Source organism: Martinezella sp. CNPSo 3957 (assembly GCF_057784395.1).
Genome location: NZ_JBXSOU010000011.1, coordinates 1 through 56,228, shown reverse-complemented (window position 1 = coordinate 56,228; position 56,228 = coordinate 1). Strand labels below are relative to the sequence as shown.

Genomic DNA, 56,228 nt, shown 5'->3' with positions numbered 1-56,228 from the left:
TACATGAGCGGATCATCCCGGCAGGCTTCCAGGTATTCTGAGAATGACATCTCGACTTCGCGCCGTGCTTCAAAAGTACGGGCGAACGTGTTGAACAGAACATCGTTGTTTAACATGGCGCCTCGGTAGCTTGCTATTGCAATTAACGCCGGCTTTTACGAGATCACTTTATCCCGCTGTATCTAAAGTGCGGTATGACTCGTTTCGAATCAATAGGTGATCTGTCAATAATTCGTACGCTTGATTCCAAATGTCATCAATATCTTGATGGGGTCATGCACCGATTTAATGAAACGCAACCATGAAGTTGTTGTGGTGAAGCAACACATCCAATGGTTACGCAACCTCAATCGGCCTGTTGCCGCATATTCTCGCAAATACACGATCGCGGCGAGGAATTGATCGAAGCCAGCGTCAAGCTTCATTGTCCGCATGATTGGGGAGAAAAGATGGTGCCCAGAGCCGGAATCGAACCAGCGACACGCGGATTTTCAATCCGCTGCTCTACCAACTGAGCTATCTGGGCATCCGTGCTTCGCGTCGAGAGAAGAGCCTTCGAAGGCGCTGGGCGGTTGGTTCACCCCGGAAGCGAGCGGGGTTATAGCATCTTGTTCGGCCATGTCCAGCCGCAAATGACTCTTTTTTGACAGGAAATCGAATTTTGCCAATTCGCGAACAAAATGAAGAGGTTCGCAACATCGAACCTCTTTGGAAAACCTCATTCAGTCCTGATCGGAGCCGTCGGCCTTCGCCTCGTCCTCGGTCACGGGAATGGCATAGGAGCCATTGAGCCACCGCGAGAGATCGACGGAGCGGCAGCGATCCGAGCAGAAGGGGTAATGCTCACGCAATGAAGGGCGGCCGCATTCCGGACAGGGACGCGTCTTTCGCAACGGCTCGACCTTCGAACCGACCTTGATCTCTTCAGCCTTCGTCATGACGACTATCCTTCCTGCCATCCGGCGTGGACATCGAAGCCCTCGCCTGCCAGCAGCAGCATGGTTTCATAAAGCGGCAATCCGACGACATTGGTGTAGGAGCCGACAAGTTTCTGCACGAAGGAACCGGCAAGCCCCTGAATCCCATAGGCCCCAGCCTTGCCGCGCCACTGGCCGGAGGCGAGATACATGTCGATATCGCGGCGGGAGAGACGCTTGAAGCGAACTTTGGTCTCGACGACCTTTTGCCGCGCCTTGCGGTCCGGCGTGATCAGGCAGATGCCGGTATAGACGACATGGCCGCGGCCGGAGAGCAGATGCAGGGCCGCAGCCGCCTCGTCGACAAACTCCGCCTTCGGCAGGATGCGCCGTCCGACAGCGACGACCGTATCGGCCGAAAGGATATAGCTCCCCTGCCAGGCGGCATCGCTCTTGATAGCCGCAAAGGCTGCATCACCCTTCTCCGTCGAAAGCCGCCGCGCCAGCGAGCGCGGATGCTCCGATTTCTTCGGCGTCTCATCGATATCCATCGGCATGAGACGCGCGGGCTCGATGCCTGACTGATGCAGGAGCTCGACGCGACGTGGCGATCCGGAGGCCAGTATCAGCTTGTGTTTCAACGCCATCAGATCTCGACCTGTCATGCGGGAATGAGAGCCGGCTCCGGAGCATGATGCCGAAAATGTCGGCGGCATCCAGCTCCAGCGAGCGGCGGACTACTTGAAACGGTAGGTGATGCGGCCCTTGGTCAGGTCGTAAGGGGTCATTTCCACCAGCACCTTGTCGCCGGCCAGAACGCGGATGCGGTTCTTGCGCATGCGGCCCGCAGTGTGGGCAATGATCTCGTGCTCGTTTTCCAGCTTCACGCGAAAGGTCGCGTTCGGCAGGAGTTCGGTGACGACACCGGGAAATTCGAGGACTTCTTCTTTCGGCATTAAAGCTTCTTTTCCTGTCGGTTGGGGCCAGCGCCCATGCCAAAAAAGCGGGGGTCGCCGGAAATTTGCGCGGAAACTACACAATCGCCGCGGTTTTGTGAACCACGTTGATAAGGGTTTCTGCATTTGTTTCATTCGCAGCTCTAAAGCGAGCCGCGATGTTCCACCAGCCTGCTCTCGATCAGGCCTAAAAGATAGTCCCTCACGCCGCGATAGGCATCGAGAATCTGCTCGCGCGTTCCGTCCGTGGCGGAGGGGTCTATCGTCGGCCAATAGATGACGTCGACGGCATTAGCCCGCGTCAGTTCCAGCGCGGCGTGATGCGCCTCGGGAGAGAGCGTGATGATGACATCGAAGAAATCGTCCTCCAGCTCCTCCATGGTCTGCGGCTGGCGCCGGCCGAGCGAAAGCCCCATCTCGGAAAGCACGACATCAACGAAGGGATTGCGCTCGCCGGCACGCACGCCGGCCGAGGCGATATAGGTGCCCTGCGGTAGCATCTGCCGAGCGATCGCTTCGGCCATCGGCGAACGGATGGTATTCAGGCCGCACATGAAGAGGATGGCGCCGGGGGATTTGCCCCCGGACAACCTGCCATTGTGCTCGATCGCCTGCGGCTCGTCCATGGCAGTCACCCGCGCCAATAGAGCACGCAGACGAGCGTGAAGAGCCGGCGCGCCGTATCGAAATCCACGCTGATCTTGCCGTTCAGCCGGTCCATCAGCGTCTGGGAGCCTTCGTTGTGGATGCCGCGCCGGCCCATGTCGATCGCTTCGATACGGCTTGGCGTGGCCGAGCGGATCGCCTCGTAATAGCTCTCGCAGATCATGAAATAGTCCTTCACGATCCGGCGAAACGGCGTCAGCGACAGAATATGGGTGGCGACAACGCCGCCATCTTCCATGCGGATGTCGAAGACCAGCTTCTGCTCGACCAGCGACAGGTTCAGCAGATAAGGCCCGCCCTCGTGTCCGACGGGCGCGAAGCTGTTTTCCTCGATCAGGTCGAAAATGGCGACGGCGCGTTCATGCTCGACATCCGGCGTCGAGCGGCCGATCGTGTCGTCCAGAACCACGTCGCTCAGCCGGAAGACGCCCTTTGCCATGCCTTACCCCTCGAGATTGAGGCGGATCGCGACCGACCGCGCATGTGCATCCAGCCCTTCGGAATTGGCAAGCGCGATCGCCGCCGGCCCGAGTGCGCGGAGCTGCTCCGGCCCAAGCCTGAGGATCGAGGTGCGCTTGACGAAATCGAGTACCGAGAGCCCGGACGAGAAACGCGCCGAGCGGGCCGTCGGCAGCACATGGTTCGAGCCACCGACATAATCGCCGATCACTTCGGGCGTATGACGGCCGACGAAGATGGCACCGGCATTGCGCACACCGGCAAGCAATGGCTCGGGATCGTCGACCGCAAGTTCCAGATGCTCGGCCGCGATTCTGTTGGCAAGCGGTATCGCCTGCTTCAGATCGGAGACTAAGATAACGGCGCCGAAATCCCGCCAGCTCGCCGCCGCCGTCTGCGAGCGGCTCAGCCGCTTCAGCTGTCGCTCGACCGCCGCCTCCACCGCCCTGCCGAATTCAGCATCGTCGGTGATCAGGATGGATTGCGCGCTTTCGTCATGCTCAGCCTGCGCCAGCAGGTCGGCGGCGATCCAATCCGGGTCGTTGTTCTTGTCGGCGATGACGAGCACTTCCGACGGGCCGGCGATCATGTCGATGCCGACGGTACCGAACACCTGGCGTTTGGCTGCGGCCACATAGGCATTGCCGGGGCCGGTGATCTTGTAGACGGGTTTGATCGTCTCCGTGCCATAGGCAAGGGCCGCGATCGCCTGCGCACCGCCGACGCGATAGATTTCCTCGACGCCGGCCATACGCGCCGCGGCAAGCACGGCCGGATTGACGGCGCCGCCCGTGGCCGGCACGACGATGACGATGCGCTCGACGCCGGCGACCTTGGCCGGCACGGCATTCATCAGCACCGAGCTCGGATAGCTCGCCGTGCCGCCCGGCACGTAGAGGCCGACCGCTTCGATCGCCGTCCAGCGCGATCCCAGGCCGACGCCGAGATCGTCCTCGTAGATATCGTCCTTCGGCAGTTGCCGGCGGTGATGCGATTCGATGCGGGTGGCGGCGACCTTCAGCGCGCCGAGGACTTCGGCCGGAACGGCCGCGATCGCAGCATCGATCTCGGCTTCGCTGACGCGCATCGGCGTTACGGCAAAATCGACGCCATCGAATTTTTTGGAATAGTCCGCAAGGGCTGCATCGCCGCGCGCCCGCACATCCTCGATGATGCCGCGCACGACCGCATTCACATCCTCGGACACTTCCCGCTTGGTCGTCAGGAATGCGGCGAACTGCTGCTCGAACCCTTCCGACGCCTGATCCAGCCAGATAGCCAAACTGATATTCCTCTTTCACTGCGGCCGCCTGCGGCGGCAAAAATCCAACCGTCGCTATCTATTCGCCCGCGTCGGGATGTCGAGGCTTATGGACCGTTTCCCACGCGCCGCCGATATCCGCAAGCTGGGCCTCGATGCATTCGACATCGAGCGCAATCGTAGCATTGGCAGCAAGGGCAAGCTCGATCGTGCCGTCTGGCCCCTCGCCCTTCTGCTCGAAACGGATCGCAAGCAGCGACAGAACTTCGTCGCGGTTGCGCCGGTCGAAGCCGTTGGAACGCACGGCCTGCACGCGCTTGAATACCAACGCCGAACGATGGCGTTCGTAAGGCTTGCTGCGCTGGTCCGACTGCTCCCAGACGAAACGATTGGCTGCGAGCGAGAACTGCTCCTGCTTTGGCGCAAAGGACATGTCGCCGACCTTGAAGACGCTATCCTGCATATAGGCAGAAATGACATCCAGGTCCTCGGTGTCGAGTGCCATTAGCTTGAGATCGCTCATTCGTCCTTTTATCCCTAATCGCGCCACTAAAGCGTTTCTGCTTTTCTTCGAATCGCGAAAACGCCCTATCCTTTTATTCTCTCGCAATTCCGGACGGAAAACCGCTACACACTTTTCCCGGAATTGCTCTAGAACGCCCAGCAAAACACGATTGCCGAGGTTTCTCCATTCTGGACATAAAATGCGAGCGCAAAAGACGCAACCGAAGAAAGCGGGCTTGCCCGCTCTCTTCGCGCCGATGGATGGAAATAAGCCCGATCATCCAAAATGCTGTCGCGCTTTTGCGACAGCGGAATGCTGAAAACCGGAGAACTGTTCGGCGAGAACGCGACGAACTTAGTCGCTGATGCGCTCGACGATGGCGCCGCAGCGCGTCAGCTTGTCTTCCAGCCGCTCGAAGCCGCGATCCAGGTGATAGATGCGCGACACCAGCGTCTCGCCTTCGGCGGCAAGGCCGGCGATGACGAGCGAGACGGAGGCGCGAAGGTCGGTCGCCATCACGGGCGCGCCCTTCAGCTTCTGCACGCCTTCGACGCGGGCGGTCTGACCGGAAAGAGAGATCTTGGCGCCGAGGCGGGCGAGTTCCTGCACATGCATGAAGCGATTTTCGAAGATGGTCTCGGTGATGTTCGAGACACCCGACGAGCGGGTCATCAGCGCCATGAACTGCGCCTGCAGGTCGGTCGGGAAGCCCGGGAACGGATCGGTGACGACGTCGACCGGCTGGATGCCACCGCCATTTCGCATGACGCGGATGCCGTTATTGGTCGGCGAAACCGTGGCGCCGGCGCGGCGCAGGCTTTCGAGCGCCGTGTCGAGCAGCGCGACATCGGTATTCTCAAGCGTGACGTCACCGCCGGCCATGGCAACCGCCATGGCATAGGTGCCGGTCTCGATACGGTCGGGCAGCACGCGGTGACGCGCGCCGGAGAGCGAGGTGACGCCCTCGATGGTGATCGTGCTCGTGCCGGCGCCGGAAATCTTGGCGCCCATGGCGATCAGGCAGTTGGCGAGATCGACAATCTCGGGCTCGCGGGCCGCATTGCCGATGACGGTGGTGCCGCGGGCAAGCGTGGCGGCCATCATCAGCACATGCGTCGCGCCGACGGAAACCTTCGGGAAGTCATAACGGGCGCCGATGAGGCCGCCCTTCGGCGCGGTGGCATTGATATAGCCGCCGTCGATTTCCATGGTGGCGCCGAGCGCCTGCAGGCCTTCGATGAAGAGATCGACCGGGCGCGTGCCGATGGCGCAGCCGCCGGGCAGCGAGACGCGCGCCTGACCCTCGCGGGCGAGCAGCGGCCCGATGACCCAGAAGCTCGCGCGCATCTTGGCGACAAGCTCGTAAGGCGCCGTGGTATCGACAATAGTGCGGCAGGTGAAATGGATCGTGCGGGAATAGCCGTCTTCCTGGCGCTCGCGCCGGCCGTTGACGGCGACATCGACGCCGTGATTGCCGAGAATGCGCATCAGGAGCTCGACATCGGCGAGATGCGGCACGTTTTCGAGCGTCAGGGTATCGCTTGTCAACAGCGAGGCGATCATCAGCGGCAGGGCGGCATTCTTGGCGCCGGAGATCGGAATGATACCGTTGAGCTCATTGCCGCCGACAATCCTGATACGATCCATATAAGCAATACGGGCGAGGCCCGCCTTTCCTGATAGTTCCGAGCGCCCAGGTTGCGGGCGCCAGGTTTCGTGCACCTTGGTAAAAGGCGCTCTTTAGACGAAATAGATTAACGCATCAATTCGTTTGATGATGGGCGACATCAATCATTGCGATTCGTCCCTTTTTGCGGCGGTTTCAGCACTATCCACAGGCTTTGCGGCCGGCAGCCCATCCGTCTCGTCGGCCTGGCCTGCGCGCCGCGCCCTCACCTGCTGCTTGCGCCGCGACAGGTTCTCCCGCAGCTTCTGCGCGGCACGCTCGCGCCGCCGATCCGCTTCCGTGACCTGCTTGCCGCCCACGGGCTCGCCCGCCTCGCCGCCGCCCCCGCTTGGAGCAGAACCGCCCTGCAAAGCCTGCCCTTCATCGATTTTCGTCTTGTCCGCACCCATGGCTTCCTCATAGCGGAAAACCTTAGGCGCCAAAAGACCGACACATTTTTTCCAACGAACTTTCAAAGAACTTGCAATTTGCGGCTTGCACTCCGCCCCGACCTATGGCAATAGCCGCCTCGCCCAACACGGCGCACCAAGCGGCGCCACGGATTGCTGCTATAGCTCAGGGGTAGAGCACTCCCTTGGTAAGGGAGAGGCCGAGAGTTCAAATCTCTCTAGCAGCACCAGCCACACACCCGATATCTTTATGCCTTCGACGGAAGCACTCTCGTTTGCCTGATCGGCGCCGCGAGACCGAGTAGTGTCCATCACGTATATTGGCTGAGGCATCGCGTGGATGTGATCAAGCAGGGTACTGCGGTTCTGTCTTCAGAGATAATCGAAGGCTCTATGACTTATTCGCCACATACTTCTCGCCGACATCAAGCAAGTGTTTCGCGGATTGGCAAAAAGCGTCTTTTTGCCCTTGCGTCGGGTATGTCATTGATGAAACTGCGCCCATAACGATGAATGCCTTCTGTCCATCGTCGGTCTTTAAAAATGTATCGGGCGCCACAACCGTCGCGAGCTTTTTAGATGGCGGTGGGTTATTACAAGAATTGGCGGCAAACAATCCAACAATATAAGCGGACTGAATCGGAAACTTAGTGCTGTAGATAGAAAATTCGCGCATCAGACGATCATGGTCAGTAAAAATTGCCGCCACATATTGCTTCATCTCTGGGGAGAGCTCATCGGCGAATGTCGGGCAAGCCCCCCATACAAGCGCACCGCATACGATAAGTAACTTCCGCATTTTACCTCCGACACCAACCGCATGCGCCCACACGCATAACGCGATCCACTATTTCGCCAATTGCGCAAACGGTCAACGTGCTTTTCCGCCGATTAGAGCGGAAAACATATCTTTCTGATTGTATCGACATGAAAGACACATCTCGATCACCTGCTGTCATGCCAACGAAGGTTTTATGGAGTTCATTTCCAACCCATTTTGGCTCTGCTTACAGGGTTTGGCGGCACCATTTTTCAATAAGTCTATTAACTTTATCCAGCAACCGCGACGTTGGTGTCTGATCGTATAATGACCTTAATAAGCCCTACGAAAAACCCCGCCAGCAAACGCCAACGAGGCTCTTCAGATCGCAACAGTGCGAATTCTTAGAACTTTACGCCGATGCCGACGACGTGGCCTTGATGCCGAGAACATCCTTGTCACCCAGCACCTTGATGAAGCAGCGCGTCGCGGTCCAGCCACCAGTTGGGTAGATGAGCGTGCGGTCGAAAACATAGTCGAGGCCGGCGCGGCCTGCACCGATAATATTCGTGCCATCCTCATTCCTCCACCACCCTTCCCCAATTCCGCTGCAATCCCCCGTTTAAACCCTTCTCCCATCACATCCATCTTGGCGGGGAGAAAAGCCTCAATGTCGAAACTACGCGTCGCCGTTCTGTTTGGCGGTCAGTCCAGCGAGCATGAGGTTTCCGTCATGTCGGCCCGCAATGTCGTCAAGGCGATCGATGGCGGGCGATATGAGATCGTGCCGATCCTGATCGATCGCGGCGGGCGCTGGCTGCTGGTGGAGGAAAAGGGCGGCGTGCTGCCGGAGCCGATTGCCTATGAGGGCCGGCAAGTCTGCCTGGTGCCGGGCGGCAAGGGGCGGCTGCTGGCGCTGGAGGGTGCTGGCGCGCGCGAGCTGCCTGCGGTCGATGTGCTGTTTCCGGTGCTGCATGGGCTGAATGGCGAGGACGGTTCCATTCAGGGTCTTGCCCAGATCGTCGGCCTACCCCTCGTCGGCTGCGGCATTCTGGGCTCGGCCAACGCGATCGACAAGGATATGGCAAAGCGCCTGCTGCGCGAGGCCGGCCTGTCGGTGGCGCTCTCCCTAACGCTGACGCGCGGCGACAAGCCTGATTTCGATGAGATCGTGCGCACGCTCGGCTCCCCCGTCTTCGTAAAACCCACCCGCCAGGGCTCGTCGGTCGGCGTCAGCAAGGTGCAGGATGCCGCGGCGTTCGAGAGCGCGCTGGCCGAGGCCTTCCGGCATGACCGCAAGGTGCTGGTGGAAGAATTCGTGCGCGCCCGTGAGATCGAATATGCGGTGCTGGAGCAGCCGGATGGCACGCTCTTCGTCTCCGTGCCGGGCGAGATCGCCACGGCCGCGACCCACGGCTTCTATTCCTACGAGGCGAAATATCTCGATCAGCATGGCGCCGTCGTCACCGTGCCGGCGGATATTCCGGCCGAGACGGCAGAGGTGCTGAAGCGCATGGCGGCGGATGGCTTTCGCGCGCTCGGATGCGAAGGGCTGGCGCGCGTCGATTTCTTTTTGCGGCCGGATGGCAGCGCCGTCATCAACGAGATCAACACCATGCCAGGCTTCACCAATATCAGCATGTATCCCAAGGCCATGGGCGCCTCGGGCATTTCCTATCCAGAGCTTATCAGCCGCCTGATCGAGCACGGGCTTGCGCGGGCGCGGCAGGGGTAATGCAAAGGGGCGGCTGGCTTTAATGCAGCCCGCCCGTCAGACCTTTTCCTTTTTCTTAGTCTTGACCTTCGGCTCGGCAGGCGCATCCGGCGTCGGCGCGAGCAGCTTTCTGAGCGAGGCGATCTTGTCCTTGACCAGCGGGCGGAAGCGGCTGGCGCGATAGGGCATGTCGGCGGCGCCATAGCCTTCCGGCCCGTCGTCATTGCCGCGATGGATTTCCTCCAGCTTCACGCCGATGAAGGTGCCGTCGACATAATGCGTATATTCGCCGACCCAGCGGATGGTGTAGATCGTCCCCTTGCGGATCAGCTGATCGATGCTGACATGCTTGAACTTATCGTCGATGCAGACGACCTTCTGGCCCACATGGAAATCGTAGCTCACCCTGCCCTCCTTGAAGCGACTGAAGCGATCCGCCGCGCGGTTCACTTACAAGCATATCCGCATATGCGCCAGTGGGTAAACGCGGGCAGACGTCGCAGCCCGGGTGGATGAAATGGCAGGCAGTTGCATAGGGATAGGTTCGCCCCTCATCCGTCCTCTCACAGTTTCGCTTCGCTCAACTGTTCTAGTCCACCTTCTCCCCGCACGCGGGGCGAAGGGGCTTGGCGGGATCGCCCCCTCTCCCCGTTTTGACGGGGAGAGGGCTGGGGTGAGGGGCGCTTTTTGTTTCAGATGCAGTCGCCTGCTCCAATGGCGGAAGGAGTTGTGCGACAGCGATCTCATAGGCGACGGCCCAACATGACTCGGTGACAAAGCAATCCGTTGACATCCTTCATGGAAGGCTGGAGATTGCGCTTCATCCAAGCCGCCGCAAGGCCTCACGTCCATTTCCATATCCGATACCCGCAAGGCCCGCTGAAGGCTTTTCCGCCAATGCCCACTCTCCGCCTCATTGCCGATGATTTGACCGGCGCGCTCGATACCGCCGTCGAATTCGTCGGTGTCTACGGGCCAATCGCGGTCGAGCGCAGCGATGCGCTTTCCACGAAGCTGCCGGATTGCCTGGCGATCGACAGCGGCACCCGAGAGAAAACGGCCGCCGAAGCAGCTGATATCGTCGGCGGCATCGCGCCGCTGCTGCAAGGCGCCGATCTCGCCTTCAAGAAGGTGGACAGCCTGTTTCGCGGCCCCTGGGCGGCGGAATTGGCCGCCTGCTTCCGGCTCGGCCATTGGCGGCATTGCATCCTCGCGCCGGCCTTTCCGCATCACGGGCGGCATACACGCGGCGGCCGACAGGTGCTTTATGCCGGCAAGGACGCGTGGCGCGACATCAGCGGCGATCTCGTCACGCATCTGCGAGCCGAGGGATTGCCGGCCTTCAACACGACGCTCGATAACCTCGAAAACCAGCCCATTCCGGATGGCATCCATGTTTTCGATGCGCATACGGATGACGATCTCGATGCCGTCATCGCATGGGTATCGTCGCAGCTGGAGGGGCCAATCCTCTGGAGCGGCACCGGCGGCCTCGCCCGCGCTCTGGCACGCAATATCGACCGGGCAATGCACCACCGCTCTCCCGCCAGGAAAAACGAAGGCAAACGCCGCCCAACGCCATCGGTCCCCATCTCGCGCAAGCTGCAAAGGCCGGTGCTCGGCCTCTTCGGCTCGGATCAGCCGATCACGTTGGCGCAGCTCCAGGCCTGCGGCCCCAACTGGCTGAAGCTTGTGGAAGGCGCGGATGCCGATGCCATCGATCATCAAATTCAGCAAAGTGGTGTCGCCATGGTCAGCCTCGACTTGCCGACTGGACTTGAACGCGATGATGCTGCAAGGCGAATCGCGGCGAGCTTCGGCGGCATGGCCAAGGCGCTGCCCGCCCCGGGCACATTGATCGTCGCCGGCGGCGAGACCCTGCGCAATCTCTGCTCGGCGCTCGATGTGGCAGCCCTCAGCATCACCGGCCAGGCCGCACCCGGCCTCCCCCGCTCGACGATCGTCGGCGGCCCGTGGGAAGGTACCACCGTCATCTCCAAGTCTGGGGCCTTCGGCGGCCCGACCCTGTGGCGCGACCTCTTGAGTGAAAACGGGCTGATTGCCGGAGGAGAAGAACCATGACGCGGCATCTGGCGATCACCATGGGCGACCCCGCCGGCATTGGCCCGGAAATCATCGTCAAGGCTGCGATGCGGCTGAAGGATCGACTTGAAGAAGGTAAGTTAAAACTTACAATTATCGGCAGCGGCCCGGCCCTACGGCTTGCCGAGCAGCAGCTTGGCCTCGATATCGAGATTCCCGAGACTGAGATGGAGAGCGACTGGCCGAACCTCTGCTTCATCCAGGCTGATGCCGAAGGAGAGCCGATCCTGCCGGGCCGGCTTTCTGCAGACGGTGGACGCATGGCGTTCAAGGCGATCGAAAAGGGCGTTCAACTCGCCATGTCAGGCAAGGTCGGCGGCATCGTCACCGCGCCGCTTAACAAGGAAGCGCTGAACAAGGCCGGCTTCCATTATGCCGGCCATACCGAGCTGTTGGCGGAACTGACCGGCGCGCGTGGCTCTGTCATGATGCTCGCCCATGGCAATATGCGTGTCAGCCATGTCACCACCCATGTCGCGCTGGAGGATGTGCCGAAGCGACTGACGCCGGAGCGCCTGCGGCTCGTCATCGACCTCACGCACAAGGCGCTCAACAATCTCGGCATCGCGAAGCCAAAGATCGCGGTGGCTGCGCTCAATCCGCATGCCGGCGAAGGCGGTCTCTTCGGCCGGCAGGATATCGACATCTCCGCGCCGACCATCGCCAAGGCGGTGTCCGATGGGCTCGATATCGTCGGCCCCGTCCCCGGCGACACCGTCTTCGTCAAGCTGCGTGCCGGCCAATATGATGCCGTTGTCGCCATGTATCACGATCAAGGCCATATCCCCGTCAAGTTGCTGGGTTTCGAGATCGATCCCGCGACGGGCAAATGGATGGATCTGTCCGGCGTCAACATCACCCTCGGCCTGCCGATCGTGCGCACCTCGGTCGATCACGGCACCGCCTTCGACATCGCCGGCAGAGGCATCGCCAATGAACACAGCCTGATCGAGGCCATCGAATTCGCTGAAAGGTTGGCGGGCGGCTGATAAGAATCTTAAGCCGCCGATGTCTCGCCAAAGAGCTGATCGGTGCGCTCGGAGAGCAGCGCAAGAAAGGCCTTCGTCCTCGCCGCAGGCCGCAGTCCCGGCGGATAGATTGCATGGACGTCCACGCGCCTGAACTCATAGGAGGGCAGCACGGGAACGAGCCTGCCTTCGGCGATCTCCCTGCCGCAGACGACAGCGAACAAGGAACCTATTCCCCTTTCCGCCAGCACCACCTCCATAAGCGGCCTCCAGTGATTGACGCGCCATGTGGTGCGGATCGGCGCTTCTACCATCCCACCATCTGAGCCGATCAGTTGCAGTCGCTCATCCGCCGCGAAACCGGCGACCCGAATGAAAGGATGCGCCGCGAGCTCCGCCGGTTCGCGCGGCTGTCCGTGTCGTTCGATGTAGCCGGGAGCGGCCAGCATGAGCCGGCGCATCGTCCCCAGCCGGCGAGCGATGAAGTTGCCACTGCCGATCTCGCCCATGCGGATAGAGAGATCCACGCCTTCGGTCAGCGGATCGACGAAGCGGTCGTTCAGGGTTACGTCGATGGCCAGGGCCGGATGTAGTCTCTGAAACTCGATGAGCAACCTGGGCAAGGTCATCTCGCCTAGCCCGTGCGGCGCAGCGATCCGAAAGGTTCCGGTCAGCGATGTCTCGGCCGATGCGACGGAAGCCTCCGCCTCCTCGGCGGCCTCGATAGCGCGCTTGGCATAGTCGTAGAAGCGCGCCCCCGCATCGGTCGCCTGCACCGATCGGGTCGTGCGGTAGAGGAGCCGCGCGCTCAGATGTTTTTCCAGCTTCTCGACACGTTCGCTAACAGTGGGCTGGCCAAGGCCAAGATCGCGCGCGGCGGCCGAAAGGCTGCCGCGTTCGATGACGCGGATGAAGATGCGCATGGCGGAAAGCATGTCCATGACGAAATTCTATCGTCTTTTACGATAAATGACATCGCCGTTCGCTCTCTTCCGAAGAAAATGCCGATCGACGAACTAGAGACCGGTCAACAATCCAAATCGGAGAACCAGTCTTGCAGACCAGCACCATTCAATCGGGCAACATCCAGCCTCAATCCCTCCAGGGTCAGAATGTCGTCATCATCGGCGGCTCTTCGGGCATCGGCCTGGCGACCGCCAGGCGGGCCAAGGAAGCCGGCGCAAATCTCTTTCTGCTATCCCGCAATCCGCAGCGTCTTCACGAAGCTGCGGAAGCGATCGGCGGCGCGACCCAGATCGTCGCGGACATCGCCGCACCGCAGCCGACGATATTCGCCGGGATCGACAGGATCGACCATCTGCTGATCACGGCCGGCACCGTGCACCTGCAGCCGCTGAAGGATCAGTCCGAGGCGGATCTCTCGAAGGTCATGAGCGAGCGCTTGATCGGGCCGCTACTCGCCATCAAGGCCGCTCTCCCCCTGCTGCATAGCGCAAGTTCGATTATCCTGACCTCCGGACAATTCGCCTCCCGCCCAGCCGCCATCGGTGCGGTCGTGGCCGCCGCCGTCGCCGCGGTAGAAAGTACGGTTCGTGCGCTTGCCCTTGAACTGTCGCCGATGCGCATCAACGCGATCTCGCCGGGATGGGTGGATACGCCGCTGCTCGATGGCCTGATGGGCGAGGCCAAGCGGCAGGTGCTCGAACAGACTGCCTCGACGCTGCCGAGCCGCAATATCGGCAGGCCGGAGGATATCGCCGAGGCGATCCTGTTCCTGATAACGAACCGCTTCGTGACGGGAGAGGTCTTGCACATCGATGGCGGCGGTCGCCTCGTTTAATGGCCGGCGGCCGGCATAGGGTCGAAAAAATTTTCGCCACCCTGTCGGCCCTGCCGCTCCTCCTTCGTCCTCAGGGCTTCCAATCGGAGAGAGGAGTACCCAATGTCCAAGATTGCCCCATGCCTGTGGTTTGCACGAGAAGCGGAGGAAGCAGCGAATTTTTATGTTTCGCTCTTCCCCGACTCCCGGATCGATCATGTGCAGAAGAACGTCGTCGATACGCCTGGCGGCAAGCCCGATGAGGTTCTGGTCGTTACTTTCACGCTCGCCGGCCAGCGCTTCATGGCACTGAACGGCGGCGACCGCATCGAATACAATCATGCGATCTCGCTGGAGGTGGATTGCGCCGACCAGGCTGAGGTCGACCGCCTTTGGGACGGTCTTGTTGATGGCGGCACGCCGGTGGAATGCGGTTGGGTGACGGATCGCTACGGTGTCTACTGGCAGGTCATTCCGACGGTGCTCAGCAAGTATATCGCCGATCCGGATCCGGCCAAGGCGGCCCGCGTCATGCGAGCCCTTATGGGCATGGTCAAACTCGACATTGCCGGCCTCGAAGCCGCCTATCGCGGCTGAGCGGGGTAATCCTTCGGGAGGTTACACAAGGTGCGACCTCCCGAAGATGATCCCGAATCTTTCTGCAATTTCAGCGGTTCAGACCAATGCCGGCGCCCGTAAGACTTGCAGCAACTCCAAGCTTGGAATACCGTCCGTTATAGGCTCGTCAAAGGCGGGTTTCTCGATACCATTCAAGCGATTGGACTGCCGCGCCGTTCAGGCACGACCCGGCAGGAAACGGCCGATTTCATGCAGCATCCAAGAGAGCGTATCGATCTCACCGGACGCGACTATGCCGCGATCTATGCGCTGAGCGACATCCACGGCTCCTATGACGAAATGGTGGAGGCGGAAAGGCGCATCGTTGCGGATGCCCGCACCCTTCCCGGCCGAAAGCTCCTGATGTACCTCGGCGATTATGTCGATCGCGGCCCGCGCTCCAGTGACGTGCTGGCCCATCTCAGCGCGCCGCCACCGGAAGACTTCGACCGCTATGCGCTTTGCGGCAATCACGACGATGCCTTCCTGCGCTTTCTCGATGATCCCGAAACCAACAGCCACTGGCTCGAATTCGGCGCGCTGCCGACACTCGCATCCTACGGCATCGATGCCGGACATCTTCTTTTCGATCTAGGCTATAGCATCCGGCAATTGCGCGACATGACGCTGAACGCCATGCCGCCGGCGCATGTCGATCTGCTGCGTTCATTGGCTGTAGCCGTCATTTTAGACTCGACGCTCTTCGTGCATGCCGGCATTAAGCCCGGTATCCCCTTAAGCATTCAGACGGATGAGGATCTGATGTGGATCCGTGAACCCTTCCTGTCGGAAGGGCCGCAACTGCCGCTACTGGTCATCCACGGCCACACACCGCATTCGCACGCCACCTTCGGCTCGGGCCGCATCGGCATCGACACCGCGGTTTCCATGGGCGGAAGCCTGACGATCCTCAAGATCGCCGATGGCAGACCGACGATCCTCCAGTCGATCTGAACGGTTCAAACAAATATCCCGGCTCGAAGCCGGGATATTTGTTTCTTTCAGGCGTCCTACTCCGCTGCCACCGCCGGCGGCAGCTGAACCGTATTGCCCTCTTCCTCGTCGGCCTGCTCGCTGGCAACCGGCTCCGCCGACTTGCTCTTGGGATCGCGTCCGAAGAACAGAGCATAGCCGGCAGGCAGCACGAAGATCGTCAGCACGGTCGCAACCAGGATGCCGCCCATCATGGCGTAGGCGAGCGGCCCCCAGAAGACACCGCGCGAGATCGGGATCAGCGCCAGCACTGCCGTCAGCGCCGTCAGCATGATCGGCCGGAAACGACGCACGGCCGATCCGATGATCGCTTCCTTCCTATCCATCCCCGCCGCGATATCCTGGTCGATCTGGTCGACGAGGATGATCGAGTTGCGGATGATGATGCCGAGCAGCGCGATGACGCCGAGGATCGCAACGAAGCCGAAGGGCGCACCGCTGATGAGCAGAGCCCCGGCCGCACCGATAATGCCGAGCGGGCCGGTGGCAAGCACCAGCATCGCCTTGCCGAAATGCTGCAGCTGCGCCATCAGCAGCACGACGATTATGACGAGCATGATCGGCGCCTTGGCGGCAATCGAGGCCTGGCTTTCGGCGCTGTCCTCGGCACCGCCCTGGATTTCGATCTTGTAGCCAGCCGGCAGGCTGTTCCTGAGATCGGCCATGTCGTTGTAGAGCTTGGCCGTCACGTCGTTCGACTGCACGTTGTCGGGCAAGGTTGCCCGCACTGAGATGGTCGGCAGACGATCCCTGCGCCACTCGATGCTCTGCTCCATGACAGGCACGATCTTGGCGACCTGCGACAGCGGCACGAACCCGCCGGAGTCTGTGGGAATATAGACCGAGTTCACCGAGGTCAGCAGGTGGCGGCTTGCCTCCGGCTCGCGGGCAACGATCCCGACGGTTTCCTCACCCTCGCGATAATTGTCGAGCGTGAAGCCGGACATCGAGGCCTGCAGCATCTGGCGGATGCGCTGTGAGGTGACGCCGAGAGCTCGGGCGCGGTCCTGATCGATCACCAGCTTCATAGCCGGCACCGGCTCAAGCCAGTCGTCATGGATGGCGCCGAGCAGCGGGTTTTGGGTAAAGCGCTGCTTCACCTCGTCGGCAATACGGCGAACCTCCTGCCGATCCGGACCCATGACGCGCAGCTGTACGGGCCAGCCGGTGGGCGGACCGAGGAACAGGCGGTCGACCTTGCCACGAACGGAGGGGAAATCCGCCGCCAGGATACCGCGCATCTTGGTGATCAGCCGCTCGCGGGCCGGCTCGTCCTTGGCCATGACCAGCATCTGGGCATAGTTCGGATTGGTGAGCTGCTGATCGAGCGGCAGGAAGAAACGCGGTGCGCCCTGACCGACATAGGTGGCGATGAAGCGCTTGTCCGGATCATCGGCCAGGCGTGCCTCAAGCGCCTGCGCCTGACGCTCGACTTCCTTGATGCTGGTGCCTTCAGGCAGCCACAAGTCCACGAGGATTTCCGGACGCGACGACTGCGGGAAGAAGTTCTGCGGAATGAACTGGAAGGACCAGAGGCTGCCGACAAAGGCGGCGAGCGTCAGAAGCAGAACGATAACGCGGTGGCGTACGGCCCAGGCGACCGAGGCGTGCAGACGGCGATAGAATCGCGTGTCGAACACATCATGATGCTCACCGGCATGATGCCGTTGTTTGAGGATCATGTAGCCGAGCCATGGCGTGAAATAGACAGCCACGAACCAGGAGACCACAAGCGCGATGCCGACAACGTAGAAAAGCGAACGGACATATTCGCCTGCTGTCGATGCCGCAAATCCCACGGGGATGAAGCCGGCTGTCGTGATCAGCGTGCCGGTCAGCATCGGGAAGGCGGTGGAGGAATAGGCGAAGCTGGCAGCATCGAGCTTCACCAGCCCCTCTTCCAGCTTGCGCTCCATGAGCTCGACCACGATCATGGCGTCGTCGACCAGCAGGCCGAGTGCGATGATGAGCGCGCCGAGCGAAATGCGCTGCAGATCGATGCCGAGCTCGTACATGATGGCGAAAGTCGCGGCCAGCACCAGCGGAATGGCGATGGCGATCACGAGGCCGGAACGCCAGCCGATCGACAGGAACGAGACGATCAGCACGATGACGAGAGCTTCGCCGAGCGCGTGCATGAATTCGCTGATCGCGTCGGTGACGACATCAGGCTGATTGGCGATCTGATCGACCTGAACGCCGACCGGCAGCGAGGCTTCGAAGCGCTTATAGGTTTCCTCGACCGACGTACCGACATCGGTCACCTTGAAGCCTGGAGCCATGACGACCCCGAGCTGCACACTTGGATGGCCGTTGTAGAGGAACTTGGCCGTATAGGGGTCCTGCAGCCCGGCGGTGACGGTGGCGATATCGCCGAGGCGGGTCACCTGGCCACCGGCGTTGAGCCGCAGGTTCTTGATATCCTCTATCTTGTTGACATCGCCCTCGACCGAGATGCGCACGGAGCGGGTGCTGGTATCGACATTACCGGCCGGATCGACGTTGTTCTGGCCGATAATGGCGTTCTTCAGGTCGTTGAGCGTCAGCCCACGCTCGGCCAGAACCTTGGAGGAGACGTCGATATAGATCTGCTCTGCCTGGTCGCCGATGATGGTCGCCTTCTCGACGCCGGGCGTCGAAAGCAGCATGTCGCGGGCCTGGATGGCGAATTTCTTCAGCTCCGGATAGGTGTAGCCGTCGCCGCTGATCGAATGCAGCGTGATGAAGGTATCGCCGAATTCATCGTTGAAATAGGGGCCGAGCAGGCCAGACGGCAGCTCGTTGCCGATATCGCCGACCTTCTTGCGGATCTGGTAGAAGGCATCCTTCACTTCGGCGGTGTTGGTATCGCCCTTGATCTGGATAGTGGTGATGGCAAAGCCGGCGCGGGTATAGGATTTGACCCAATCGAGATGCGGCGTTTCCTGCAGCTTGCGCTCGATCTTGTTGACCACCTGGTCTTCCATGTCCTGCAGCGAGGCACCGGGCCAGACGGTCTGCACGACCATGACGCGGAAAGTGAAATCCGGGTCTTCCTTCTGACCCATATGGGTCAGGCCGAGCGCGCCGGCGATGATGATGAGCCCGAACAGGAAGCGAGCGATGCTTGGATGGGCGATCGCCCACCGCGACAGGTTGAAACGCTTCCTCTCACCGGAGGTGCTATTGATGGACATAATCTCGTCCCCCTCGATCCGGGTCAGCGTACGATATCCGCCGAGGCGGCGTTGATTTCTGCGGAAGCCTGCTGGGCTGATGCAGCCGGAAGCTTGACCTTCATGTTCTCGGTCATGAATTGCGTACCGGCAGCGACAACGACATCGCCGGCTTTCAGGCCATCAGCGACCCGTACGCCGTCATCGGCGAAATCGGCAACCTTGATGGCACGGGAATGCACTGTGCCTCCGCTCCGATCGACAATCCAGACGATCTGCTTGCCGTCCTTCTGCGCAAGCGCGCTCAGCGGAATGGAAACATAGGACTGGGTATTGTCGGCAAGCGCCTCGATCGTCGCAGTCATGCCGAGCAGCACCCGCGGATCGTTCGGCACGCTTACACGCACGGCGAAAGTACGCGACTGATCGGCACTCCCTGACACTTCCCGCACTTTTCCATTGAGCACGAGGGCGGCGTCGGACCAGAAGCGCGCCTTGACGTCCTTGCCGACCTTGAATTGGGCGATGTCCATTTCTGGGACAGCGACCTGCACTTCCTTTTCGCCATCGACGGCAACGGTGATGACGGGTGTGCCGGAACTGACCACCTGGCCTACATCGGCATTGATTGTGGTCACGATGCCGTTCATGTCGGAGGTCAGGTCGGCATAGGCGACCTGGTTCTTCGCTTCGGTCAGGGCCGACGCCGCAGAATCCCGGGTCGAGACGGCCTGCTCGTAGGAAAGCTCCGCCTGTTCGAGTTGCGACTTGGAGGTGACATTCTTGTTAAAGAGTGTCTGCGCACGCGTGCGGGCAAGCTCGGTCGTCTGCACCTGTTTCTCAGCCGCATCCAGATCGGCCTGCGAGCGGCGCACCGCGAGAATATAGTCGGTGGCGTCCATGCGGGCGATCACATCGCCGGGTTTTACCCTCTGGCCGATATCCACCTTGCGCTCGACGATCTTACCGTTGACACGAAAGCCGAGATTCATGTCCGTCCGCGCGCGAACGACGCCGGAATAATCAAGCTTGCGCGTCGTGTCAGCTTGAGCGATTTCAACGACCTTGACCGGCCGGACCACCTCCGCCGTCTCCTCTTTTTTCTCGTTGCAGCCCGTAAGCCCAAGCCCAAAAGCGGCAAAGAGAGCCGCACCAGCAATGGTCCGTAAGGTGTTGGTCGTCAGCGAAACCATGTCGCTCTCCTAAAGTCGAACAAAAGAGTGGAAGCACGCCGGCCATCCGGTGCGCGTATTGCTATTTCTTCAAGGCCCTGATGGCGAATTCGATGAGATCCTCGGGTTCGGCCCGGTTTGTCTTGGCGAGGCACTGGGCCACCATCTGCGGGTGACAGAGATTGATGGTCGCCGCGCCGAAACATTTGGACGCGACATAGGGGTCCTGCTTGACGAACTCACCGGCGGCAATACCCTCCGCAATGATCTCGGCGATCAGATCGTGGATGCGATCGATATGTTTTTCGATGACGTGCCAATCGCGCTCGATGGCGACAACGACCATCTCGTGAACCTTCTGCTCGTCGAGCATGGTTTCCAATATCATCTTGTACTGGGATAGCGCGTAGGTCCGCAGCCGCTCGCTCGCGCTGATCGGCTGATTGCGGATGCCAAGAGCCATCTGATAGCTCTGGCCGAGCATACGCCCACAGATAGCCTGATGGATTTCCGTCTTGGAACCGAAGAAACGATAGATATTCGCCGTCGACATGCCGAGATCGCGCGCAATATCGGCTACGTTCGTCTTGTTGTATCCGTAGTGGCGAAACAGCTTTTCGGCGGCATCAAGAATGCGCGTGATGTTTTCCTGGCGGGCAGGATCGGCGTTGACATCGGAAAGGTCGAGCATAAAGGAAGCCTGATAGATTACGAGTGACGATTTTCAATTTTCGTCACTCGTAATCTATCAGAGTGCCGATGTCAAGAAGCCGCCCACAACCGTAGGCAGCTTCAGATGCTACTGAATAAACCGATGATGCGGCGAAGAACTTGAAACAACAGTTAAACGTTCAACAACGCTCCTTGCGGAACGGGCTGAAAGTGTCCGGCATTTTGTCGCAGGCCAATCCCTGTGCGATCAGGCACCCACAAGTGTCGGATGGAAACGACGAAGGCTGAAAAAGCCGACGAAGACAATGACCACCAAAAGCGCCACCTGCGCCGCAAGGATCGGCGGCTCGTTACCGGTAGGCGCCAGCGCATTGAGTGCCGGTATCTTCTGGAACGATTGGATGATGAGCACCAGACAGTTGAAGAACAGCAGCACGAGCGCACCGATCACGAAGATGGCACGCCATAGGCCGGCAAGGTGGAATGTGTAACGCGCCAGCGCCGTCGGAATGAAGATAAGCAGACAGATGATGCCGACAATGATCGCCGGCGTCACGCCATGAAACGGGAACAGAAAACCCGTCAAGCTGGTGAGAGCAGTCGTCAGCATATAGACGAGCGTCGAGCGGTTATGACGGTCGGCGGTGAGAAAGCCGTAGGCTACCACGATGCCGCTGATGATGGCGACCAAGCTGATGACGACGTGAATCAAGAGAATTCCAGACATTCGCCCCTCCAAGGGGCATTGCATTCCGATGGAAATGACAGCCCAACGCCCCGAATGCGGAATATATACGAAACGCGCCGCGCCAGCCAGCGCGACGCGAGAGCCTGAAAAGGCCACTTAGGCGGCGTGAACTTCCAGGGAGATCGGAACGGAGGCAAGCGCCTTGGAAACCGGGCAACCGGCTTTCGCCTTGTTGGCAAGCTCGGTGAAGGTCGCTTCATCGGCGCCAGGCACCTTGCCGGTCAACGTCAGGTGGATGGCGGTGATGGCGAAGCCGCCTTCGACGCTTTCGAGCGTCACCTTGGCCGTCGTCTCCATGCTTTCGGCGGTGAAACCGGCCTCGTTGAGGATCAGCGACAAGGCCATGGTGAAGCAACCCGCATGAGCCGCGCCGATCAGCTCTTCCGGATTGGTGCCAGCAACGCCTTCGAAACGGCTGGCGAAGCCGTAAGGATAGTGATTGAGTGCGCCGCTTTGGGTCGAGATCTGACCCTTGCCGTCCTTCAGACCGCCCGACCATTGAGCCGAACCCGTACGATTGATCTGCATGTCGTTCTCCTTGTCGTTGAATGAACTTGCGGAGGCGGTCCCGCCTCCCGGTAACGATCGACGGCAGGCGGAATGGCCGCCTGCATCGTCACCATAATCCTTCTATCTCTCGAAGACGACGCCGCAGTAACAGCAGGGGCGCCGACTTTGAAAAGCCTGGTGGCCGCGGATTGTTCCCAAACGGTTGGAATGCAGCAACCTAAATCATCATACAAGAATATTGCCAATGTATGATGATTAGCGTATCCTCATCTCAATGCGAAAAGGGACGGTGCCAATACGCCCAGCTCCTTCGCAGCGAGAGGTTTCCGCAGAGAATGCGGAATGGTGCGGAGGAAAGAGCGTGGAATCGCTGCAAGGGCAGGAGCATGGCGCGTCGGCCAAGCCTGAGCGTCGGCCGCGTGTGCGTAAGAATGTGACGGCGGCAATCGCTGAAGACATCTGCGCCGAACGCTATCCCTCCGGCTCGACCCTGCCGCGCGAAAACGATCTTTGCGAAATGTACGGCGTCAGCCGCACGGTCATCCGTGAATCCCTCAAGGTGCTGGAGTCCAAGGGCCTCGTGCGCGGCAAGCCACGCATCGGCACCACTGTCTGCGACAGGGATGACTGGAACATTCTCGACCAGGATGTGCTGGAGTGGATGGGCCCTTATATCGCCGATTTCGATATTCTCGATTCCATCCTCGAAGCACGCCGCACCATCGAACCCGCTGCTGCCGAATATGCGGCGGAACGAGCGACAGCGCGCGAGATTGCCGATCTGGAAAACGCCTGGGAGCGCATGCGCGACAGCGGCGATGATCCGGAAGGCTTTACCGAAGCCGACGTGACCTTTCACAAGCTGCTGCTCAGCGCCAGCCACAACCAGGTGTTCCGGCGCCTCTCCAGCGCCATGCATGCCGGCCTCAAATATGCGCTGCACGCTTCCAACGTCGCCGCCGACAGCCGCGACGAAGCAATCGCCGTGCACGGCGAACTCGTCGAGGCCCTGCGCCTGCGCGACCGCGATGCGGCGCGCGCCTGCGCTCACCGTATGCTCGATCTTGCCGCCCGTGATCTCGCCGTCGAACGACGGCTGGACAAAGGCCGGAAAACAAATCCCGAAACCCCGAGATCTGCGGTCTCACGCCGCTGACACAACCCAAAGCCAAACGGAATCATTCCCATGAAAATCACCAAGCTCACGACCTATATCGTTCCCCCGCGCTGGCTGTTCCTGAAGATCGAGACCGATGAAGGCATCGTCGGCTGGGGTGAGCCCGTGGTCGAGGGCCGTGCGCTGACCGTACAGGCGGCCGTGCACGAGCTGGAAGATTATCTGATCGGCAAGGATCCGTTCCTGATCGAAGATCACTGGAACGTCATGTACCGCGCCGGCTTCTATCGCGGCGGCGCCGTCCACATGTCGGCCCTGGCCGGCATCGACCAGGCGCTCTGGGACATCAAGGGCAAGGCGCTGGGACAGCCGATCCATTCGCTGCTCGGCGGCCAGGTGCGCGACAAGATCAAGGTCTATTCCTGGATCGGCGGCGACCGTCCCTCGGACGTTGCCAACAATGCCAAGGACGTCGTCGCCCGCGGCTTCAAGGCGATCAAGCTCAATGGCTGCGAGGAAATGCAGATCGTCGACACCTATGACAAGGTGGAGAAGGCTGTAGAAACCATCGCCACCATCCGCGAGGCGATCGGCCCCTATATCGGCATCGGCGTCGATTTCCACGGCCGCGTCCATCGGCCGATGGCCAAGGTGCTCGCCAAGGAGCTCGAGCCCTACAAGCTGCTCTTCATCGAAGAGCCGGTGCTGTCGGAAAACCGCGAGGCGCTGAAGGAAATCGCCAATCATTGCTCGACGCCGATTGCGCTCGGCGAACGCCTTTATTCGCGCTGGGACTTCAAGTCGGTCCTGTCGGACGGCTATGTCGACATTCTGCAGCCCGACCTGTCGCACGCCGGCGGCATCACCGAGTGCCGCAAGATCGCGGCGATGGCCGAAGCCTATGACGTGGCGCTTGCCCCGCATTGCCCGCTCGGCCCGATCGCGCTTGCCGCCTGCCTGCAGGTCGATGCCGTCAGCTACAATGCCTTCATCCAGGAACAGAGCCTCGGCATCCACTACAACAAGGGCAATGATATCCTCGACTACATCTCCAACAAAGAGGTGTTCCAGTATGCCGACGGCTTCGTTTCGATCCCGCAGGGTCCCGGCCTCGGCATCGAGGTCGACGAAGCCTATGTCATCGAACGCGCCAAGGAAGGCCATCGCTGGCGCAACCCGGTCTGGCGCCACGAGGACGGCAGCGTCGCCGAATGGTAAGACTACGCTCGTCCCGTGACGGACGAGAAACCGCATATCTCCAATGATGAAAGGCCCGATGGCAGCAGATCTGCGCTATCGGGCCTTTTCTTTAGAGCAGTTCCAGCAAAAGTGCGAAGCGGTTTTGCGTCCGGAACTGCGTAAAAACAAGAAGATAGAGCGTTTTCGCGATTCGAAGAAAAGCGGAAATGCTCTAGACAGTGCTCTCTTAATCCCGCGCCCTCCCCTTTGTCGCCAGGCGGCGAATAGCGCGGCACATCCGGTGTGCCGCTCTCCTCAAAAAAGTTGCGCCTGCAGTATCGGCGCAGATACTGCAGGCGCGTCATGCGTCTCAACAAGCCCCCAGGGAGACGCATTCCCGGAGCATGATCACCAAAGGCGTGGAGTGCCCTTTAGCTCAGACCATGCTCAAGCAGGCAATTTCAAACTACTCCCGCTCGCCGGTGAAGTTCAGCAGCAGCTGGAAGATGTTGACGAAGTTCAGGTAGAGCGACAGGGCACCGAAGACGGCAAGCTTCTGCTGCGATTCCTGATCGTAGTTTTCGGCATACTGTTCCTTGATGTTCTGCGTATCCCAGGCGGTCAGGCCGACGAAGACCACGATACCGATGACCGAGATGGCGAACTGCAGCGCGCTCGAGCCCAGGAAGATATTGACGATGCTGGCGATGATCACACCGAACAGACCCATCATCAGGAACGAGCCGATGTTGGAAAGGTCACGCTTCGTCGTATAGCCGTAGAGGCTGGTCGCGCCGAACATGGTCGCGGCAATGAAGAAGGTGCGCGCGATGCTCGTACCGGTGAAAACCAGGAAGACCGAGGCCAGCGACAGGCCCATGACCGCGCAGAAGGCCCAGAACATCATCTGCGCCGTTCCCGCCGACATCGACTGGATGCGGAACGAGAAGAAGAACACGAAGGCAAGCGGCGCTAGCATGACAACCCACTTCAGCGGGCTCTGGAAGATCGGCACATAGAGCGCCGGCGTCGTGCCGACGATCAGCGCGACGATTCCCGTCACGACGAGGCCGATACCCATATAGTTGTAGACGCGCAGCATGTGCCGGCGCAGCCCTTCGTCGAAGAGCGCCTGAGAGCCGGCGGCGGCTCCGTAGCCGTATCGCGGATTGGTCGGGTTCATGGTCGTTCTCCTTTAATCCAAACTAGTAGAGGCTGCGGGCAAGCTTTTCGGCATCGCCGTCAAGCTGACCCGCCTTGCCGTTGCCGATCAGCGCATAGGCGACTTCGCCAATCTGCCAATAGGCAGCCTGGACATCGTCACGCTTGATGTGACTGACATCCTGGACGGCGAAATTGCCCGGGCGGACGGCAAACAGTGACAAATGTCCGTCTTCGCCGGCATCGACCATCATTTCGACGCTCGGTCCGAATTCGGACGGATAGATTTGCGTATCGGTGACACGCCAGCCACCCGGCAGCTCCGGCAATATGATTGCCGTGGATGCGCGGATTTCATCCGGATTGTAATTCGCAGCCGCCGACTGCGGCTTGATCTCTTCGCGCATAGCGGTCGTCTGGTAGGCACGCACCGCATCGTCGACGAAGGCCGGTGGACGTGTCGACGCGCTGACCTCGCTCGCCGTGAAGGCGCCGAAGGACGTATGCGCGACCCAGCCGGTCGTGACCAGCACGGCGATGGCGGCGATACGCTGAAACGAGCCCAGCACGCGGCCATAGGCCAGCCCGCGCTCCAGCCGCCGTGCGGCCTCCCGCGTTTCCGCCCGGACCACATGGCCTTCTCCGGCCAGAGCCATGCGCAGCTCGCCGCGGATGCTCATATCGGCCATTACCTTCGCGGCAATCTCCGGATGCTCCGAAAGATAGGATTCCACCTCGACACGGCGCGCAAGCGTAAGCTCGCCGTCGACATAGGCGTCGAGATCGGTATCGATGATCGGATCAACGATTTTCATTGCCGCCTCCCTCGATAAGCCTGAGATGCGAAACCTTGGAGGCGGTCTCCTCGAAACTACGAAGCGTCGCGCGAGCCCGGGCAATGCGGGACATCAGTGTGCCGACGGGAATGCCAAGCGCTGATGCCGCCTCCTGATAGGAGAGGTCCTCGATCGCCACGAGATGCAGCGCCTCACGCTGCTCCTCGGGCAGACTGAAGAAAGCTTCGCGGACCTGGTTCAGGCGAACCGTGTGATCCTGCGATGCCGGCAACGCCGTTTCGAGGTCGGCCGCAGCCTCCTCGTGACGACGGCTCAGCGACTTTTTCTGGCGCAGGCGGTCGATATGCACATTGTGCAGGATCGACAGCAGCCACGTGCGCAGATTGCCGTCGCGCCTGAACGATGCCTTACGCTCATAGGCCTTGACCAGTGCGTCATGCACCAGATCCTCAGCCTCATCCGCATTGCGCACGAGCGAGCGGGCATAGCGTCTCAGCGAACCGAGCTGCCCCAAAACATCGAATGTGCGTCCTTTGCGTTCCATACACCTATATACGGAAGCACTCCGGATTCTATTCCATCGCCCGGCGAATATTTTTTGCTGATTTTTTACATCAGCAGGAAATCCTTGGGCTGCGGCAACGGCGGCAGGTCGGTTTCCCCAAGCGCTTCGCGCAGATTGATCTCGATCGTATCGGCAAGCGCGCCGATGGCGAGCGCATTGGGGCGCTTGCCGAAAGGGTCTTCCAATTCGTCGCCCAGCGCATCCAGGCCGAAGAAGGTGTAGGCGATGAGCGCCGTAACAAAGGGCGAGCCCCAGCCGAGCGTATCGACATAACCGAAAGGCAGCAGGAAACAGAAGAGATAGGCGGTGCGATGCAGAAGCAGCGTATAGCCGAAGGGCAGCGGCGTGTTGCGCAGCCGCTCGCAGGCCGCCTGCACCGCACCCATCTGGCCGATGCTGACATCCAGCATCTGATATTGGATATCCGAAATCGCGCCCGATGCTTTCAGCCGCGCGAGATCGGCGGACATGAGACGCAGAATGAGATCGGGCTTGTCGCGGGCCGCGTGATAGAATTCCGCCTCGCTCGGGGTCAGCAGCCGTAGCACCTTGCTCTCGTCGCTGCCGGATCGCAGAAGACAGACGAGCGCCTGTGTGAAGGCGATGGTCAGGCGCAGCAGGTTATTGCGCGCCTCGATACCGGCCTCCCCTGCACTCTCCAGCACCAGCGTCTGCCGGGCAAAGCCGCGCGCGAGATGGACGAGCTGCCCCCAGTCACGCCTGCCCTCCCACCAACGATCGTAGCAGGCATTGTTGCGGAAGCCGAGGAAGATCGAGAGGGCGATACCAAGCAGCGAAAGCGCTGATCCGTTAAAGGAAACAATGAGGTTCGGCCGAGCCTCATGACCCCAGACGATCAGCACCGATAACAAAAAGATGGCGATGATCTGCGGCAGGATGCGCCGGATGATCGACCCGCGGACGATGAAGAAAAGCTGGAAGAGATTCGGCCGGTCGCGGACGATCATGACGAAACGCACTCTCGATGAATGTCTGACGGCGCAGCAATACACCAGACGAGCCGGGAGTAACGAGCATTTCTTGCAAGGCGGCCCTGACCGGCTGATATCGCTTGCCGGTCAGGGCAGGCCATCATTTCACACTGGCGCTTGCCGTCACCAGAACCGGGTCGGCGCGATAATCGCCGGGAAAGAGATGCTGCAGGTTCTTGATCTTGGGCAGGTCGTTGATGACGATATAGGGATAGGTCGGATGCGTCGTCAGGAAATCCTGATGATAGGCCTCGGCCGCATAAAATTGCCGCGCAGGCTCGATCTTGGTGACAACAGCCGCATCGAAGACCTTGGCGTGGTTGAGCTGCTCGATATAGGCCTTGGCAATGTCGGCCTGTGACTGGCTGGTCGGGAAGATGGCCGAACGATACTGCGTGCCGCTATCCGGCCCCTGACGGTTCAGCTCCGTCGGATCATGCGCCACCGAGAAATAAATCTGCAGTAGATGCCCGTAGCTGATCTTATGGGGATCGAAGACGATACGCACGGATTCGGCATGGCCGGTATCGCCCGTACTCACTACTTCATAATGGGCCGCATCCTTGCTGCCGCCCGTATAGCCCGAAGTCGCGCTGATCACGCCGTTGACGTGCTGGAAGACGCCCTGGACGCCCCAGAAGCAGCCGCCGGCAAGCACCGCTGTCTCCGTGCCCGATGAACCTGCCTTTTCATCCATACCCGGCGGCGGGATGACGCGTGCATCCTCGGCCGATGCGCGGCCGACAAATTGCAGTGCGATGGCGCCGACCAGCACAGCGGCCGCCATGAGTCCGGCAAGGCGCGCAACCCGCGCTGAACCGATGCGGATCATATCTGTCGATGAAGTCTTCATGACACTCTCCTCTCGACCGCCATTCTAAACTCTTCGGTCACAAGGAGATACGGGAAGGCGAGGCTCAATGTTACACACGCCCGCGTGCAACACCGAAACGTGAACGCCGGATGCAGCTCAGTAGTGCGGCGGCTTGGTAATGGCCGGTGCGTCGAGCGACTGCTCCTCCAGCGTCAGAAACCGCTCGGTCAGCCGGTCTAGCTTCTGCCTGGTCTGCTCGACTACCTTCCATTGCTCGGCGAGCTGATCGGAAAGCTCCTCGATCGTCTTGCCCTGGTAGGCGACCGTTTCCTCAAGTTTGGTGATGCGGCTCTGTTCGTCTGACATGTCTGATCCCTTTCGCAACGATCTACAGCACCGGTACCGTCGCGTACAGCCCTTCCATTCCGCATGAGGCGAGCTGCAGCGTCGTTTGACGGTAATGTGACAAAACTGAAAAACAGCTGAAAAGACCCGTTACCTAAATGACATGGCGGCCTTCTAAAGAGAGCGCAGAGACGCGCCGGTTTTGAAGGCCATTCCTTCCGCAGGCGCACCCTTTCTGAAGACTGCGGAGAAGCGCCTTGAAGATCATCCAGATCACTGACACGCATTTGAGCCCCAACAAGCCGCATTTCAACGGCAATTGGGAGCCGCTGGCGAAATGGATCGAGGCAAGCGGCGCCGATCTCGTCGTTCACACCGGCGATCTCAGCGTCGATGGCGCCGACAAGGACGAAGATCTCATCTTTTCGATGGATCTGATGCGGCAGGTCTCCCTGCCGATGCTGATCGTGCCCGGCAACCACGATGTCGGCCACCTGCCCGGCTCCTATCAGCCCGTCAATCCAGAGCGGCTGGAGCGCTGGCGCCGCCTCGTCGGTCCGGACTACTGGGCGAAGGATGTCGGCAACTGGCGCCTGATCGGCCTCAACAGCCTGCTGATGGGCTTCGAGGATGCCGAGGAGCAGAAGCAGTTCGACTGGCTGCAGGAGAAACTCGAAAGCCGGAGTGAGCGCCGCATTGCGCTCTTTGCCCACAAGCCGCTCTTCGTCGATGCTCCCGATGAGGGCGATACCGGCTACTGGAGCGTGCGTCCGTCGCAGCGCAGCCGGCTCTATGATCTGATCGCAGCCCATGACGTGGCTCTCTTCGGCAGCGGCCACCTGCACTGGACCTGGGAAGGCCGCTTCAACGATACCAACCTGGTCTGGGCACCGCCCGCAGCCTTCATCCTCGGCGAGATGGAACGCGAAATGCCGGGCGAACGCCTGATCGGTGCCGCAATTCACGAGCTTGGCGAGACGGTCTCGACCGAGCTTGTCGCCATTCCCGGCATGACCGCTTACTTCCTCGATGACGTCGTCGTGGAAGTCTATCCGCAAGCAGCCCCCAAGGCAAAGGAGCCGACCGAATGAGCGCACTTTCGCTTCGCGGCATCGCCAAATCCTTCGGCGGCAATGCCATTCTCAAAGGCGTCGATCTCGATGTCCAACCCGGTGAGTTCATTGCGCTCGTCGGCCCGTCCGGCTGCGGCAAGAGCACGCTGCTGCGCATCCTCGCCGGCCTCGACCATGCCGACAGCGGCGAAATCATCCTCGGCGGCAGCGATGTTTCCGGCGTCGCGGCGGCGGACCGCAACATCGCCATGGTCTTTCAGTCCTATGCGCTCTATCCGCACCTGACGGCCTCGGAAAACATCGCCGTGCCGCTCGCCATGCGCCGCCTGTCGCGCGTCCAGCGTCTGCCCTTCATCGGCTCGCTGATCCCCGGTCAGCGCGCGGCCCGCACCGGTATCATCCGCGACGTCCGCGAAATGGCCGTCTCGCTGAAGATCGATCATCTGCTCGACCGCAAGCCCGGGCAGATGTCCGGCGGCCAGCGTCAGCGCGTGGCGCTTGCCCGTGCCATGGTGCGCCGCCCCGCCGTCTTCCTTATGGACGAGCCACTTTCCAATCTCGATGCCAATCTGCGCGTCCACGCTCGCGGCGAAATCGTCGACCTGCATCGCCGCGCCGGCGTGCCCACGGTCTACGTCACCCACGATCAGGCCGAGGCGCTGTCCATGGCTGATCGCGTCGCCGTCATGATTGGCGGCCAGCTGCTGCAGCTCGCCTCGCCGCAGACGATCTATGACGATCCGTCCCATGTCGAGGTCGCCCGCTTCGTCGGTCAGCCGCGCATCAACCTTTTACCGGCGCTCGCCGAAAACGGCATCGTCGCCTTCGGCGGTATCCGGCTTGCGCTGGAAGATGGCGATGTTACCGGCAAGAACGTGACCCTCGGCATCCGTCCGGAATTTGTGAGCATCACGCAAAACCGCCAGGATGCGCTCGCCGCCCATATCGAGCGAATGGAGTTCCTCGGCTCCGAAGTCATCCTCTACGCCAAGCTCGATGCCATCGGTGAGACCATGGTCGTCAAGCTCTCGCCGGCCGAAGCTGCCGGCCTTTCCGCCGGCATGCCCATTGCGCTGACGCTCATGGCCCAACAGGCGATGGTCTTCGCTGAAGACGGTCGCCGTTTGCGCGCGAGCCCGACCACCGTCGACGCCACGCGGGAGAAGGCGCATGGCTAGCATCGCTGCCACTTCCCTACCGATGCAGGCGGCCGCGGCGCGCGAGCGAAGCGAGGCCCGCACGGCCCTGCTCTTCGCCCTGCCCGCCATCATCCTGATCGTGCTCTTTATCATCGTGCCGATCGTCGCCGTCGTCGTGCTCGGCTTCACGGACTTCCAGCTCGGCGACAAGAGCCTGCGCTTCGTCGCCTTCGAAAACTACGCGCATCTGCTGCATGACCGCGCCTTCGTAAAGTCGCTCTGGAACACCGCGACCTATACCGCCATCGTCGCGCCCGTCTCGATCGCGCTTGGCCTCGGCGTCGCATTGCTGATCGAGAGCGAAGGCATCGGACGCAGCTTCTTCCGCACGGCCTATTTCCTGCCCGTCGCCTCGCTGATCGTCGCCATGGCGACCGTCTGGCAGTATCTCTTCCACCCCACCATCGGTCCGATCAACGCTCTGCTTGGCGAGATCGGCGTGCGTGGGCCAAACTGGCTCGGTTCGTCGGCAACAGCGCTCTACAGCCTGTCGATCATCGGCGTCTGGCAGTCGGTCGGCTTCAACATGGTGCTGTTCCTCGCCGGCCTAACGGCCATCCCGCGCGAGCTTTATGCCGCAGCCGAAGTGGATGGCGCGAAATCGGCATGGGACCGCTTCTGGCTCGTCACCTGGCCAATGCTTGGGCCGACGACGCTCTTCGTGACCACGATCAGCATCATCAATGCGGTGAAGGTCTTCGACACGGTGAAGGCCCTGACCGACGGCGGCCCGAACCATGCGTCCGAGGTGCTGCTTTTCACCATCTACCAGGAAGGCTTCGTCTATCTCCGGGTCGGCTATGCCTCGGCGATGACCACGGTGTTCCTCGCCATCCTCGTGGTGTTGACCTTCCTGCAATATCGCGCCCAAGACCGGCAGGTGCATTACACATGACCTCGACAGGCTTCACTCCCGGCCGCATCCTGCGCCTCTCGCTGCTGATCCTGGGCTCGCTCATCTTCCTCGCGCCCTACATCTTCATGATCTCGACCGCCGGCAAGGCGCAGGACGATATCTTCACCTCAGCTCTGAAGCTGATCCCGACGCATTTCTATTACGTCGAGAATATCGCCAAGGCGCTGAGCAAGGTTGACATGGGAACGCTGCTGTTCAACGGCGTCCTGGTCTGCGGCCTAATCTTCTTCTTCCAGGTGCTGATCGCCATCCCCTGCGCCTATGCCATGGCGAAGCTGAAATTCCCGGCGGCGCGCATGATGATGGTGCTGGTCATGCTCGGCCTGCTGGTCCCGATCCATGCAACGGCGCTGCCGCTCTATGTCGGCTTCAACAGCCTGTCGCTGCTGAACAGCTATACGGCTCTCGTCGCACCCTTCTCGATCTCGGTCTTCGCGATCTTCATGTTCCTGCAGTTCTTCCGTTCCATGCCGGATGATCTGATCCATGCCGCCCGCCTCGACGGCATGTCGGAAATCGGCATCGTCGCCCGCGTCATCGTGCCGAATGCCTGGCCCGCAGTCACCGCTTTCGCGATCTTCTCGGTCGTCGCGCACTGGAACGACCTCTACTGGCCGCTGATCGTCATTACCAAGCAGGAATATTTCACACCACCGCTGGGTCTCATGTATTTCCGCGCCGCCGAAGCCGGCGACGACTACGGCGCGCTAATGGCGGCAACCCTGATCATCACCCTTCCCCTCGTCGCGGCGTTCCTTCTGGCACAGAAGCGTTTCGTCGAGGGCATCACCATGACCGGTCTCAAAGGCTGATCGGTTCGAAATTCGAAAACGGAGAACGAGCGATGAAGCATATCACCCAGATTCTCGCCGCTGCGGCCATTTCTATGGTCGTGACGGTCCCGGCCTATGCCGAAACCACCCTGACGGTTCATTATCCCATGCCGGGTTTCTTCAAGAACGTGATGGACACGATCTCGAAGAAGTTCATGGAAGAAAATCCCGACATCAAGATCCAGTTCGCCGCCCCTTCGGCCACCTATGAGGAAGGCATCCAGACCATCCTGCGCCAGGCCGGCACCAGCGAAATGCCGGATGTCACCTTCATCGGCCTCAACCGCCTGCGCATGATCGACGAGCGCAATGTCGCCGTCGACCTTGGCCCCTTCGTCAAGAAAGAGGACAACATGGCCGAGAAAGGCTTCTCGGACACCATCCTGAAGCTCGCCCAGGTCAAGGGCAAGCAGGTCGGCCTCGCCTTCGCGACATCCAACCCGATCATGTACTACAACGCCGACCTGGTGAAGGCTGCCGGCGGCAACCCGGACAACCCGCCGAAGACCTGGGACGAGGTCATTACGCTTGCCGGCAAGATCAAGGCGCTCGGCAACGGCGTCGACGGCATGGACTTCCGCTGGCAGGGCGACGACTGGATGTTCTCCGCCCTCCTCTTCGGCGCTGGCGGCAAGATGCTGAGCGACGACGAGACGAAGGTTGCCTTCAACGGTCCCGAGGGCCAGAAGGCTGTCGAACTGATCCAGCGCTTCGTCAAGGAAGGCGGCATGCCGGTCTTCACCAAGGCTGCCGGCGAACAGGCTTTCGCTGCCGGCAAGGTCGGCTTCGAATTCCAGACGACCGGTGCTCTCGTCAACACCATCAAGAATGTCGGCGCCAAGTTCGATCTGCGCACCGCCAAGCTGCCGCTGATCGACCCGGTCAACGGCCGTCTGCCGACAGGCGGCAACGCCGTCGTCATCTTGACTCATGATCCGGTCAAGGAAGAAGCCGCCTGGAAATTCGCCAAGTTCGCCGCCGGCCCCTATGGCGCCTCGGTCGTCGTTCCCGGCACCGGCTATGTTCCGAACAACGAGCTTGCCGCCAAGTCGGCCGAATATCTCGGTGACTTCTACAAGAAGAACCCGCTGTTCCAGGCTGGCCTCAGCCAGATGTCGATCATGGTTCCCTGGTATGCCTTCCCGGGCGCGAATGGCGTCAAGGTCACGCAGACCATCGTCGACAATCTCTCGCGCATCGTCGATGGTTCGGCCGCTCCGAAAGAAGCGCTCGATGATGCCGCTTCAGACATAGAAGGCCTGCTGCCGCGCAGCTGATCTTTCGAACCGATCTGAACAATCCGCGCCGCCTCCCAACAAGAGGCGGCGTTTTCATTCGCAGGCAGGGTCAGCATTGAATGGCGAGATCGCGCACTGTGCCGCCCACACGCATCCGATAGGGTACGGTCAGATGACGCGGCGGCGCGGCATTTTCAGCCATATCGAGCAGCAGCGAGGCGGCAGCGGCCCCCATGGTTCCATCCGGAATTTCCACCGTCGTCAGGGACACTTCACCCAGAAAACCGAGGGAAATCCCGTCAAAGCCGGCGACCGAAATATCGCGCGGAATCGAAAAACCCTGACGCCGAAGCGCGCCCATGACACCGAGCGCCAGAAGATCGTTGGAAGCAATGATCGCCGTCGGGTCGAACCGCGAAATCGCATCCGAAAGATCGAGCTGTTCCAGGCTGTTTACAAAGGAAATTTCGAGCGCATCGAGGGGCTGTTGCCCCGCCGCTTCCATCGCCCTGATATAGCCGAGATGGCGCAGCTTGGCCCGATCCGACGCGGAGAAGTGGCCTGATATGAACAGGATGCGGCGATGACCCTTGCCTAGGAGGTGATCGGTCAGATCCCGGCCCGCGCCGAAATTATCGGTCGCGACCGCGGCGGTAAAGCGGGCGGTCGGCAGGTTACCGAGCAATACGGTCGGCGGCAGGGCGGAGGACAGAACAAGACTGCGCTCGGGATCGCAGAGCGTCAGGATCAACCCAGTCGGCTGCTGCTGGAGCAGCGAGGCGACGGCATCGACCTCCTGTGCCGGATCGTAATTTGATTGCGCGATCAGCACGCTATGCCCCGCGTGAAGAGCTCGGTTCTGGATGCTGGAAAGCGAAGCCGCGAAAACCGGATTGGTGATGCTCGGAATGAGCACGCCGATCGCCGGCCGCCCGGTGCCGGTACGCCCACCTGCCCGATAGCCGAGCTCCGCCGCCGCCCGGCGCACGCGCCGCACCATCTCGTCGCTGACCGGACCGCTGCGATTCATGACCCGGCTGGCGGTCGCAACCGAACAGCCGGCGCGAAAGGCGATCTGCTGGAGCGTCGACATGATATCAATCACCTCCGGCTTCGGTTTCAGCCCTCGACTGGCGCAGTCTTATGGGAATGTCCGGGATTTATATCAGACCGATGACACTTATTTGACAACCCTCCCCCGCACACCGCGACATTCCGGCCCTTGATCTTTGCTGCGGCGCAGCAGATGCTCGTTCCGATCGCAGCGGCGAATGATGCTGTCATCAATCGATGCCATGATTGCCGCGCTATGATCCGCAGATCCGCCCCTCGAAAGGATGCTCTCATGTCAGAAGCACGGACGCCTGCCACCACCACCGACAAGACCGAAAGACTGTTTTTCCTCGATATCAACGACGGACGAATCCTCTCCTCCGCCATCGACGGCACCGATTTGAAGCTCATCATCCAGCGGGCGGGCCGCAGCCCCGACGGCATTCTCGTCGACAGCGAGAACGGCTGGATCTACTGGACCGAAATGGGCAACGACTACAACGCCCATGACGGCTCCATCGAGCGCATGGACCTCGACGGCGGCAACCATATCACGCTGATTCCGCCGGGCAGCACGCTCGTCACGCCGAAGCAGATCCAGCTCGACCGCGACAACGGCAAGCTCTATTGGTGCGACCGCGAAGGCATGCGCGTCATGCGCGCCAATGTCGATGGTAGCAACATCGAAACTCTGGTGCAGAACGGCGACAGCCCGGGAGACAGCGCCGATATCGAACGCTGGTGCGTCGGCATCGCCCTCGACCTGCCGCTCGGCCAGATCTACTGGACCCAGAAAGGGCCGCCGGATGCCGGCCTCGGCCGCATCTTCCGCGCCGGCATCAATATCCCGGCCGGCGAAACCGCAACAAACCGCCGCGATATCGAAATTCTGCTGGATAAGCTGCCGGAGCCGATCGATCTTGAGCTGGATCTCGCCACCCGCACGATCTACTGGACGGACCGTGGCAATCTCCCCCGCGGAAATACCGTCAACCGCGCAGCGATGGACGATATCGCCGCAACGTCCGAAGTGGTCCTCGAAGGTCTGGACGAAGGCATCGGCCTCTCGCTCGATCTACCCAACAACCGCATGTTCTTCACCGACATCGGCGGCAATCTCTATTCCGCAAGCCTCGATGGTTCAGGCGAGCGCGAACTGCTGCACCATGCCGGCTCCTTTACGGGGATTGTTTACGCCGAAACCTGAGTAACGGATCGATGTAGGCGCGCAGGCAGGCGCGTCTACATCCCATCCTCGTCTGCCACCATCCGGTCCAGATTCTGGTTCAGCCGACGCATCAGTTGAACCAGCGTTTGCACCTCATCGGCGCTGAAGCCCGATAGAACCCGCTCTCTGCCTTCCTCCAGAGCCTGGCGCGCCGCCGGGAGCTTCGCAATCGCTTCATCCGTCAGCGATATGAGGCTGCTGCGGCCGTCCGCCGGATCGGGCGTGCGCCGGATCAGCCCATCCCGCTCCATGCGCGCCAGCATCTGCGCCATGGACGGCTGCTCGATCTTGGCAAATTTCGCCAAATCCCTCTGCGACATCTGCGCCCCATTCCGAAGCAGATACAGCACCGGCAGCTGGCCGATGTTGAAACCTAGCGCCTTCACCCGCCGCTCGCCCAGTCGCGAAAAGGCGCGCGCCGCCATGTTGATCAGCGGCGCCGGCGTATCGAACAAATCCCAATCTGTCATTTCCCCATCACTTGAATAGGTACCTATATTAATTTATATAGGCACCTATGTACAAAATTATGAGAGCACTGTCCATGAGATCTTATCCCCGCATTGCCATTATCGGCGCCGGGCCTGGTGGCCTGACGCTGGCCCGCATCCTCCACCAGGCCGGCGTGCCGAAGACCGTTTTCGAACGGGAAGAACATGCCCTTGCCCGGCCGCAGGGCGGCACGCTCGACCTGCATGTCGAATCCGGCCAACTGGCGATGCGCCGCGCCGGCCTCTACGAAGAATTCCTGCAGATCGCACGCTATGAAGACCAAGGAAGCCGACTCTACGCCAAAGACGGCACGCTTATCTTTGCGGATGACGATGCTGAGACATCCGACCGGCCGGAGGTAGATCGCACGGCATTGCGGCAAACGCTGCTCGCCTCCCTGCCGGCTGAAACCGTCCGTTGGAACCATGCTCTGCGTGAGGTGCGTCCGCTCGACGACGGCACATACGAGCTGCTCTTCGAAAGCGGCACGGCCGGTCCCTTCGATCTCGTTGTGGGCGCCGATGGCAGCTGGTCCAAGGTCAGACCGCTGGTGTCGTCGTACCACCCTCAATATAGCGGCATCACCTTCATCGAATTCGGCATCGACGATGTCGACGCGAGCCACCCCGATCTTGCGACCCTCGTCGGCCGCGGCAAGATCAGCGTCGAGGCCGACGGACGTGGCCTGATCGTCCAGCGCAACGGCAACGCCCATCTGCGCGCCTATGCGATCTTTCGCGTGCCGGCCGACTGGGCCGAGAAAACCTTCGACTTTACAAAACCGGCAAAGGCTCGCGCACGGCTTGCCGCCGAATTCGAAGGCTGGGCGCCGGAAATCGTCGGCCTTATCGAAGCCGGCAACGACCATATCGTCCCGCGGCCGATCCATGCGCTGCCGGTCGGCCACCATTGGCAAAATCGAATCGGCATCACACTTCTCGGCGATGCCGCGCATGTCATGTCGCCCTTTGGCGGCGAGGGCGTCAATATGGCCATGTTGGATGCCGCGGAGCTTGGCCGTCAGCTTCTCGAAAACGATGACTGGAAAGGCGCCGTCAAAGCCTATGAAGCAGAGATGTTCGAACGCGTCGTCGCGGCGGCCGAAGATGCTGCGGAAGCCGTCGCCACAGAACTCTCCCATCTCGGCGCGGAACTCTCCCTTCAACATTACCAGGCGCATCTCGACGCCCGTCTTCAAGGCTCCGCCGCCTAGAACAGCGCAAAGAAAAAGCGGGCCAAGATGGCCCGCTCCAAGGATATTATTCCATCCCATCGGGACGGTAACTCAGTTACCCTTGCGCACGCCATCCAGCAGATGCGGCAGCGCCCTGACGCCATCATCGCGCAATTCCGCCGGCAGCAGTCCTTCCGGGAGATCCTGATAGGAGACCGGACGCAGGAAGCGGCGGATGGCGAGCGTGCCGACCGAGGTCGTACGGCTGTCCGAGGTCGCCGGGAAAGGCCCGCCATGCACCATGGCATGGCTGACTTCGACCCCGGTCGGCCAGCCATTGGCGAGGATGCGCCCGGCCTTACGTTCCAGCACCGGCACAAGCTTGGCGGCCGTGGCATAGTCATCCGCTTCGATCTGCAGGGTCGCGGTCAGCTGACCCTCGAGCTTTTCCGCAACGGCAATCATCTGGTCGACATCCTTGCAGCGTACCAAAAGGCTTGCCGCGCCGAAAACTTCGTGGCCCAAGCGCTCGTCCGCCAGGAACTCCTCCGCTTCTGTCTCGAAGAAGATGCCCGGGCTGCGATTGACGCCTTCGGCCGGAGCGCCATGAGCGACGGTCTTGACAGACTCATGTTCCGCCAATGCCGCAACGCCCTTGTCGAAGGCGGCGTGAATGCCCGGTGTCAGCATCGGCGCTGGCGCGCGGTCGCTCAGGGCGTCGCCGGCTGCCTGGACGAAACGGTCGAGATCAGGGCTCTCGATCGCAAAAAGCAGGCCCGGATTGGTGCAGAACTGGCCGGCGCCGAGCGTCAGGGAATCGATGAAGCCCGTCCCGATCGCCTCGGCGCGTGCTGCGAGAGCGGCGGGGAACAGGAAAACGGGGTTGACGCTGCTCATCTCGGCATAGACCGGGATCGGCTCCGGACGAGCCGCGGCAATGGCGCCGAGCGCCAGGCCGCCGCCGCGCGATCCGGTGAAGCCGACGGCCTTGATGCGGGGATCGCGCACCAGCGCGGCACCGGTCTCGTTGGCACCGGTCAGCAGCGAAAATGTGCCCTCCGGCAGGCCGCATTGGGCGACGGCGGCACGGATGGCGCGGCCGACAAGCTCGCCCGTGCCGGGATGGGCAAGGTGGCCCTTGACGACGACCGGGCAGCCGGCGGCAAGTGCCGAAGCCGTATCACCGCCGGCAACCGAGAAGGCGAGCGGAAAATTGCTGGCGCCGAAGACGGCGACCGGGCCGAGCGGGATCTGGCGCAGGCGCAGATCCGGCCGCGGCAGCGGCTTGCGCTCCGGCAAGGCCGGATCGACGCGCAGATCGAGCCACTCGCCGGCGCGGACCACCTGCGCAAAGAGCCGCAGCTGGCCAACGGTGCGAGCGCGCTCGCCCTGCAGGCGCGCCACCGGCAGGCCGGTCTCCTCCGTCGCGCGCTCGATCAGGGTATCGCCAATCTCCATGATGTTGTCGGCAATCTTTTCGAGAAATGCTGCGCGCTGCTCGGGGCTGGTGGCGCGGTAGACGTCGAACGCCTGAGCGGCCAACTCGCAGGCTTTAGCGACATCGCTCTCGCTGGCGACCGCAAAGGCCGGCTCCAGATTTGCGCCGGTTGCCGGGTTGATCGCACGCACGGTTCTGTTGCCGCCGGTAGAATCTGAGCCGATCAACAGATCGCCGCGAATCTCGAAAGACTGTGTCATGGGTATTCCTTAAGGATGTCGGAGCGCTAGGGCATTGCGCTGTGAGAGCAGATAGCAGGATGGGATGACAGATATAAGATGATAATCGTCATCTAATTATCAAGGTGCATGTCCTGAGATCAAGGCGGCAACGTCAATTAATCATACTTTTTCTGCATATGGCGCTGCGGCCTCTTTCATGCCAATTTAGCGCCCATCCGAAAGATCGAGTGCGACCGAGTCCCATGTCTATTGCGCTGCTTGGCGATCCGATCGTCCAGTTCTTCATTCTGGTTGTCGTCGGCACATTCGTCAGCCGCGTCATGCTGCGTCATCAGCGGGCCGGCCGTCTGATCGGTCAGATGGCCTTCTTCGTCTGCCTGACTGCACTTTTATTCTATCACGGCATCGTGCCCTATGAACCGAGCCCGCCGCTGGAATCGGTGACGCTGCGCACCTTCACGGGTTTTGCCAAGATCGTCTGGTGGGTCAACGGCGCCTGGGTGCTGATCGCCTGCGTGCGGCTGTTCCTGATTTTCGAGCGCAAGCCCCGCGAGGGCCGGCTGCTGCAGGATCTGATCGTCGGCGTCATCTATCTCGGCGCCATTCTTTCCATCGTCGGCAATGTCTTCAGCGTCCCGATCGGTACACTGATCGCAACATCGGGTGTCTTCGCCATCATTCTCGGCCTTGCCTTGCAGAGCACTTTGAGCGACGTCTTCTCCGGCATCGCCCTCAATCTCGGCCGTCCTTACTCCGTTGGCGACTGGATCGTCCTCGAAAACGATGTCCAGGGCCGCGTCGTCGAAACCAATTGGCGCGCCACGCAACTGCTGAGCGGCACCAACGATCTGATCGTCATTCCGAACAGTATCCTTGCCAAGACGCGGCTGACCAATCTTTCCTCGCCTGACGAAAGCCACGGTGCAACCGTCACCGTACGCATTCAGCCCACCACCCTGCCACGCATCATCGCGGATGTGATGCAAAACGTCTTGCTCAGCTGCAACTCGATCCAGAAGAACCCGGAACCCAGTGTCGCCATCACGTCCATCGATGGGCAGGCGATCGAACTGCAGCTGTCCTTTCGCGTGCGCGATATGTCGCTGACACAAGCCGCAAAGAACGAGATCTATGATTTGCTATTTCGTCACGCCAAGGCAGCAAACCTGAAATTCGCCGATCCTCCCGGCACGATCATGCTTCCCATGGAGCAAAAGCCCGAAGCGGCCGAGGAGAAGCAACATGCGCCCGGAACGCCCTGGCGGCTTATCAGCAATATCCCGCTGTTCTCTTCGCTGACCGAGGATGAAAAGGAACATCTGGCATCGCATATGCAGCGCCGAACCTATCGCAAGGATGCCGTCATCGCCGAACAGGATGCCCGCATGCGAGCGCTCACGATCGTCCGCTCGGGCGTCGTCAGCATCACTCGCCGCGAAGGACATCGCCAGATCGAGCTGACGCGCCTTGCGCCAGGCGATTATTTCGGTGAGAACGGGCTGCTGATGGGATCCGGTGAAGTCGGCACGGTTCGCGCCCTCACCTTCGTCGTCACCTACGAAATCGGCGATGAGTGCCTGGCGCCGCTACTGCACGACCGGCCGACTCTTGCCGAAGAGCTCGGCGCCATCCTGGCAAAACGCATAGAGGAGGAGGAGCATCTCTTCGCCAATGCCGACATGCTGGCACACGGCAATCCGGTCAGCACGCTGAGCTCGCGCATCAGGCATCTCTTTCAGCTATAGAGCAATTCCAGGAAGAGTGCGCAGCGGCTTTCCGTCCGGAATTACGAGACAACAAAGAGATAGAGCGGCTCAGAGATTCCCTGAAAAACTGAACCGCTCCAGCAGCACCATTAGGCCGCATCCGCCGCCTTCTTTGATCGTGAAGTGGCAAAGAGATTTTGCCCGATGGCGCGGGCGGTATCGAGATGGGAACTCATATCCTGTGCTTCCGTCAACAGCAGTTCGGAGATCGCGACGGGAGCGCCGCAATATCCGAAAATTCCATGATCGATCTGCATTTTCATGGCGCCGAAATAACCGTGGCGCGCATAGGTGCGCATGGTCGCACCGCCGATAGCGATCAGATGGACGCGAAGATGGCGTAATCTCTTGATCGGCCTGTCACCGGGCATGTCGTCATAGGCCCAGCCATTGGTGAACACCCGATCGATCCACCCCTTGAGCAGGCCGGGCATGGACCACCAATAAACGGGATAGACCAGCACCACCGCATCGGCACGATCGATTCGCGCTTGCTCGGCAACGACGTCATCAGGCGACGGACCTTTTCTGAGATGAGCGGCGATATCGGCGGCGCTGAACCTCGGATCAAAACCCTCCACCGTAAGATCCGCGATTTCAAACGTGGCGCCCGAAGCCGTTATACCTTCGGCAACTTTGGCTGCGACGGCGTGGCTGAACGAATCGGGATTCGGATTGGAGACGACGATAAGCGCATGCATGTGAAAAACTCCTGCTGGCTCATTGTGAGCGGCGGCTCAATCTTATATACTTTTAGTAAGTTACTTTTGGTATATAGCGATGTCAAGCGCGCAGACAAATAAACCGGAGCCCCGCACCCGTCTGACGCGGGAGGAGCGATACCGGCAGCTCATCCAGGTTGCCTGGCAAATCATCGGCGAAGAGGGAACGGAAGCCCTGACATTGGGACGACTTTCGGAGCGTGCCGGCGTGACGAAACCCGTGGTCTACGACCACTTCACAACTCGTTCCGGCCTACTGGCTGCGCTCTATCGCGAATACGATATCAGACAGACGGCAGTGATGGACAAGGCGCTTGATGCAAGCAGCCCGACGCTGGCAGGCAGGGCTGAGGTGATAGCCGCCTCCTATGTCGATTGCGTGCTGCTGCAGGGGCGCGAAATACCCGGCATCATCGCCGCGCTCGCGGGCTCGCCGGAGCTCGAAAAAATCAAACGCGAATACGACACGGCTTTCATCGAGAAGTGTCGCGCGCTGCTCGCTCCTTTCGCCGATGCAGGCTCCATCAAATCAGCGGGCCTCTGGGCGATGCTGGGTGCGGCCGAAGCGCTGTCCTATGCCGCCACGACGGGCGACATCAGCCCGCAGCAGGCGAAGGACGAGCTCTGCGAAACCATCAAGGCCATGGTCGCGAGAAACAAGTAGAGGCCGGTCTCGCACCCCGCCTTCCACGTGGCGCATCGAGGCCAACCAGTCAGTTCGATTGCGCTGCCGGCGCTGCCTTGATCTGCCCGGCATAAAACGCCTTAGCATCACCCGTGAACTGCTCGCGCGACATCGGCCGCGTGTAGAACATATGGCCGCCGCGATAGAGCTTCATCGCCACGCGATCAGCAAAGGCGGGAGGCATGTGGTCGAGCACATATTTGTTCACGCCGAAGGGGATGACGAGATCGCTGTAACCCTGCCCGATCATCACGCGGAAGGATGGCGAGAGCGATAACAGCTCCTTGAGATCGTCGCCAACACCGGCGGTCCCGCGCGAGCCGCCATTGTGCCCGCCCCATTTCCACTCCCTGTTCACCGATGTCGACAGAAGCGTGTAGGTCATGTCGGTATGAAAGCCCAGTTCGTCACGGGCATAGCCTGAAAAGGCACCGCCATAAGCACGAACAAAGCCATCCAGGATCGGGTCGCCGCCATGCTCGGCCTCCGACTGCGGATAGGGGTCCGGCGCCAGAAACGAGGCATCATAAGCACTCGCCACGTCCGCGCCGTCACCATCGGAATGTTTGCGGTAGACCCCGCCGAGAAAACCTTGGTTCTTGGCAACGACATCCTGCGGTATGCCGGTCAGCGTCGCGACGCGCCCGTAGAAGGCCTGGCCGGAATCTCCCGACGGCGGCCGCCTGGCAAGGGTCGGCAGATATTCGTTGAAGGCGAAGGCCTCGGCATCCTGCATCGCTTTCTCGCTGAAGGCGTTTTGACGCTCCAGTTCGGCCGCCGCCAGTGACGGCAGCTGTAGGGCTGCGCCAAGCGCATCCTCACCGCCTCCGAAGACGAACCGGCCCTCCAGCAGCGGCGACAGCATGACGATGCCGGAAATCAGAATGCCCTGATCCTCGCGCAGGCTGTTGGCAATCTTGACCGAACGAAACCCGCCATAGCTTTCTCCAAGAATGTACTTCGGCGACGACGCCCGGCTGTTATGGGCAACGTAAAGGGCGATCGCCTTGGCGAGGCTTTCGGCATCGCTGTCGATACTATAGAAATCATTCTGATCATCGGGCTTGGCAGCGCGGCTCCAGCCGGTGCCGATCGGATCGATCAACACGAGATCGGTGAATTCCAGCCAGCTTTGCGGATTGTCGACCAGCTTGGCATGGGCGCCATCGCGCCCGTCTGCGCCGAAATCGACGATGCGCGGACCGACGAGCCCGAGATTGAGGAAGGCCGAAGCAGCACCCGGCCCGCCATTGAACACGAAGGTCACGGGCCGGTTCGCATCCCGATTCTTGGCGACATAGGCGGTGTAGAAGATCGCGGCGCTGCGCTGGCCATCCTGGCCGAAAAGATCGAGCGTACCCGCCGTCGCCGTATAGGGAATGGTCTTGCCATCCGTAGTCAGCACATGGTCGCTCACGGCATCGGGCGGCAGGAGCGAGAGCACGCCGCTCGCACTGGCAGGCGCGCCGTGGCCCTGCTCGGGCGGAGCGGCGGATGCCGTTGCCGATATCAGCGAAAGGGCCAGCGCCAGGCCGGGAACCATCTGGCGAAAAGACATGAAACGCATCCTCCAAAGGGATCATCGCATAGCTGTCGTTGCCGGCGATACTATGTCACAGACGACAAGCGCCGAAACTCAAGAGATGTTGATCGATGGCCTCAGCGGTTTTGAGCCTATGGGCCGTTTGCCAAAGTGGCATGCGCTGCGGGGACATGAGCCGATAAAGAGATCGTAAGGGGAATGACGATGAAACAGGATATCGAAATCAAGACGGCCGACGGCATTGCCAAAGCCGCTATCTTCCGCCCCGATAATGGTAAATCAGCCGAGCACGGCGTGGTCCTCTATATGGATGCCATGGGTCCGCGCGCGGCGCTCGATGGCATGGCGCAGCGGCTGGCGAACGCAGGCTATATCGTGCTGCTTCCCGATCTCTTCTATCGTTTCGGCGCCTATGGTCCCTTCGACGGCGGTGCCTTTGGCCATCCGGCATCCCGCGAAACGATCATGACGATGCTGCGCGGCACGACGCAGGAAATGACCAAGGCCGATAGTGCCGCCTTCCTCGACGCTTTCTCAGCCGCCGGCGCCAAAGGTGCGGCCGGCGTGGTCGGCTATTGCATGGGCGGAGGCCGCGCGCTGACTGCCGCTGCCACCTATCCCGACCGCATCGCGGCAGCCGCAAGCTTCCACGGCGGCAATCTTGCGAGCGAAGCGGAAGACAGTCCGCACCGGCTCGCCGCCGACATCAAGGCCCGCGTCTATGTCGGTGTCGCCGGCGTCGACAACAGCTTTCCGCCGGAGCAATCGGCGCGTCTTGCCGAGGCGCTCCGCACCGGCGGCGTCGATTACACCATCGAAAACTATGTCAGTATGGCACATGGATGGACGGTGCCGGATCATGGCGTCTATGACGAGATCGGCGCCGAGCGGCACTGGAAGCGGCTGCTGAACCTGTTCGACGAGGCCTTGATGTAGTCGATTGAAGGCGGCATCCCATTGCCATCACAGCGGGATGTCGCCATCCGATCCGGAGATCAGAACTTGATCCTGTCGATGCTGGTCAGCGTCGTCTTCTGCGAAACGCCGGGCGCATTGACCATGTGCCAGGCCACATATTGCTCACCGTAAAGCTCTGTCGATGACATGCCGTCGACGGGCAGGACGATGTTCATGCCGTTGAGCGCCGCATCCGTCGCCGTATCGAGCACCGCGCCTTCCGAGGCCGTGCCTGTCACGATGATGGTCTTGATGCCCTTGTCCGAGAGAATGCTGCGCAGATTGGTACCGATGAACTTGTCCGCCCCGGATTTGACGATCGGCTCGCTCGCCAGGGGCGCCAGCGCCGTTGCGATATCCTGCGGCTCGCCAACACCGGCCAGGCTGAAGACGACGAGCATCTCCTTGGCGCGCGCCTGATCGAGCAGGATTTTCACCTTGGGAACAGACGCCAGGCAACGGGGCTTGGTCTTCACGTTGCACGGTCCCTTGGTCGGGTCCTGCGCACCGTTGAAATCGAGGACCAGCAGCGCCGTCGTCTTCGGATCGACGGTAACTATCTTCAGCTCCGGCGCCGCTGGTGGCTTCACCTTCTGCCAATCATCGATGATCGTCTGCGCTGCTGCCGGCGAGGTCACCGCGTAACCAAAGGTCCAACAAAGAACAGAAAAACCGAAGCCGAAAGCAAGGCCCGATTTCCGCCTCTCTCCATTTGTCTTCCTGATCAGGCTCCTCTCCCGCATCGGCACATTCCCTTCGCTTGACGGTCGTGGAGGAGAGATAGGCCATAAACCAGGACGGAGTAACGAAACTCTTCGTGATAGCGCTCCAAAGTGTGCGGCCCGCATATCTCAGGCGGATCACCCGAACTCCTATGTCGCCGCCTCGTCTATCGGCCCTCCAGAATCCCCGTCGCCGCGAAGCTTGCCGAGCACCTCCTGCAAAGCCTGCTTCAACGCATTAATCTCCTCAGAACCGGCGATATTTGACCAGCGCTGATCCACAAGGCGACCGGTTGCCGCTGCTATTGGCCGCACGCCTTTGCCACGCTCGGTCAGAAACACAAGTCTTGCACGTCGATCGTCGGGGTCCGGTCGGCGCTCGACATAACCCAGGCGCTCCAACTCCTCCACCGCCTGCGTCATCGTCTGCTTGCGGACATGGGCAAGCCTAGTGAGCTCACTCACCTGAATTCCTTCCGGACGCATGAAGGTAAACACATTGGCATGCGGTGGTCGGATATCGCCATAACCGGCCTCTTCCAGCGCGGCTTCGACATCCTGTGTCCAATGTTGATGCACGAGCCGCAGCAGCAGGCCCAGGGACGGGCGAGTGGGAACACAATCTTCCATGATATAGACAGGTACCTGACTATTATGTTAAATAGACAGGCACCTTACCATTTTATTTCACGAAAGGATACCCACATGCCCTCCCTCAATGTGCTTGACTCGTCGATCTTCTACGAGGATGCCGGAACGGGAACACCCTTCGTCTTCCTGCATGGCAATCCAACCTCATCCTACCTGTGGAGGCATATCAGCCCGGCCCTTGCCGTGCGTGCCCGTCGCCTGGCTCCCGACCTCATTGGCATGGGCCAGTCCGGCAAACCTGATATCGCTTATTCATTTGATGACCATACACGCTATCTCGAAGCCTGGTTTGACAAACTCGCGCTCGATGATGTCGTATTGATCGGCCATGATTGGGGCGGCGCACTCGCATTCGACTGGGCCGCCCGCCATCCGGAACGCGTGCGCGGCATCGCCTTCATGGAAACGATCATCAGGCCTTTGACCTGGAACGACCTGCCGAATGCACGGGCTCGCTATGAACTGCTGCGCTCACCGGGCACGGGCGAAGCGAAGGTTCTGGACGAGAATTTCTTCATCGAGCAGGCACTGAAAGCCACGGTCCTGAACGAATTGAGCGCCGAGGATCATGGCGTCTATCGCGCGCCCTACCCGACGCGCGAAAGCCGCCGTCCGCTGCTTGCCTGGCCGCGCGCGATGCCGATCGAAGGCGAACCCGCCGATGTCGTCGCGCGCATCGAAGCCTATGATGCCTGGCTTGCCCGCAGCGAAGATATCCCGAAACTGCTACTGACCTTCGATGGTCCGGCGGAGACGCTGCTGGTCAGCGAAAGGATGATAGACTGGTGCCGCGAGAATATTGCCGGACTGGAGATCGAAAATTGCGGACCGGCAAGGCACATCGCGCCGGAAGATCAGCCCCAAGCGATTGCGGCGGCCATCTCCAGCTGGGCCGCGAGTCATAGTCTATCTCGCTGAAAAGCCGATCTTCGCGACAGGAAAGGCCGCCACCTCTGCTCGACGGCAGGCGATCAAGGACAATCCATCGTTGACAAAAAACCGTCAGGCCATACTCTGCGCCTAAGCCCTTGCGATTGCCCAATTTTCTTTTGGAGATCAGGATCATGCCGGCACATTGCATGAGACGACTGGTTCTGGCAGGCATTATCCTCTGCATATCCGCCTATACGGCTACGGCCGCGCAAACGCTGGATCTCATCGCCCAAAAGGGCACGATCCGGATCGGTTATATCAGCGACGAAGCCCCCTTCTCCTTCAAGAAGAAGGATGGCAACCCGGCGGGATATGCCATCGATCTCTGCGGCAAGGTCGCCGATGCCGTCGGGCGCAAGGTTACCGATCTCAAGCGCGACTATGTCGAAACCACGCTTGCCGATGGCTTCGACGCAGTCAAAAGCAGCCAGGTCGATCTTCTCTGCGGCGCGCTGACCATCAGTCTCGGCCGACGCCAGAATGTCGATTTCTCCCAGCCGATCTTCATCACCGGTGCCAGCGCTCTACTGCGCAGGGATTCGCCCGATTATCTAATGGCTTTGTTCCTCGACAAGCGGCTGGCGCAGGTCTCCGCCAAGCCGGCCCCCGCGACGAGCACGATCGGCGTTCGCGCCGACACGACGACGGGCGCGACGCTGCGCGAGGCGCTGGGTTCCGACGTGCCGAAGACGCGGATCGCCGATTTCGCCACGCATCAGGACGGTCTGGTCGCGCTCGAAAACCATAAGATCGATGCCTATTTCGCCGATCGCGCCCTGCTCTTCGATCTCGCTTCCCATGCCCATAGTCCGTCCACGCTCGCGATCGGCAACCGCCTCTTCACGCATGAGCCCTATGGCATAGCCCTCCGGCAGGATGACTCTGCCTTCCGGCTGCTCGTCGATCAGACGCTGACCGAGACCTACCAGTCGGACGATTTCGCGAAATTGCTGACGACCTATTTCGGCCAGGAAGGCCCGATCCTGCGACGCGAGATCATGATGCAGTCGATCCCGCAATAAGCGCATTCAGGAGATGCCATCGCCTTTGCGACATCTCCGATCAGCATATGTCGCCGACAAACCCAGCCATTTCCTGATGGGACAGCGTGATGGTCGTCGTGCAAGCATCTTGAATATGTCGTAGACAGGCTCTGGTCGCCGCCGCACACATCATAAAATCCGTTTTCAGTATCAATCAGGGTCGCACGCAATGGCAGTATTTCCTCAAAAGGCGAAGGTCGTCATCATCGGGCTTGGCGGTATCGTCGGCGCATCGATCGCTCATCATCTGATCGAGCGCGGCTGGGACGATATTGTCGGCATCGACAAATCAGGCATCCCGACGGATATCGGCTCGACGGCCCATGCCTCCGACTTCTGCTACACGACCAGCCACGATTTCCTCTCCTGCTGGACGACCCTCTACTCCATCGATTTCTACGATAAGCTCGGCCACTATGCCCGCGTCGGCGGCCTCGAAGTGGCGCGCGTCGGCGATGACGACCGCATGGCCGAAATCAAGCGCAAGGTGACCTCGGGCAAGGCCTTCGGCACGCGCGTGAGCTTGATCGACCCCGCCGAGATCAAGGAAAAATTCCCGCTGATCGAAGAAAGCATGGTTCAGGGCGGGATGTGGGACCCGGATGCCGGCCTCGTCATTCCCCGCTCTCAGACCGTTGCCGGCAAGCTGATCGACCAGGGCGAAAAGAGCGGCAAGCTGCAGTCTTTTGCCAATACACCGGCTCAGTCGCTGATCGTTAGGGATGGCCGCATCTCTGGCGTCGTCACCCATCGCGGTACGATCGAAGCCGAATACGTGATCGTCTGCGCCGGTCTCTGGGGCCGCCTGATCGCCGAAATGGTCGGCGAAGACCTGCCGGTCATGCCGGTTGATCACCCTCTGACCTTCTTCGGTCCCTACAACGAGTTTGCCAATACCGGCAAGGAAATCGGCTTCCCGCTGATGCGCGACCAGGGCAACTCCGCCTATATGCGCGACACCGGCGACCCGAAGACCGCCGAAGGCGGTCAGATCGAATGGGGCTACTACGAAGAGAAGAACCCGCGCCTCTGCCATCCCCGCGATCTCCTTGAAAAGCACGAGGCTCGCCTTTCACCCTCGCAGCGCGATCTCGACATGGAACAGATCATCGAGCCGCTGGAACGCGCCATGGAATTGACGCCGATCCTCGGCGAACTCGGTTACAATGAAGGCCATTCCTTCAACGGCCTGCTGCAGGTTACCACCGATGGCGGCCCCTCCGTCGGCGAAAGCCAGAAGGTCCGCGGTCTCTGGTACTGCGTCGCCATCTGGGTGAAGGACGGTCCCGGCTTCGGCAAGCTCGTCGCCGACTGGATGACGGACGGCCGCACGCCGATCGATCACAACAGGATCGATTATTCCCGCTTCTATCCGCACATGCTGGAAGAAAAGTTCATCGAAGGCCGCTGCACCGAGGCTGCGCAGAAGATCTACAATCCCGCCGTCCACCCGCGCGAACCCTATGCGACCGGCCGCAATGTCCGTCGCTCGCCTTTCTATGAACGAGAAAAAGAGCTCGGCGGCTATTTCATGGAGCTCGGCGGCTGGGAGCGTGCTCATGGCTATGCCGCCAACGAGCACCTGCTCGAGAAATACGGCGATCGCATCCCTGTGCGTGAAAACGAATGGGACAACCGCCATTTCTGGCGCGTCTCCAATGCCGAGCATCTGGCACTGAGCGAGGATTGCGGCATCATCAACCTCTCGCATTTCGCCATGTACGACATCGAAGGCCCTGACCATGTCGAACTGCTGGAATGGCTTTGCGCGGCCAAGATCGGTGGCGACGCCAATATCGGCAAGGGCATCTACACCCACTTCCTGGACGACGAGGGCATGGTGCGCGCCGATTTCACGGTGATCCGCATGGCCGATCGTTGCCGCCTGATCGACGGCGCCGATGCGGGCCCGCGCGATTTCCACTACATGCGCCGCGTTGCCGAGGACAAGGGTTTCGACGTCACCATCACCGACGTCACCGAACGCTATGTGACGATCGGCATCTGGGGACCGAATGCCCGCACCAACCTGCAGAAGGTGGTCGAAAGCCCGGAAAACCTCACGCACGAAAACTTCCCCTTCGCCGCGATCAAGCAGATCCGCATCGCCGGCAAGAACGTCACCGCATTCCGCATTTCCTATGTCGGCGAACAGGGCTGGGAACTGCACATGGCCTATGGTGACGCGCTGGCCGTCTGGGATGCGCTGCGCTCGACGGGCGCGATCGCCGTCGGCGTCGAGACCTATGCCAACAGCCGCCGCATGGAAAAGAGCCTGCGCCTGCAGAATGCCGACCTGCTGACGGAATATAATCTTCTCGAAGCCGATCTCGCCCGCCCGAAGGTCAAGGACGCCGATTTCCGCGGCAAGGCGAAGCACCTCGAATATCGCGCCCGCGAGCATCAGCCGGCTATGCTCTGCACGCTCGTCGTGACCGATAACATCGACTCCAACGGCATTGCCCGCTACCCCGTTGGCATCCTGCCGGTCATGGATCCCCAAACCGGCGAAACCCTCGTCGATGAGCTCGGCCGCCGCTCCTTCACCACCTCGATCGCCTATGGCCCGACCATCGGCAAGAATATCGCGCTCGCCTACCTCCCCTGGTCCTATGCCCAGGAAGGCCGCAAGCTGACGGTCGAATATTTCGGCGAAACCTACCCGGTCGAAGTCGTCGGCGTCGGCTACAAGCCGCTCTATGACGCAGAGAACTTGAAGCCGAGAAGCTGATTTCTAGAGCGGTTCAGTTTCTCACGGAATCTCTGAACCGCTCTATCTCTTTGTTGTCTCGCGATTCCGGACGGAAAACCGCTACGCACTTTTCCTGCAATTGCTCTAACGAACCGGAAAGCGAGGTCATGCCTGGCTTTCTGGTTGTCTGTTGGGGCCGGTCGTCCGTCAGGCTGTATGATCGATGATGGCCTGCGCGATCTCGTCAATGTCGCGCTCATGGATTTCATGCCCTCCACCTTCGACTCGGTGCAGCCGCGCATTCCGCACCACCTTGGTGAAGGCCTCTCCGTGCCCTATGGGAAACAGCGGATCGGCTGTGCCATGGATCGCAAGGACCGGCAGCTTGATATCGGAGGCTTGAAGCCTTGCAGGCCTTTCCTCGCTCACGAGCGTGAAATGGTTCGTAGCACTGGCAAATGACGGCGCCCGTGCCATGTCGCGGGCGATCAAGGCACTTGCAGCGTCAGGATCATGCGGATGCCTGGTGCCGGCAAGCATGGCCGCCTCGCGGCGCAGGAAATCGGCAATAGCCTCAAGATTCGACCAATCGACTGCTTCGGCCGACCTGGAATGCTCCCGATAGGCCTCCGTCGAAGAAGGCAAGCCCTCGACGCCGCGCGGTGATGTGCTGATCAGCGTAAGCGTCCGCACGCGCCGGGGATGGCGCAACGCCACTTCTTGCGCAACGGCGCCGCCCATCGACATGCCCGCCACATGCGCCGTTTCCAATCCGTAGCCGTCGAGAATGGCGATGGCATCGTCGGCCAGATCGGTGAACGAATAACAGGGTTCGCCTTGCGGATAATGTGTCGAAAGGCCGGTATCGCGCTGGTCGTACCGGATCACATAGCGCTGTCGGGCGGCAAGTGCCTCGCAGAACCTGTCCGGCCACCACAGCATCGAAGCCATCATTCCCATGATCAATATGATGGGCGGGCTGGAGGGATCACCGAAAGCCTGGGTCTGCAGTTTCGCTCCCTTGACCTCGATTGACGTCTCGGTGGCGGCGAATGATCTCGTTTCTTCCATGACAAAGTCCATCCGATTGCAAATTGCAACTGGAATCCATATTGCATGACTGATCTTATTATGCAATCAGTTTATGAGGGAGCTGCAACACCGGGTATCGACTTCCGTCAAAGAAACTCCGAGATGAGGGAGGCTTGTAGTGCTGCAATGTGCTGATTTTTACGATGCTGAACTATCACGACATAACCGGCATTTGCGAGCCGCCGCCAGCGTCCGGACGCATGACCGGATACTCGACATCGGCTGCGGCGCTGGGCAAACCACCCGGCAAGCAGCTCTTGCCGCAACACAAGGCAGCGCGGTCGGCGTCGATGCTTCCGCCGAGATGCTTGAGATTGCGCGCCAACGTAGCGCTAAAGCGGGATTACGCAACGTCAGCTTCGAGTTGGGCGACGCGCAAACCTACGCCTTTCCAGCTGCCGCCTTTGATCTATGCATCAGCCGTTTTGGCGTCATGTTCTTCGCCGATCCGCCGGTAGCATTTGCCAATATCGCCCGGACGATGCGTCCGGGTGGACGCATTGCTTGGATGGTATGGCAAAGCGAAGAGCACAACAAATGGTCCAGCGCCATCAGGCAGGCGCTGGCTCCAGGAAGCACAATTTCTGAAAAAGCCGGCAAGGCGTTTTCGCTCGGCGATCCCGCCATAGCCACGAAGCTATTGAGCACCGCCGGCTTCACCTCGATCGACTTCATCGATGTGCACGAACCGGTCTTCTATGGACCTGACGTGGATTCCGCCGTCGATGCCTTGAGTAACCTGTATATGGTAAAGGACGCGCTCTCGCATACAGACGGCACAGCCGACCAATCACTGCAGCGTCTGCATGATCTGCTGGAGGCACACATGACCTCCGAAGGCGTGCTCTTCGACTCCCGCGCATGGATCATTACCGCAGATCGAGCCGGTGGCTAATTGACCCCCACCTCTGCTCGCGAATGCGCTGCGAGGCGGATCACATGGTTTCACCGTTGCCGGCTTGGAAGATCCCGACGGGCGGCGTAAGCGCGCCCTTGCATCGCCTTTTATCTCTTCGCATACCGCGCAATCATCATCGCCACGGCTTCGTCAACGACGCGCTGGCGCTCGCTGACCGAAGAGGCCTCGCCAACACCAACCACTCGCAGCCAGAGCAGCGGTTCGTTGAGCAGGCCGAGGAACTGGCGGGCGGCAAGTTCGGCGTCGGGAAGAACGAGTGCCCCGTTCTGATCGAGTTGTTTCAGATAGCCGACAAGCGCCCGCATGGCAGGGGCTTTACCGGCCTCGAAGAAGTTGCGCGGCAGATCGGGGAAGCGCGCGCCCTCGCTGATGACCATGCGAAGGAACGCCACCGCGATCGGCGGCTCCCAGAAATCTACGATCGCCTTCCCGATCCTGCCGAGGCCGACAGAAGGATCGCGTAGCGCCTGCTCGTCGGCGGTGATTTCTACGACAGGAAAATCCCGCCAGACCCGTTCCACGGCGGCCGAGAACAATGCTTCCTTGCTCTCGAACTGATTGTAGACCGTGCGCCGCGCCGCGCCGGATTCCTTCGCCACGAGGTCCATGCTCGCCCCCTCGTAACCATGCGTGAGAAACACGCGCGTCGCCGCGTCCAGAATGGCGTCGCGCTTGGGCGTGTCGGCGCGCACAGCCGGCTCGCTGTCCGAAGGCACTGTTTTCGGTACACGGCTACGCAGATCCGCCAAGGCATTCCTCTCCTATTGACTGCACTGCACTGTGCAGTGTAATTGAATGACACTGCACAGTGCAGTGCATAGGAGATACACGATGCCAGAGACAATTTCCACCATTTCCCCATCCGACGCGCATTTCATGTAAGGCTGCGAGCGTTTCGCGGCTGTGACCGGCTTTCCCGCTCAGGCTTTTATTGACAGCCTGGCCGAAAGCTCCCCCGACTTCGGGCGTTATCTCATCGAGTGGGTCTTCGCCGATGTGTACGGACGCGACGATCTCGATCTGAAGACGCGGGAACTCGTCATTATCGCTGCCGGCGCGGCGCTGGGCGCAACCGGGATCGACGTTATCAAATTCCATGTCCCAAATGCGCTCCGGGCCGGGGCCAGGCGCGCAGAAATCTTCGGCACGCTGATCCAGGTGGCGATCGTCGCCGGGATTCCCACGGCGCTGGCGGCCATCACGACGGCGGCGCAGGTCATGCCGAAGGCCGATACGACCGCAGACGGGGCAAACGCATGACCACGCCATCGCCTACACGCGAACTGGGCACGGCCGCGATCGTCGTCATGGCGGTCGCGGCGGCGCTTACTGTCGCCAATGTCTATTTCAATCAGGCGTTGCTCACCGCGATCGCGGCGGATTTCGGCGTCAGCCCGCGGGGTGTCGGGCTTATCGCCACCCTATCCCAACTCGGCTACGCCCTCGGCATCCTGCTGATCGTTCCACTCGGCGACCGCAGCGAGCCGCGTTCGCTGGTGCGCATCCTGCTCATCGGCGTTGCCATCGCCCTGGCAGCAGCTTCCTTCGCCCCGAAGCTCGGCATCTTGGCGGGCCTCAGCGTCGTCATTTGCATGGGAACCTGCGTCCCGCAGATCGTCCTGCCTCTGGCGGCCGGATTGACCCGCCCCGAGCGGCGTGGCCACGTCGTTGCATCGGTGCAAACCGGCCTCGTCGTCGGCATTCTCCTGTCGCGCACGCTGGCAGGCATCGGCGCCAACAGCTTCGGGTGGCGGCCGATCTACGGGATCGCCGCCGGTTTCATGGCTGCGTCAGCCGTCATCCTTCCGGGAGTGTTGCCGCAACGTGGGGCGGCTTCCGCAACCATGCCCTACGTGTCACTGCTCGGTTCCTTGTGGGGACTGTTTCGGCGGGAAAGGGATCTACGCCTGTCGTGCCTGCTTGGCGCGGCGGTGTTCGCAGCCTTCTCGGCGTTCTGGACGACGATTCCTTTCCGGCTCGGCCAGCCGCCATTTGGTCTCGACCTTGCGGGTGTCGGCCTGTTCGCCCTCTGGGGCGGTATCGGAGGGTTGGCATCCCTGTTCGCGGGCGGGCTGATCGACCGTTTCGGGGAGGAGCGCGTCAGCGCCGGAGCGATCCTGCTCGCTGCTGTCAGTTTCGGCGTCGTCCTCGTCAAGCCGGACAGCTATCTGGCTCTGGTCATCGGCGGAAACCTCCTGAGCTTCGCGCTGTCCGCCGGGCAGATCGCCAACCAGGCGCGCATCTTTTCCCTCGGTGTTGAAGCTCGCAGTCGCCTGAACACGATCTACATGGCCTTCACCTTCGCCGGCGGAGCGGGCGGGAGCGCGGGGGCTGGCATCATGTGGGCGACACAAGGTTGGAACGGTATGTGTGGCTTCGCCTTCGCATGTATCGCCATAGGCGGCCTTGCGGTCGGGGCCGCGAAGCTCGGACGAAACGCCCGAGCGATATGAGTGAGGAGGGCGCAACCATCAGAGCTCACGAACGCAAAAAGGCCGCCTCATTGGGCGGCTGAGCTACGCGACTTGGCAATTTGAGTCGGTTTTGTTGGCCCTCTTTGCGACGTTTGTTGCTTGGGACAGTCGAGCGCGCCTCACCCTTCAGGTTATTGTCC

57 protein-coding genes and 2 tRNA genes (1 of these 59 running past the window's edge) are annotated in these 56,228 nt (G+C 60.8%); 25 read left to right on the top strand and 34 right to left on the bottom strand.

What is annotated here, in order from left to right:
- The 11 genes from AC13QE_RS23165 to AC13QE_RS23115 all read right to left on the bottom strand — a co-directional run.
- Positions 1-116, bottom strand: the 5' end (the start) of a protein-coding gene (locus AC13QE_RS23165; protein ID WP_015341220.1) for a PrkA family serine protein kinase. Its footprint begins 1,831 nt before the window's first position; the window shows 116 of its 1,947 coding nt (coding positions 1-116); the start codon lies at positions 114-116; its stop codon lies off the left edge, out of view.
- A 334-nt stretch (positions 117-450) separates the two neighbouring features.
- Positions 451-526 (bottom strand) — tRNA-Phe (locus AC13QE_RS23160).
- 196 nt (positions 527-722) lie between these two features.
- Positions 723-938 carry a DNA gyrase inhibitor YacG gene (gene yacG, locus AC13QE_RS23155; RefSeq protein ID WP_132717632.1) on the bottom strand — a complete coding sequence of 72 codons (216 nt, stop codon included), beginning with the start codon at positions 936-938 and terminating at the stop codon, positions 723-725.
- Positions 939-943: 5 nt separating this feature from the next.
- Positions 944-1,564 (bottom strand): Maf-like protein, encoded by a 621-nt coding sequence (locus AC13QE_RS23150; RefSeq protein ID WP_132717633.1) that lies wholly within the window; start codon positions 1,562-1,564, stop codon positions 944-946.
- 90 nt (positions 1,565-1,654) lie between these two features.
- Entirely contained in the window at positions 1,655-1,873 is a 219-nt protein-coding gene (gene infA, locus AC13QE_RS23145) for a translation initiation factor IF-1 (protein ID WP_004117876.1), read from the bottom strand.
- A 143-nt stretch (positions 1,874-2,016) separates the two neighbouring features.
- Positions 2,017-2,499, bottom strand: coding sequence for an arsenate-mycothiol transferase ArsC (locus AC13QE_RS23140; RefSeq protein WP_132717634.1), 483 nt, complete (start codon positions 2,497-2,499; stop codon positions 2,017-2,019).
- A 5-nt stretch (positions 2,500-2,504) separates the two neighbouring features.
- A complete protein-coding gene (locus tag AC13QE_RS23135; protein ID WP_015341224.1) occupies positions 2,505-2,978 on the bottom strand; it encodes a UPF0262 family protein in 474 nt (157 codons plus the stop codon).
- Between the two features lie 3 nt (positions 2,979-2,981).
- Complete coding sequence (hisD, locus tag AC13QE_RS23130; RefSeq protein WP_488485435.1) at positions 2,982-4,280, bottom strand: histidinol dehydrogenase; 1,299 nt, start codon at positions 4,278-4,280, stop codon at positions 2,982-2,984.
- 58 nt (positions 4,281-4,338) lie between these two features.
- A complete protein-coding gene (locus tag AC13QE_RS23125; protein ID WP_488485434.1) occupies positions 4,339-4,782 on the bottom strand; it encodes a DUF2948 family protein in 444 nt (147 codons plus the stop codon).
- 336 nt (positions 4,783-5,118) lie between these two features.
- Complete coding sequence (gene murA, locus AC13QE_RS23120; RefSeq protein WP_488485433.1) at positions 5,119-6,411, bottom strand: UDP-N-acetylglucosamine 1-carboxyvinyltransferase; 1,293 nt, start codon at positions 6,409-6,411, stop codon at positions 5,119-5,121.
- Between the two features lie 144 nt (positions 6,412-6,555).
- Positions 6,556-6,750 carry a hypothetical protein gene (locus AC13QE_RS23115; RefSeq protein ID WP_112434503.1) on the bottom strand — a complete coding sequence of 65 codons (195 nt, stop codon included), beginning with the start codon at positions 6,748-6,750 and terminating at the stop codon, positions 6,556-6,558.
- 245 nt (positions 6,751-6,995) lie between these two features.
- Here AC13QE_RS23115 and AC13QE_RS23110 point away from each other — a divergent pair.
- Positions 6,996-7,070: transfer RNA gene (locus tag AC13QE_RS23110), tRNA-Thr, on the top strand.
- Between the two features lie 161 nt (positions 7,071-7,231).
- Here AC13QE_RS23110 and AC13QE_RS23105 read toward each other — a convergent pair.
- A complete protein-coding gene (locus tag AC13QE_RS23105) occupies positions 7,232-7,639 on the bottom strand; it encodes a hypothetical protein (protein ID WP_132717636.1) in 408 nt (135 codons plus the stop codon).
- 631 nt (positions 7,640-8,270) lie between these two features.
- Here AC13QE_RS23105 and AC13QE_RS23100 point away from each other — a divergent pair.
- Complete coding sequence (locus AC13QE_RS23100; protein WP_488485432.1) at positions 8,271-9,335, top strand: D-alanine--D-alanine ligase family protein; 1,065 nt, start codon at positions 8,271-8,273, stop codon at positions 9,333-9,335.
- A 36-nt stretch (positions 9,336-9,371) separates the two neighbouring features.
- On the opposite strand, the gene AC13QE_RS23095 is transcribed toward AC13QE_RS23100, so the two are convergent.
- Positions 9,372-9,719, bottom strand: coding sequence for a CAP-Gly domain-containing protein (locus AC13QE_RS23095; RefSeq protein ID WP_113409068.1), 348 nt, complete (start codon positions 9,717-9,719; stop codon positions 9,372-9,374).
- Positions 9,720-10,211: 492 nt separating this feature from the next.
- On the opposite strand from AC13QE_RS23095, the gene AC13QE_RS23090 reads away from it, so the two are divergent.
- Complete coding sequence (locus AC13QE_RS23090; protein ID WP_488485431.1) at positions 10,212-11,396, top strand: four-carbon acid sugar kinase family protein; 1,185 nt, start codon at positions 10,212-10,214, stop codon at positions 11,394-11,396.
- Positions 11,393-12,406, top strand: a complete 1,014-nt coding sequence (gene pdxA, locus AC13QE_RS23085; RefSeq protein ID WP_488485430.1) for a 4-hydroxythreonine-4-phosphate dehydrogenase PdxA — start codon at positions 11,393-11,395, stop codon at positions 12,404-12,406. The genes AC13QE_RS23090 and pdxA overlap by 4 nt, the downstream gene beginning before the upstream one ends.
- Positions 12,407-12,414: 8 nt before the next feature.
- On the opposite strand, the gene AC13QE_RS23080 is transcribed toward pdxA, so the two are convergent.
- Entirely contained in the window at positions 12,415-13,326 is a 912-nt protein-coding gene (locus tag AC13QE_RS23080) for a LysR family transcriptional regulator (RefSeq protein WP_488485429.1), read from the bottom strand.
- A 113-nt stretch (positions 13,327-13,439) separates the two neighbouring features.
- On the opposite strand from AC13QE_RS23080, the gene AC13QE_RS23075 reads away from it, so the two are divergent.
- The 3 genes from AC13QE_RS23075 (at position 13,440) to AC13QE_RS23065 (ending at position 15,737) form a co-directional block, all read left to right on the top strand.
- A complete protein-coding gene (locus AC13QE_RS23075) occupies positions 13,440-14,186 on the top strand; it encodes an SDR family oxidoreductase (protein WP_488485428.1) in 747 nt (248 codons plus the stop codon).
- Positions 14,187-14,288: 102 nt separating this feature from the next.
- Positions 14,289-14,762, top strand: a complete 474-nt coding sequence (locus AC13QE_RS23070; RefSeq protein WP_488485427.1) for a VOC family protein — start codon at positions 14,289-14,291, stop codon at positions 14,760-14,762.
- A 231-nt stretch (positions 14,763-14,993) separates the two neighbouring features.
- On the top strand, positions 14,994-15,737 hold the full coding sequence (locus AC13QE_RS23065; protein WP_488485426.1) for a metallophosphoesterase: 744 nt from the start codon (positions 14,994-14,996) through the stop codon (positions 15,735-15,737).
- A gap of 56 nt (positions 15,738-15,793) precedes the next feature.
- On the opposite strand, the gene AC13QE_RS23060 is transcribed toward AC13QE_RS23065, so the two are convergent.
- From AC13QE_RS23060 to AC13QE_RS23040, 5 genes are all read right to left on the bottom strand, one after another.
- Complete coding sequence (locus AC13QE_RS23060; RefSeq protein WP_488485425.1) at positions 15,794-18,952, bottom strand: efflux RND transporter permease subunit; 3,159 nt, start codon at positions 18,950-18,952, stop codon at positions 15,794-15,796.
- 23 nt (positions 18,953-18,975) lie between these two features.
- Positions 18,976-20,124 (bottom strand): efflux RND transporter periplasmic adaptor subunit, encoded by a 1,149-nt coding sequence (locus AC13QE_RS23055; protein ID WP_488485424.1) that lies wholly within the window; start codon positions 20,122-20,124, stop codon positions 18,976-18,978.
- Between the two features lie 61 nt (positions 20,125-20,185).
- Complete coding sequence (locus AC13QE_RS23050) at positions 20,186-20,794, bottom strand: TetR/AcrR family transcriptional regulator (RefSeq protein WP_488485423.1); 609 nt, start codon at positions 20,792-20,794, stop codon at positions 20,186-20,188.
- A 228-nt stretch (positions 20,795-21,022) separates the two neighbouring features.
- Positions 21,023-21,502 (bottom strand): hypothetical protein, encoded by a 480-nt coding sequence (locus AC13QE_RS23045; protein WP_488485422.1) that lies wholly within the window; start codon positions 21,500-21,502, stop codon positions 21,023-21,025.
- Between the two features lie 117 nt (positions 21,503-21,619).
- Complete coding sequence (locus AC13QE_RS23040; RefSeq protein WP_004117925.1) at positions 21,620-22,051, bottom strand: OsmC family protein; 432 nt, start codon at positions 22,049-22,051, stop codon at positions 21,620-21,622.
- Positions 22,052-22,394: 343 nt separating this feature from the next.
- Here AC13QE_RS23040 and AC13QE_RS23035 point away from each other — a divergent pair, with 343 nt between their 5' ends.
- Positions 22,395-23,189, top strand: coding sequence for a FadR/GntR family transcriptional regulator (locus AC13QE_RS23035; RefSeq protein ID WP_488485421.1), 795 nt, complete (start codon positions 22,395-22,397; stop codon positions 23,187-23,189).
- A 30-nt stretch (positions 23,190-23,219) separates the two neighbouring features.
- A complete protein-coding gene (gene dgoD / locus AC13QE_RS23030) occupies positions 23,220-24,368 on the top strand; it encodes a galactonate dehydratase (protein ID WP_092712672.1) in 1,149 nt (382 codons plus the stop codon).
- 427 nt (positions 24,369-24,795) lie between these two features.
- Here dgoD and AC13QE_RS23025 read toward each other — a convergent pair whose 3' ends face one another.
- The 6 genes from AC13QE_RS23025 to AC13QE_RS23000 all read right to left on the bottom strand — a co-directional run bounded on the left by AC13QE_RS23025 (position 24,796) and on the right by AC13QE_RS23000 (position 29,024).
- The gene (locus AC13QE_RS23025; RefSeq protein ID WP_106999018.1) at positions 24,796-25,512 is read right to left on the bottom strand and encodes a Bax inhibitor-1/YccA family protein; all 717 of its coding nucleotides are present in this window, start codon (positions 25,510-25,512) and stop codon (positions 24,796-24,798) included.
- 22 nt (positions 25,513-25,534) lie between these two features.
- Positions 25,535-26,305, bottom strand: a complete 771-nt coding sequence (locus tag AC13QE_RS23020; protein WP_488485420.1) for an anti-sigma factor family protein — start codon at positions 26,303-26,305, stop codon at positions 25,535-25,537.
- Positions 26,292-26,831: a sigma-70 family RNA polymerase sigma factor gene (locus AC13QE_RS23015; RefSeq protein WP_015341246.1), complete on the bottom strand. Its 540-nt coding sequence runs from the start codon at positions 26,829-26,831 to the stop codon at positions 26,292-26,294. The genes AC13QE_RS23020 and AC13QE_RS23015 overlap by 14 nt, the downstream gene beginning before the upstream one ends.
- Positions 26,832-26,896: 65 nt before the next feature.
- Complete coding sequence (locus tag AC13QE_RS23010; RefSeq protein ID WP_488485419.1) at positions 26,897-27,820, bottom strand: bestrophin family protein; 924 nt, start codon at positions 27,818-27,820, stop codon at positions 26,897-26,899.
- A 124-nt stretch (positions 27,821-27,944) separates the two neighbouring features.
- A complete protein-coding gene (gene msrA, locus AC13QE_RS23005) occupies positions 27,945-28,697 on the bottom strand; it encodes a peptide-methionine (S)-S-oxide reductase MsrA (RefSeq protein WP_488485418.1) in 753 nt (250 codons plus the stop codon).
- A 117-nt stretch (positions 28,698-28,814) separates the two neighbouring features.
- Positions 28,815-29,024, bottom strand: coding sequence for a SlyX family protein (locus AC13QE_RS23000; RefSeq protein ID WP_488485417.1), 210 nt, complete (start codon positions 29,022-29,024; stop codon positions 28,815-28,817).
- Positions 29,025-29,260: 236 nt separating this feature from the next.
- On the opposite strand from AC13QE_RS23000, the gene AC13QE_RS22995 reads away from it, so the two are divergent.
- The 5 genes from AC13QE_RS22995 to AC13QE_RS22975 are packed head-to-tail and all read left to right on the top strand — an operon-like array spanning position 29,261 to position 34,301.
- Entirely contained in the window at positions 29,261-30,094 is an 834-nt protein-coding gene (locus AC13QE_RS22995) for a metallophosphoesterase family protein (protein WP_488485416.1), read from the top strand.
- Positions 30,091-31,254 carry an ABC transporter ATP-binding protein gene (locus tag AC13QE_RS22990; protein WP_488485415.1) on the top strand — a complete coding sequence of 388 codons (1,164 nt, stop codon included), beginning with the start codon at positions 30,091-30,093 and terminating at the stop codon, positions 31,252-31,254. The genes AC13QE_RS22995 and AC13QE_RS22990 overlap by 4 nt, the downstream gene beginning before the upstream one ends.
- Positions 31,247-32,170, top strand: a complete 924-nt coding sequence (locus tag AC13QE_RS22985) for a carbohydrate ABC transporter permease (protein ID WP_488485414.1) — start codon at positions 31,247-31,249, stop codon at positions 32,168-32,170. The genes AC13QE_RS22990 and AC13QE_RS22985 overlap by 8 nt, the downstream gene beginning before the upstream one ends.
- Positions 32,167-33,003: a carbohydrate ABC transporter permease gene (locus AC13QE_RS22980; protein WP_488485413.1), complete on the top strand. Its 837-nt coding sequence runs from the start codon at positions 32,167-32,169 to the stop codon at positions 33,001-33,003. Before AC13QE_RS22985 ends, AC13QE_RS22980 begins: the two co-directional genes overlap by 4 nt.
- A 32-nt stretch (positions 33,004-33,035) precedes the next feature.
- Complete coding sequence (locus AC13QE_RS22975) at positions 33,036-34,301, top strand: ABC transporter substrate-binding protein (RefSeq protein WP_488485412.1); 1,266 nt, start codon at positions 33,036-33,038, stop codon at positions 34,299-34,301.
- A gap of 70 nt (positions 34,302-34,371) precedes the next feature.
- On the opposite strand, the gene AC13QE_RS22970 is transcribed toward AC13QE_RS22975, so the two are convergent.
- A complete protein-coding gene (locus AC13QE_RS22970; RefSeq protein WP_132717657.1) occupies positions 34,372-35,355 on the bottom strand; it encodes a substrate-binding domain-containing protein in 984 nt (327 codons plus the stop codon).
- Between the two features lie 252 nt (positions 35,356-35,607).
- Between AC13QE_RS22970 and AC13QE_RS22965 the strand changes: the two genes are divergently transcribed.
- Positions 35,608-36,522, top strand: a complete 915-nt coding sequence (locus AC13QE_RS22965) for a YncE family protein (protein ID WP_488485411.1) — start codon at positions 35,608-35,610, stop codon at positions 36,520-36,522.
- 35 nt (positions 36,523-36,557) lie between these two features.
- Here the strand turns inward: AC13QE_RS22965 and AC13QE_RS22960 are convergent, their stop codons facing one another.
- Positions 36,558-37,013, bottom strand: coding sequence for a MarR family transcriptional regulator (locus AC13QE_RS22960; protein WP_132717660.1), 456 nt, complete (start codon positions 37,011-37,013; stop codon positions 36,558-36,560).
- Positions 37,014-37,087: 74 nt separating this feature from the next.
- Between AC13QE_RS22960 and AC13QE_RS22955 the strand changes: the two genes are divergently transcribed.
- Entirely contained in the window at positions 37,088-38,248 is a 1,161-nt protein-coding gene (locus AC13QE_RS22955; protein WP_488485410.1) for an FAD-dependent oxidoreductase, read from the top strand.
- Positions 38,249-38,320: 72 nt separating this feature from the next.
- On the opposite strand, the gene AC13QE_RS22950 is transcribed toward AC13QE_RS22955, so the two are convergent.
- Positions 38,321-39,907, bottom strand: coding sequence for an aldehyde dehydrogenase (NADP(+)) (locus AC13QE_RS22950; protein WP_488485409.1), 1,587 nt, complete (start codon positions 39,905-39,907; stop codon positions 38,321-38,323).
- 224 nt (positions 39,908-40,131) lie between these two features.
- On the opposite strand from AC13QE_RS22950, the gene AC13QE_RS22945 reads away from it, so the two are divergent.
- Positions 40,132-41,634, top strand: coding sequence for a mechanosensitive ion channel family protein (locus tag AC13QE_RS22945; RefSeq protein WP_488485408.1), 1,503 nt, complete (start codon positions 40,132-40,134; stop codon positions 41,632-41,634).
- Positions 41,635-41,744: 110 nt separating this feature from the next.
- Here the strand turns inward: AC13QE_RS22945 and AC13QE_RS22940 are convergent, their stop codons facing one another.
- Positions 41,745-42,356 carry an NAD(P)H-dependent oxidoreductase gene (locus tag AC13QE_RS22940; RefSeq protein ID WP_488485407.1) on the bottom strand — a complete coding sequence of 204 codons (612 nt, stop codon included), beginning with the start codon at positions 42,354-42,356 and terminating at the stop codon, positions 41,745-41,747.
- Between the two features lie 79 nt (positions 42,357-42,435).
- Here AC13QE_RS22940 and AC13QE_RS22935 point away from each other — a divergent pair, with 79 nt between their 5' ends.
- On the top strand, positions 42,436-43,041 hold the full coding sequence (locus tag AC13QE_RS22935) for a TetR/AcrR family transcriptional regulator (protein WP_488485406.1): 606 nt from the start codon (positions 42,436-42,438) through the stop codon (positions 43,039-43,041).
- 49 nt (positions 43,042-43,090) lie between these two features.
- On the opposite strand, the gene AC13QE_RS22930 is transcribed toward AC13QE_RS22935, so the two are convergent.
- A complete protein-coding gene (locus tag AC13QE_RS22930; RefSeq protein WP_488485405.1) occupies positions 43,091-44,620 on the bottom strand; it encodes a S10 family peptidase in 1,530 nt (509 codons plus the stop codon).
- Between the two features lie 189 nt (positions 44,621-44,809).
- Here AC13QE_RS22930 and AC13QE_RS22925 point away from each other — a divergent pair, with 189 nt between their 5' ends.
- Positions 44,810-45,541: a dienelactone hydrolase family protein gene (locus tag AC13QE_RS22925; RefSeq protein ID WP_488485404.1), complete on the top strand. Its 732-nt coding sequence runs from the start codon at positions 44,810-44,812 to the stop codon at positions 45,539-45,541.
- A 59-nt stretch (positions 45,542-45,600) separates the two neighbouring features.
- On the opposite strand, the gene AC13QE_RS22920 is transcribed toward AC13QE_RS22925, so the two are convergent.
- Together AC13QE_RS22920 and AC13QE_RS22915 are read right to left on the bottom strand one after the other, a co-directional pair.
- On the bottom strand, positions 45,601-46,200 hold the full coding sequence (locus tag AC13QE_RS22920) for an isochorismatase family protein (protein WP_488485403.1): 600 nt from the start codon (positions 46,198-46,200) through the stop codon (positions 45,601-45,603).
- Positions 46,201-46,434: 234 nt separating this feature from the next.
- The gene (locus tag AC13QE_RS22915; protein WP_132717669.1) at positions 46,435-46,914 is read right to left on the bottom strand and encodes a MarR family transcriptional regulator; all 480 of its coding nucleotides are present in this window, start codon (positions 46,912-46,914) and stop codon (positions 46,435-46,437) included.
- Between the two features lie 24 nt (positions 46,915-46,938).
- On the opposite strand from AC13QE_RS22915, the gene AC13QE_RS22910 reads away from it, so the two are divergent.
- From AC13QE_RS22910 to AC13QE_RS22900, 3 genes are all read left to right on the top strand, one after another.
- A complete protein-coding gene (locus tag AC13QE_RS22910; protein ID WP_488485402.1) occupies positions 46,939-47,853 on the top strand; it encodes a haloalkane dehalogenase in 915 nt (304 codons plus the stop codon).
- Positions 47,854-47,999: 146 nt separating this feature from the next.
- The gene (locus AC13QE_RS22905) at positions 48,000-48,890 is read left to right on the top strand and encodes an amino acid ABC transporter substrate-binding protein (protein WP_488485401.1); all 891 of its coding nucleotides are present in this window, start codon (positions 48,000-48,002) and stop codon (positions 48,888-48,890) included.
- Between the two features lie 190 nt (positions 48,891-49,080).
- A complete protein-coding gene (locus AC13QE_RS22900; protein ID WP_488485400.1) occupies positions 49,081-51,642 on the top strand; it encodes a GcvT family protein in 2,562 nt (853 codons plus the stop codon).
- Positions 51,643-51,810: 168 nt separating this feature from the next.
- Here the strand turns inward: AC13QE_RS22900 and AC13QE_RS22895 are convergent, their stop codons facing one another.
- A complete protein-coding gene (locus AC13QE_RS22895; protein WP_488485399.1) occupies positions 51,811-52,674 on the bottom strand; it encodes an alpha/beta fold hydrolase in 864 nt (287 codons plus the stop codon).
- Positions 52,675-52,813: 139 nt separating this feature from the next.
- Here AC13QE_RS22895 and AC13QE_RS22890 point away from each other — a divergent pair, with 139 nt between their 5' ends.
- The gene (locus AC13QE_RS22890) at positions 52,814-53,590 is read left to right on the top strand and encodes a class I SAM-dependent methyltransferase (protein ID WP_488485398.1); all 777 of its coding nucleotides are present in this window, start codon (positions 52,814-52,816) and stop codon (positions 53,588-53,590) included.
- Positions 53,591-53,700: 110 nt separating this feature from the next.
- Here the strand turns inward: AC13QE_RS22890 and AC13QE_RS22885 are convergent, their stop codons facing one another.
- Positions 53,701-54,363, bottom strand: a complete 663-nt coding sequence (locus AC13QE_RS22885; protein ID WP_488485397.1) for a TetR/AcrR family transcriptional regulator — start codon at positions 54,361-54,363, stop codon at positions 53,701-53,703.
- Positions 54,364-54,517: 154 nt separating this feature from the next.
- Here AC13QE_RS22885 and AC13QE_RS22880 point away from each other — a divergent pair, with 154 nt between their 5' ends.
- Together AC13QE_RS22880 and AC13QE_RS22875 are read left to right on the top strand one after the other, a co-directional pair.
- Positions 54,518-54,874, top strand: a complete 357-nt coding sequence (locus tag AC13QE_RS22880; RefSeq protein ID WP_488485396.1) for a carboxymuconolactone decarboxylase family protein — start codon at positions 54,518-54,520, stop codon at positions 54,872-54,874.
- On the top strand, positions 54,871-56,067 hold the full coding sequence (locus AC13QE_RS22875) for an MFS transporter (RefSeq protein ID WP_488485395.1): 1,197 nt from the start codon (positions 54,871-54,873) through the stop codon (positions 56,065-56,067). Before AC13QE_RS22880 ends, AC13QE_RS22875 begins: the two co-directional genes overlap by 4 nt.
- Positions 56,068-56,228 lie beyond the last annotated feature (161 nt).

Bases quoted from the DNA above. Each gene is read 5' to 3' on its own strand.
- yacG (WP_132717632.1), bottom strand. From the start codon at position 938: ATGACGAAGGCTGAAGAGATCAAGGTCGGTTCGAAGGTCGAGCCGTTG.
- AC13QE_RS23150 (WP_132717633.1), bottom strand. From the start codon at position 1,564: ATGGCGTTGAAACACAAGCTGATACTGGCCTCCGGATCGCCACGTCGC.
- infA (WP_004117876.1), bottom strand. From the start codon at position 1,873: ATGCCGAAAGAAGAAGTCCTCGAATTTCCCGGTGTCGTCACCGAACTC.
- AC13QE_RS23140 (WP_132717634.1), bottom strand. From the start codon at position 2,499: ATGGACGAGCCGCAGGCGATCGAGCACAATGGCAGGTTGTCCGGGGGC.
- AC13QE_RS23135 (WP_015341224.1), bottom strand. From the start codon at position 2,978: ATGGCAAAGGGCGTCTTCCGGCTGAGCGACGTGGTTCTGGACGACACG.
- AC13QE_RS23125 (WP_488485434.1), bottom strand. From the start codon at position 4,782: ATGAGCGATCTCAAGCTAATGGCACTCGACACCGAGGACCTGGATGTC.
- murA (WP_488485433.1), bottom strand. From the start codon at position 6,411: ATGGATCGTATCAGGATTGTCGGCGGCAATGAGCTCAACGGTATCATT.
- AC13QE_RS23105 (WP_132717636.1), bottom strand. From the start codon at position 7,639: ATGCGGAAGTTACTTATCGTATGCGGTGCGCTTGTATGGGGGGCTTGC.
- AC13QE_RS23100 (WP_488485432.1), top strand. From the start codon at position 8,271: ATGTCGAAACTACGCGTCGCCGTTCTGTTTGGCGGTCAGTCCAGCGAG.
- AC13QE_RS23090 (WP_488485431.1), top strand. From the start codon at position 10,212: ATGCCCACTCTCCGCCTCATTGCCGATGATTTGACCGGCGCGCTCGAT.
- pdxA (WP_488485430.1), top strand. From the start codon at position 11,393: ATGACGCGGCATCTGGCGATCACCATGGGCGACCCCGCCGGCATTGGC.
- AC13QE_RS23080 (WP_488485429.1), bottom strand. From the start codon at position 13,326: ATGGACATGCTTTCCGCCATGCGCATCTTCATCCGCGTCATCGAACGC.
- AC13QE_RS23070 (WP_488485427.1), top strand. From the start codon at position 14,289: ATGTCCAAGATTGCCCCATGCCTGTGGTTTGCACGAGAAGCGGAGGAA.
- AC13QE_RS23065 (WP_488485426.1), top strand. From the start codon at position 14,994: ATGCAGCATCCAAGAGAGCGTATCGATCTCACCGGACGCGACTATGCC.
- AC13QE_RS23060 (WP_488485425.1), bottom strand. From the start codon at position 18,952: ATGTCCATCAATAGCACCTCCGGTGAGAGGAAGCGTTTCAACCTGTCG.
- AC13QE_RS23055 (WP_488485424.1), bottom strand. From the start codon at position 20,124: ATGGTTTCGCTGACGACCAACACCTTACGGACCATTGCTGGTGCGGCT.
- AC13QE_RS23050 (WP_488485423.1), bottom strand. From the start codon at position 20,794: ATGCTCGACCTTTCCGATGTCAACGCCGATCCTGCCCGCCAGGAAAAC.
- AC13QE_RS23045 (WP_488485422.1), bottom strand. From the start codon at position 21,502: ATGTCTGGAATTCTCTTGATTCACGTCGTCATCAGCTTGGTCGCCATC.
- AC13QE_RS23040 (WP_004117925.1), bottom strand. From the start codon at position 22,051: ATGCAGATCAATCGTACGGGTTCGGCTCAATGGTCGGGCGGTCTGAAG.
- dgoD (WP_092712672.1), top strand. From the start codon at position 23,220: ATGAAAATCACCAAGCTCACGACCTATATCGTTCCCCCGCGCTGGCTG.
- AC13QE_RS23025 (WP_106999018.1), bottom strand. From the start codon at position 25,512: ATGAACCCGACCAATCCGCGATACGGCTACGGAGCCGCCGCCGGCTCT.
- AC13QE_RS23020 (WP_488485420.1), bottom strand. From the start codon at position 26,305: ATGAAAATCGTTGATCCGATCATCGATACCGATCTCGACGCCTATGTC.
- AC13QE_RS23015 (WP_015341246.1), bottom strand. From the start codon at position 26,831: ATGGAACGCAAAGGACGCACATTCGATGTTTTGGGGCAGCTCGGTTCG.
- AC13QE_RS23010 (WP_488485419.1), bottom strand. From the start codon at position 27,820: ATGATCGTCCGCGACCGGCCGAATCTCTTCCAGCTTTTCTTCATCGTC.
- msrA (WP_488485418.1), bottom strand. From the start codon at position 28,697: ATGAAGACTTCATCGACAGATATGATCCGCATCGGTTCAGCGCGGGTT.
- AC13QE_RS23000 (WP_488485417.1), bottom strand. From the start codon at position 29,024: ATGTCAGACGAACAGAGCCGCATCACCAAACTTGAGGAAACGGTCGCC.
- AC13QE_RS22990 (WP_488485415.1), top strand. From the start codon at position 30,091: ATGAGCGCACTTTCGCTTCGCGGCATCGCCAAATCCTTCGGCGGCAAT.
- AC13QE_RS22985 (WP_488485414.1), top strand. From the start codon at position 31,247: ATGGCTAGCATCGCTGCCACTTCCCTACCGATGCAGGCGGCCGCGGCG.
- AC13QE_RS22980 (WP_488485413.1), top strand. From the start codon at position 32,167: ATGACCTCGACAGGCTTCACTCCCGGCCGCATCCTGCGCCTCTCGCTG.
- AC13QE_RS22975 (WP_488485412.1), top strand. From the start codon at position 33,036: ATGAAGCATATCACCCAGATTCTCGCCGCTGCGGCCATTTCTATGGTC.
- AC13QE_RS22970 (WP_132717657.1), bottom strand. From the start codon at position 35,355: ATGTCGACGCTCCAGCAGATCGCCTTTCGCGCCGGCTGTTCGGTTGCG.
- AC13QE_RS22965 (WP_488485411.1), top strand. From the start codon at position 35,608: ATGTCAGAAGCACGGACGCCTGCCACCACCACCGACAAGACCGAAAGA.
- AC13QE_RS22960 (WP_132717660.1), bottom strand. From the start codon at position 37,013: ATGACAGATTGGGATTTGTTCGATACGCCGGCGCCGCTGATCAACATG.
- AC13QE_RS22955 (WP_488485410.1), top strand. From the start codon at position 37,088: ATGAGATCTTATCCCCGCATTGCCATTATCGGCGCCGGGCCTGGTGGC.
- AC13QE_RS22950 (WP_488485409.1), bottom strand. From the start codon at position 39,907: ATGACACAGTCTTTCGAGATTCGCGGCGATCTGTTGATCGGCTCAGAT.
- AC13QE_RS22945 (WP_488485408.1), top strand. From the start codon at position 40,132: ATGTCTATTGCGCTGCTTGGCGATCCGATCGTCCAGTTCTTCATTCTG.
- AC13QE_RS22940 (WP_488485407.1), bottom strand. From the start codon at position 42,356: ATGCATGCGCTTATCGTCGTCTCCAATCCGAATCCCGATTCGTTCAGC.
- AC13QE_RS22935 (WP_488485406.1), top strand. From the start codon at position 42,436: ATGTCAAGCGCGCAGACAAATAAACCGGAGCCCCGCACCCGTCTGACG.
- AC13QE_RS22930 (WP_488485405.1), bottom strand. From the start codon at position 44,620: ATGTCTTTTCGCCAGATGGTTCCCGGCCTGGCGCTGGCCCTTTCGCTG.
- AC13QE_RS22925 (WP_488485404.1), top strand. From the start codon at position 44,810: ATGAAACAGGATATCGAAATCAAGACGGCCGACGGCATTGCCAAAGCC.
- AC13QE_RS22915 (WP_132717669.1), bottom strand. From the start codon at position 46,914: ATGGAAGATTGTGTTCCCACTCGCCCGTCCCTGGGCCTGCTGCTGCGG.
- AC13QE_RS22910 (WP_488485402.1), top strand. From the start codon at position 46,939: ATGTTAAATAGACAGGCACCTTACCATTTTATTTCACGAAAGGATACC.
- AC13QE_RS22905 (WP_488485401.1), top strand. From the start codon at position 48,000: ATGCCGGCACATTGCATGAGACGACTGGTTCTGGCAGGCATTATCCTC.
- AC13QE_RS22900 (WP_488485400.1), top strand. From the start codon at position 49,081: ATGGCAGTATTTCCTCAAAAGGCGAAGGTCGTCATCATCGGGCTTGGC.
- AC13QE_RS22895 (WP_488485399.1), bottom strand. From the start codon at position 52,674: ATGGAAGAAACGAGATCATTCGCCGCCACCGAGACGTCAATCGAGGTC.
- AC13QE_RS22875 (WP_488485395.1), top strand. From the start codon at position 54,871: ATGACCACGCCATCGCCTACACGCGAACTGGGCACGGCCGCGATCGTC.